The sequence below is a fragment of the Phycicoccus endophyticus genome, assembly GCF_011326735.1.
Classification (GTDB): domain Bacteria; phylum Actinomycetota; class Actinomycetes; order Actinomycetales; family Dermatophilaceae; genus Phycicoccus; species Phycicoccus endophyticus.
Genome location: NZ_JAANCN010000011.1, coordinates 56,676 through 108,056, shown reverse-complemented (window position 1 = coordinate 108,056; position 51,381 = coordinate 56,676). Strand labels below are relative to the sequence as shown.

General features: G+C 72.5%; 49 protein-coding genes and 1 pseudogene (1 of these 50 cut by a window edge). 34 read left to right on the top strand and 16 right to left on the bottom strand.

Going from position 1 to position 51,381, the window contains the following annotated elements; translation table 11 throughout:
* The 8 genes from G8D98_RS12425 to G8D98_RS12390 form a co-directional block, all read left to right on the top strand.
* On the top strand, positions 1–946 hold a 946-nt coding region (locus tag G8D98_RS12425), incomplete at its 5' end, for a (Fe-S)-binding protein (protein ID WP_166103775.1).
* A gap of 10 nt (positions 947–956) precedes the next feature.
* Positions 957–1,871 carry an aldehyde dehydrogenase family protein gene (locus tag G8D98_RS12420; RefSeq protein WP_166103772.1) on the top strand — a complete coding sequence of 305 codons (915 nt, stop codon included), beginning with the start codon at positions 957–959 and terminating at the stop codon, positions 1,869–1,871.
* Between the two features lie 52 nt (positions 1,872–1,923).
* Positions 1,924–2,562: a uridine kinase family protein gene (locus G8D98_RS12415; protein WP_166103770.1), complete on the top strand. Its 639-nt coding sequence runs from the start codon at positions 1,924–1,926 to the stop codon at positions 2,560–2,562.
* 161 nt (positions 2,563–2,723) lie between these two features.
* Positions 2,724–3,725: a hypothetical protein gene (locus G8D98_RS12410; RefSeq protein ID WP_166103766.1), complete on the top strand. Its 1,002-nt coding sequence runs from the start codon at positions 2,724–2,726 to the stop codon at positions 3,723–3,725.
* Complete coding sequence (locus G8D98_RS12405; protein ID WP_166103763.1) at positions 3,722–4,339, top strand: DUF4129 domain-containing protein; 618 nt, start codon at positions 3,722–3,724, stop codon at positions 4,337–4,339. Before G8D98_RS12410 ends, G8D98_RS12405 begins: the two co-directional genes overlap by 4 nt.
* Positions 4,336–5,535 (top strand): DUF4350 domain-containing protein, encoded by a 1,200-nt coding sequence (locus G8D98_RS12400; RefSeq protein WP_166103760.1) that lies wholly within the window; start codon positions 4,336–4,338, stop codon positions 5,533–5,535. The genes G8D98_RS12405 and G8D98_RS12400 overlap by 4 nt, the downstream gene beginning before the upstream one ends.
* Positions 5,532–6,506, top strand: coding sequence for an AAA family ATPase (locus G8D98_RS12395; RefSeq protein ID WP_166103757.1), 975 nt, complete (start codon positions 5,532–5,534; stop codon positions 6,504–6,506). Before G8D98_RS12400 ends, G8D98_RS12395 begins: the two co-directional genes overlap by 4 nt.
* Positions 6,506–7,798, top strand: coding sequence for a DUF58 domain-containing protein (locus G8D98_RS12390; protein ID WP_166103754.1), 1,293 nt, complete (start codon positions 6,506–6,508; stop codon positions 7,796–7,798). The genes G8D98_RS12395 and G8D98_RS12390 overlap by 1 nt, the downstream gene beginning before the upstream one ends.
* A gap of 11 nt (positions 7,799–7,809) precedes the next feature.
* Here the strand turns inward: G8D98_RS12390 and G8D98_RS12385 are convergent, their stop codons facing one another.
* Positions 7,810–8,808, bottom strand: coding sequence for a stage II sporulation protein M (locus G8D98_RS12385; protein ID WP_166103751.1), 999 nt, complete (start codon positions 8,806–8,808; stop codon positions 7,810–7,812).
* A gap of 47 nt (positions 8,809–8,855) precedes the next feature.
* Here G8D98_RS12385 and G8D98_RS12380 point away from each other — a divergent pair, with 47 nt between their 5' ends.
* Positions 8,856–9,692, top strand: coding sequence for an RDD family protein (locus G8D98_RS12380; protein ID WP_229661767.1), 837 nt, complete (start codon positions 8,856–8,858; stop codon positions 9,690–9,692).
* A gap of 11 nt (positions 9,693–9,703) precedes the next feature.
* Here the strand turns inward: G8D98_RS12380 and G8D98_RS12375 are convergent, their stop codons facing one another.
* On the bottom strand, positions 9,704–10,789 hold the full coding sequence (locus G8D98_RS12375) for an adenosine deaminase (RefSeq protein ID WP_166103748.1): 1,086 nt from the start codon (positions 10,787–10,789) through the stop codon (positions 9,704–9,706).
* A gap of 185 nt (positions 10,790–10,974) precedes the next feature.
* Here G8D98_RS12375 and G8D98_RS12370 point away from each other — a divergent pair, with 185 nt between their 5' ends.
* Positions 10,975–11,130, top strand: coding sequence for a DUF6131 family protein (locus tag G8D98_RS12370; RefSeq protein ID WP_166103746.1), 156 nt, complete (start codon positions 10,975–10,977; stop codon positions 11,128–11,130).
* Positions 11,131–11,196: 66 nt separating this feature from the next.
* Here the strand turns inward: G8D98_RS12370 and G8D98_RS12365 are convergent, their stop codons facing one another.
* The 4 genes from G8D98_RS12365 to G8D98_RS12350 are packed head-to-tail and all read right to left on the bottom strand — an operon-like array spanning position 11,197 to position 14,690.
* A complete protein-coding gene (locus G8D98_RS12365; RefSeq protein ID WP_166103743.1) occupies positions 11,197–12,504 on the bottom strand; it encodes a thymidine phosphorylase in 1,308 nt (435 codons plus the stop codon).
* 33 nt (positions 12,505–12,537) lie between these two features.
* Positions 12,538–12,945 carry a cytidine deaminase gene (locus G8D98_RS12360; protein WP_373868493.1) on the bottom strand — a complete coding sequence of 136 codons (408 nt, stop codon included), beginning with the start codon at positions 12,943–12,945 and terminating at the stop codon, positions 12,538–12,540.
* Positions 12,942–14,159 (bottom strand): amidohydrolase, encoded by a 1,218-nt coding sequence (locus G8D98_RS12355; protein WP_166103740.1) that lies wholly within the window; start codon positions 14,157–14,159, stop codon positions 12,942–12,944. Before G8D98_RS12355 ends, G8D98_RS12360 begins: the two co-directional genes overlap by 4 nt.
* A gap of 12 nt (positions 14,160–14,171) precedes the next feature.
* Positions 14,172–14,690 (bottom strand): GbsR/MarR family transcriptional regulator, encoded by a 519-nt coding sequence (locus tag G8D98_RS12350; RefSeq protein ID WP_166103737.1) that lies wholly within the window; start codon positions 14,688–14,690, stop codon positions 14,172–14,174.
* Positions 14,691–14,744: 54 nt separating this feature from the next.
* Here G8D98_RS12350 and G8D98_RS12345 point away from each other — a divergent pair, with 54 nt between their 5' ends.
* Both G8D98_RS12345 and G8D98_RS12340 read left to right on the top strand, forming a co-directional pair.
* Positions 14,745–15,662, top strand: a complete 918-nt coding sequence (locus G8D98_RS12345) for an ABC transporter ATP-binding protein (protein ID WP_166103734.1) — start codon at positions 14,745–14,747, stop codon at positions 15,660–15,662.
* Positions 15,659–17,254, top strand: coding sequence for an ABC transporter permease (locus G8D98_RS12340; RefSeq protein ID WP_166103731.1), 1,596 nt, complete (start codon positions 15,659–15,661; stop codon positions 17,252–17,254). Before G8D98_RS12345 ends, G8D98_RS12340 begins: the two co-directional genes overlap by 4 nt.
* A gap of 13 nt (positions 17,255–17,267) precedes the next feature.
* Here G8D98_RS12340 and G8D98_RS12335 read toward each other — a convergent pair whose 3' ends face one another.
* On the bottom strand, positions 17,268–18,344 hold the full coding sequence (locus G8D98_RS12335) for a mannose-1-phosphate guanylyltransferase (protein ID WP_166103729.1): 1,077 nt from the start codon (positions 18,342–18,344) through the stop codon (positions 17,268–17,270).
* Between the two features lie 88 nt (positions 18,345–18,432).
* On the opposite strand from G8D98_RS12335, the gene G8D98_RS12330 reads away from it, so the two are divergent.
* Positions 18,433–19,605, top strand: a complete 1,173-nt coding sequence (locus tag G8D98_RS12330; protein WP_187566753.1) for a glycosyltransferase family 4 protein — start codon at positions 18,433–18,435, stop codon at positions 19,603–19,605.
* A 24-nt stretch (positions 19,606–19,629) separates the two neighbouring features.
* On the opposite strand, the gene G8D98_RS12325 is transcribed toward G8D98_RS12330, so the two are convergent.
* The gene (locus tag G8D98_RS12325) at positions 19,630–20,142 is read right to left on the bottom strand and encodes a 2'-5' RNA ligase family protein (protein WP_166103724.1); all 513 of its coding nucleotides are present in this window, start codon (positions 20,140–20,142) and stop codon (positions 19,630–19,632) included.
* 10 nt (positions 20,143–20,152) lie between these two features.
* Positions 20,153–21,178: a tryptophan--tRNA ligase gene (gene trpS / locus G8D98_RS12320; protein WP_166103721.1), complete on the bottom strand. Its 1,026-nt coding sequence runs from the start codon at positions 21,176–21,178 to the stop codon at positions 20,153–20,155.
* A gap of 41 nt (positions 21,179–21,219) precedes the next feature.
* Between trpS and galK the strand changes: the two genes are divergently transcribed.
* The 3 genes from galK (at position 21,220) to G8D98_RS12305 (ending at position 24,711) form a co-directional block, all read left to right on the top strand.
* On the top strand, positions 21,220–22,377 hold the full coding sequence (gene galK, locus G8D98_RS12315) for a galactokinase (RefSeq protein WP_166103718.1): 1,158 nt from the start codon (positions 21,220–21,222) through the stop codon (positions 22,375–22,377).
* 94 nt (positions 22,378–22,471) lie between these two features.
* A complete protein-coding gene (locus G8D98_RS12310) occupies positions 22,472–23,911 on the top strand; it encodes an HNH endonuclease signature motif containing protein (RefSeq protein ID WP_166103716.1) in 1,440 nt (479 codons plus the stop codon).
* 203 nt (positions 23,912–24,114) lie between these two features.
* Entirely contained in the window at positions 24,115–24,711 is a 597-nt protein-coding gene (locus G8D98_RS12305; RefSeq protein WP_166103713.1) for a hypothetical protein, read from the top strand.
* A gap of 17 nt (positions 24,712–24,728) precedes the next feature.
* Here G8D98_RS12305 and G8D98_RS12300 read toward each other — a convergent pair whose 3' ends face one another.
* Genes G8D98_RS12300 through cysD form a run of 3 tightly spaced genes read right to left on the bottom strand, consistent with a single transcriptional unit; the run spans position 24,729 to position 27,682 of the window.
* Positions 24,729–25,526 carry an exodeoxyribonuclease III gene (locus tag G8D98_RS12300; protein WP_166103711.1) on the bottom strand — a complete coding sequence of 266 codons (798 nt, stop codon included), beginning with the start codon at positions 25,524–25,526 and terminating at the stop codon, positions 24,729–24,731.
* A 3-nt stretch (positions 25,527–25,529) separates the two neighbouring features.
* Positions 25,530–26,771: a sulfate adenylyltransferase subunit 1 gene (locus G8D98_RS12295; RefSeq protein WP_166103708.1), complete on the bottom strand. Its 1,242-nt coding sequence runs from the start codon at positions 26,769–26,771 to the stop codon at positions 25,530–25,532.
* Positions 26,771–27,682: a sulfate adenylyltransferase subunit CysD gene (cysD, locus tag G8D98_RS12290; protein ID WP_166103705.1), complete on the bottom strand. Its 912-nt coding sequence runs from the start codon at positions 27,680–27,682 to the stop codon at positions 26,771–26,773. The genes G8D98_RS12295 and cysD overlap by 1 nt, the downstream gene beginning before the upstream one ends.
* A 110-nt stretch (positions 27,683–27,792) precedes the next feature.
* On the opposite strand from cysD, the gene cysC reads away from it, so the two are divergent.
* From cysC to G8D98_RS12275, 3 genes are read left to right on the top strand one after another with little or no spacing between them, the layout of a single operon-like run.
* Positions 27,793–28,923, top strand: coding sequence for an adenylyl-sulfate kinase (gene cysC / locus G8D98_RS15370; RefSeq protein WP_229661768.1), 1,131 nt, complete (start codon positions 27,793–27,795; stop codon positions 28,921–28,923).
* Positions 28,916–29,914: a sulfite exporter TauE/SafE family protein gene (locus G8D98_RS12280; protein ID WP_166103702.1), complete on the top strand. Its 999-nt coding sequence runs from the start codon at positions 28,916–28,918 to the stop codon at positions 29,912–29,914. Before cysC ends, G8D98_RS12280 begins: the two co-directional genes overlap by 8 nt.
* A complete protein-coding gene (locus G8D98_RS12275) occupies positions 29,911–30,663 on the top strand; it encodes a 3'(2'),5'-bisphosphate nucleotidase CysQ (protein WP_166103699.1) in 753 nt (250 codons plus the stop codon). The genes G8D98_RS12280 and G8D98_RS12275 overlap by 4 nt, the downstream gene beginning before the upstream one ends.
* Before the next feature lie 18 nt (positions 30,664–30,681).
* On the opposite strand, the gene G8D98_RS12270 is transcribed toward G8D98_RS12275, so the two are convergent.
* Complete coding sequence (locus tag G8D98_RS12270; protein ID WP_166103696.1) at positions 30,682–31,644, bottom strand: beta propeller repeat protein; 963 nt, start codon at positions 31,642–31,644, stop codon at positions 30,682–30,684.
* Between the two features lie 128 nt (positions 31,645–31,772).
* Here G8D98_RS12270 and G8D98_RS12265 point away from each other — a divergent pair, with 128 nt between their 5' ends.
* Positions 31,773–33,161 carry a tyrosine-protein kinase domain-containing protein gene (locus G8D98_RS12265; RefSeq protein ID WP_166103693.1) on the top strand — a complete coding sequence of 463 codons (1,389 nt, stop codon included), beginning with the start codon at positions 31,773–31,775 and terminating at the stop codon, positions 33,159–33,161.
* A 7-nt stretch (positions 33,162–33,168) separates the two neighbouring features.
* Here G8D98_RS12265 and G8D98_RS12260 read toward each other — a convergent pair whose 3' ends face one another.
* Positions 33,169–33,717: an arsenate reductase/protein-tyrosine-phosphatase family protein gene (locus tag G8D98_RS12260; RefSeq protein ID WP_166103690.1), complete on the bottom strand. Its 549-nt coding sequence runs from the start codon at positions 33,715–33,717 to the stop codon at positions 33,169–33,171.
* A gap of 140 nt (positions 33,718–33,857) precedes the next feature.
* Here G8D98_RS12260 and G8D98_RS12255 point away from each other — a divergent pair, with 140 nt between their 5' ends.
* From G8D98_RS12255 to G8D98_RS12200, 12 genes are all read left to right on the top strand, one after another.
* The gene (locus tag G8D98_RS12255; RefSeq protein ID WP_229661769.1) at positions 33,858–35,678 is read left to right on the top strand and encodes a polysaccharide biosynthesis protein; all 1,821 of its coding nucleotides are present in this window, start codon (positions 33,858–33,860) and stop codon (positions 35,676–35,678) included.
* Positions 35,679–36,339: 661 nt separating this feature from the next.
* Positions 36,340–37,026 (top strand): sugar transferase, encoded by a 687-nt coding sequence (locus G8D98_RS12250; protein ID WP_166103685.1) that lies wholly within the window; start codon positions 36,340–36,342, stop codon positions 37,024–37,026.
* Positions 36,957–37,889, top strand: coding sequence for a sulfotransferase (locus G8D98_RS12245; protein ID WP_338088779.1), 933 nt, complete (start codon positions 36,957–36,959; stop codon positions 37,887–37,889). The genes G8D98_RS12250 and G8D98_RS12245 overlap by 70 nt, the downstream gene beginning before the upstream one ends.
* Positions 37,882–39,063, top strand: a complete 1,182-nt coding sequence (locus G8D98_RS12240) for a DegT/DnrJ/EryC1/StrS family aminotransferase (RefSeq protein ID WP_166103679.1) — start codon at positions 37,882–37,884, stop codon at positions 39,061–39,063. The genes G8D98_RS12245 and G8D98_RS12240 overlap by 8 nt, the downstream gene beginning before the upstream one ends.
* Before the next feature lie 41 nt (positions 39,064–39,104).
* Positions 39,105–40,346, top strand: coding sequence for a lipopolysaccharide biosynthesis protein (locus tag G8D98_RS12235; RefSeq protein ID WP_166103676.1), 1,242 nt, complete (start codon positions 39,105–39,107; stop codon positions 40,344–40,346).
* A 302-nt stretch (positions 40,347–40,648) separates the two neighbouring features.
* Positions 40,649–41,371 carry a class I SAM-dependent methyltransferase gene (locus G8D98_RS12230; protein ID WP_166103674.1) on the top strand — a complete coding sequence of 241 codons (723 nt, stop codon included), beginning with the start codon at positions 40,649–40,651 and terminating at the stop codon, positions 41,369–41,371.
* Positions 41,368–42,012, top strand: coding sequence for a CatB-related O-acetyltransferase (locus tag G8D98_RS12225; RefSeq protein WP_166103671.1), 645 nt, complete (start codon positions 41,368–41,370; stop codon positions 42,010–42,012). The genes G8D98_RS12230 and G8D98_RS12225 overlap by 4 nt, the downstream gene beginning before the upstream one ends.
* 7 nt (positions 42,013–42,019) lie before the next feature.
* Complete coding sequence (locus G8D98_RS12220; protein ID WP_166103668.1) at positions 42,020–42,898, top strand: sulfotransferase; 879 nt, start codon at positions 42,020–42,022, stop codon at positions 42,896–42,898.
* The gene (locus G8D98_RS12215) at positions 42,888–44,246 is read left to right on the top strand and encodes a polysaccharide deacetylase family protein (protein ID WP_205859774.1); all 1,359 of its coding nucleotides are present in this window, start codon (positions 42,888–42,890) and stop codon (positions 44,244–44,246) included. Before G8D98_RS12220 ends, G8D98_RS12215 begins: the two co-directional genes overlap by 11 nt.
* An 18-nt stretch (positions 44,247–44,264) precedes the next feature.
* Positions 44,265–45,389 carry a glycosyltransferase family protein gene (locus tag G8D98_RS12210; RefSeq protein ID WP_166103665.1) on the top strand — a complete coding sequence of 375 codons (1,125 nt, stop codon included), beginning with the start codon at positions 44,265–44,267 and terminating at the stop codon, positions 45,387–45,389.
* Positions 45,382–46,377 (top strand): hypothetical protein, encoded by a 996-nt coding sequence (locus G8D98_RS12205; protein ID WP_166103662.1) that lies wholly within the window; start codon positions 45,382–45,384, stop codon positions 46,375–46,377. The genes G8D98_RS12210 and G8D98_RS12205 overlap by 8 nt, the downstream gene beginning before the upstream one ends.
* 2 nt (positions 46,378–46,379) lie before the next feature.
* Positions 46,380–47,417, top strand: coding sequence for a glycosyltransferase (locus G8D98_RS12200; RefSeq protein WP_166103659.1), 1,038 nt, complete (start codon positions 46,380–46,382; stop codon positions 47,415–47,417).
* Between the two features lie 184 nt (positions 47,418–47,601).
* Here the strand turns inward: G8D98_RS12200 and G8D98_RS15695 are convergent.
* Positions 47,602–47,763, bottom strand: a pseudogene (locus G8D98_RS15695) (IS1634 family transposase); the annotation flags it as partial.
* A 394-nt stretch (positions 47,764–48,157) separates the two neighbouring features.
* Positions 48,158–48,358, bottom strand: a complete 201-nt coding sequence (locus G8D98_RS12195; RefSeq protein ID WP_166103656.1) for a hypothetical protein — start codon at positions 48,356–48,358, stop codon at positions 48,158–48,160.
* 193 nt (positions 48,359–48,551) lie between these two features.
* On the opposite strand from G8D98_RS12195, the gene G8D98_RS12190 reads away from it, so the two are divergent.
* Complete coding sequence (locus G8D98_RS12190; protein ID WP_166103796.1) at positions 48,552–50,768, top strand: NADP-dependent isocitrate dehydrogenase; 2,217 nt, start codon at positions 48,552–48,554, stop codon at positions 50,766–50,768.
* A 135-nt stretch (positions 50,769–50,903) separates the two neighbouring features.
* Positions 50,904–51,381, top strand: partial view of a nucleotide sugar dehydrogenase gene (locus tag G8D98_RS12185; RefSeq protein ID WP_166103653.1) — the 5' portion only. 824 nt of this gene lie beyond the right edge of the window; 478 of the gene's 1,302 nt are visible here — the first part of the coding sequence; the start codon lies at positions 50,904–50,906; its stop codon lies off the right edge, out of view.

Here is a 51,381-nt window from a genome sequence, read left to right as displayed (position 1 = left end):
CGCCTCCACCGCGCTGACCACCGCGGACGCGCTGCCGCCGGCGCTCCCGGCCGCGGCCACCCGGCTGCTGCGGCGTCTCGCCGACCCGGACGTCGTGCCCGAGTGGTCCCGCGACCTGCCCCCCGGCGGGCACCGGCGGGCCGGGCGGACTCCGGCCCCGACGGCGCGCCCGGAGGCGGCCCGCTCCGAGGTCGTCCTCTTCACCTCGTGCACCGGCACGATGTTCGGGGCCGCCCCGCCCGGCCCGGGCGCCGGCGCGGCCCTGCGCGCCGTGTGCGAGCGGGCCGGGGTGCGCCTCGTCGCCCCGGAGAGCGGTTCGGGCCTGTGCTGCGGCACCCCGTGGCGCAGCAAGGGGATGGGCGAGGGGGCGCGCGCCATGGAGGAGCGCACGAGCGCCGCGCTGTGGGAGGCCACCCGCGGCGGGGAGCTCGACGTCGTCTGCGACGCCGCGTCCTGCTCCGAGGGCCTGCGCACCACGCTGGCGCGCACCCCGCCGCCGGGCGGGGCCGGGTCGGTGCGGGTGCGGGACGCCGTCGAGCTCGCCGCCACCGACCTCCTGGGGGCGCTGCCGCCGCCGCGGCGCGTCGGGCGTCTCGTGCTGCACCCGACGTGCTCGACCACCCGGCTCGGCGTCGACGAGCACCTGCGCCGCGTCGCCGAGGCGGTTGCCGAGGAGGTGGTCGTCCCCGCGGCCGCCGGGTGCTGCGGCTTCGCCGGTGACCGCGGGCTGCTCCACCCCGAGCTCACCGCGTCGGCCACCCGGGCCGAGGCCGCCGAGGTCGAGGGGCTCACCGCCGACGCGTACGTCTCCGCGAACCGCACGTGCGAGCTCGGCATGACCCGGGCGACCGGGCGGGACTACCGGCACGTCGTCGAGCTGCTCGAGCAGACCACCCGCCCGCGGCCGGGCCCGCACGGCGGCGGCACCGACCAGCCGCCTCGCTAGACTCGCCCGCATGCCGAGCGCCCAGCGGGTCGACGTCCGCAAGACCTACAAGCTCTACATCGGCGGGAAGTTCCCCCGCTCCGAGAGCGGCCGGTCCTACGAGGTGCTGGCCGCCCCGGCCGGCCGCCGCGGCACCCCCCGGTTCCTCGCGAACGCGGCGATGGGCTCGCGCAAGGACGCCCGCGACGCGGTCGTGGCCGCCCGCAAGGCCCAGCCCGGGTGGGCGGCGGCCACCGCCTACAACCGCGGGCAGGTGCTCTACCGGGTCGCCGAGGTCATGGAGGGCCGGCGGGCCCAGCTCGTCCAGGACGTCCGCGACGGCGAGGGCCTGACCGCCGCACGGGCGGAGGCGGTCGTCTCGGCGGCCGTCGACCGCTGGGTCTGGTACGCCGGCTGGTCGGACAAGTACCCCCAGGTGCTCGGGGGGCTGAACCCGGTGGCCGGCCCCTACTTCGACATCTCGGCGCCGGAGCCCACCGGCGTCGTCGCCGTGCTCGCGCCGCAGGCCTCCTCGCTGCTCGGGCTGGTGTCCGTCGTCGCGCCCGTCGTCGTCTCCGGGAACACCTGCGTCGTGCTCGCCTCGCAGGAGCGCCCGCTGCCGGCCGTCGACCTCGCCGAGTGCCTCGCGACGTCGGACGTGCCCGGCGGGGTCGTCAACATCGTCACCGGGCGCACCGCCGAGGTGGCCCCCTGGCTCGCGTCGCACCGCGACGTCAACGCGATCGACCTCACCGGCGCGGCCGGCGCCGAGGGCGTCGACTGGGGCGAGCTCGAGCGTGCGGCCGCGGACAACCTCAAGCGGGTGCTGCGCCCGGGGGGAACGGGCGAGGAGGCCCTCGAGCTTGACTTCGAGGCGGTGCCGGACCTCTCGCGGCTGACCACCTTCCTCGAGACCAAGACCGTCTGGCACCCCAAGGGGCGCTGACGCCTCTCCCGCCGTCACCCGGCCGCTCGAGAGGTCCCTAGACTGGCCACCCGTGGAGGAGCGGGCGAGCGACGGGCGCAGCGACCAGGGGACCACGACCGGCCGGCGCCGGGTCGTCGTCCTCGCCGGGCCCAGCGGTGCCGGCAAGTCCCGCCTGGCCGCCCGGCTGCACGCCGCCCGCGGCTGGCCGGTCTTCCGGCTGGACGACTTCTACCGGGACGCCGAGGACCCGGCCGCCCCGCGCCACCCCGAGCTCGGCATCGTCGACTGGGACCACCCGGGCAGCTGGGACGGCGACCGCGCCGTCGAGGCGCTGCGCGAGCTGCTCGACTCCGGTCGGTGCACGACGCCGGTCTACGACATCGCGACGAGCCGCGCGACGGGTCGTCGGGCCGTCACGGCCGGCCCCGACGACCTCGTCCTCGCCGAGGGCATCTTCGCCGCCGAGGTCATCGCCCGGCTCGAGGACGAAGGGATGCTGCACAGCGCCTGGTGCGTCCACCACCGCCCGGCCGTGACCTTCGTGCGGCGGCTGCTGCGCGACCTGCGCGAGCGCCGCAAGCCCCCGCTCGTGCTCGTGCGCCGCGGCTGGACCCTCATGCGCGACGAACCCGGCATCGTCGCCCGGCAGGCCGCACTGGGCGCCGCGGCCAGCCGCGCTCCGAGGGTCGAGCAGGAGCTGCTCGGCTAGGGTGGCGCCGTGATCGACGAGGGGGCCCGAGCATGAGCGACCAGCCCTGGGTCGCGCCGGGGTCCGGCCCCGGCGCACCGCCCCCCGCGCCGCCCTCGGGCCCGGCGCTCCCACCCGGCCTAGTCCCCCCGGCCGCACCACCGCCCCCGCCCTACCGCGCCGTGGAGTTCCGTCCCGGCATCGTCGCGCTGCGCCCCCTCGGCCTCGGTGACATCTACGGCGGAGTCCTGAAGTCGGTGCGGGGCAACCCGGCTGCGACGATCGGGCTCGCCGCGCTGACGAGCTTCGCCTTCCTCCTGCCGACGACGGCCCTCGGCGCCTGGCTCGCCGGGCGCTCGCAGTTCGACCTGCTCGGGGCCTCCAGCGCGTCGGACACCGTCCCGGACGGGTTCGGCCTGGCCGTCCTCGGCCAGTACCTCCCCTCGCTCGGGCAGGCGGCCTCCGGCATCCTGCTCGCCGGGTTCCTCGCCCAGGTCGTCGGGCAGGCCGTGCTGGGGCGCACGGTGGGCATGGGCGAGGTGTGGCGGGCCACCCGCGGCCGTCTCGCGCCCCTGGTCGGCGTGGTGCTCCTCACGGGCGTCGCCTCGCTCGTGCTCCTCGCGGTCGCCGTCGGGGTTCCCGTCGCGCTGTTCGTCGTCGCGGACCCCCAGGACGCCGCCGCGCGAGCGCTCGGGGCCATGGGGGTCGTGCTCGTCGTGCTGCTCGGCGTCGCCGGGGTCCTGGCCGTCGTCACGCGCTGGTCGCTCGCGACCCCGGCGATCGTCCTCGAGCGGGTCGGTGTCCTCACCGCGGTGCGCCGCTCCTGGGCCCTCGTGGGCGGCCCGCTGCGGGGCCCGTTCTGGCGGGTCTTCGGCATCCGCCTGCTCACCGCGCTCATCGTCGGGACGGCCGCCTACGTCATCGCCCTGCCGCTCTCGGTGCTCCTGCTCCTCCTCGCCGTCGGGGTCTCCAGCGCCGGCGACGGCCCGGACCTCTTCGTGCTCCAGACCGTGGTCTCGGGCATCGCCGCGCTCATCACCGGGGCCCTGACGACCCCCTTCAGCGCCGGGGTCGACGCGCTGCTCTACGTCGACCAGCGGATGCGCCTCGAGGGTCTCGACGTGCGGCTCATCCAGGCCGCTCAGGGCGCCACCGAGCCACCCTGGCCCCTGACCCGGCCATGACCCCGGCCGACGCGCCCCTCGACCCGAGCGCGGACCAGGCCCGGCGCTGGCTGACGGAGGAGCTCGCCGGCGCCGAGTACCACGCCCAGCCCTCGCTGCTCGAGCGGCTGCGGGAGTGGGTGGACCACCTCCTCGACGCGGCCCCCGGCACCGGGCTGCCCGCGGTCGCGGTCCCGGTGGCCGTGGGTCTCGTCCTCGCCGCGCTCGCCCTCGTCCTGTGGCGGGTCCTGCGCCGGGACGTGGGCAGCGCCGGCGCCGGGCGGGCCGCCCGGGTCCTCGACGTGCCCGACCTGCCGGCCTCGGCGCTGCGTGCCCGGGCCCGCGAGGCCCTGGCCCGGGGCCACTGGGACGGCGCGGTGCTCGACGGGCTGCGCGCCATCGCCCGCGGCGCCGTCGAGCGGGTCGTCCTCGACGACGCGCCGGGCCGCACCGCGCACGAGGTCGCCGCGGCGCTCGCCGAGCGCTTCCCCGCCGAGTCGGCGGCGCTGGCGGCGGCGGCCGACCGGTTCGACGCCGTCCGCTACGGGCACCGCAGGGCGAGCGAGGAGGCCGCCCACGCGGTCCTCGCCCTCGACGAGCGCCTCGAGACGGCGCGCCCGGTGCCGGTCGGATGACCGCCACCGCCGTCGCTCCCGCCGCGCTGGACGCCCCCCGGCTCGCCCGGCGCACCCGGGCCGTGCTCGGGTGGGCCCTGCTCGTCGTCCTCGGCGGCGTCCTCGTCGCCCTCGCGGCCGGTCGGCCCGCGCCGGAGGACTACCTCCACCCCGACGGGACCGGGCAGGGCGGCACCCGTGCCCTCGTCCAGGTGCTGCGCCAGCACGGGGTCACCGTCGACGTCGTCGAGCGCTCCGCCGACGCCGTCGCCGCCAGTGGCCCGGGGACCACGCTCGTCGTGGGCAACACCGACCTGCTCTCGGACACCGCGGCCCGGCGGCTGCTCGCCGGCACCACCGCCGCCGACCGGCTGGTCCTGCTCGACGCCTCGCCCACCGTGCTCGACGCCCTCGACCTCGGCCTCGCCGCCCGCAGCGCCGCCACGACGGCCGGTCCGGCCGGCTGCTCGGCCTCCTGGGTGCACCCCGGGGACGAGGTCACCCGGGTCACCTGGGAGATCGTGCCCACCGGCGGCGCCCTGCCCCCGGGGAGCGAGGGCTGCTTCCCGCTCGCCGGCGGGGACGCCGCGGGCGCTGTCGGCTACGCGGCGGTCGAGCTGCCGAGCACCGGGAGTCACCCGGCGCTCACCCTCGTCGGCTTCCCCGATGCCGCGACGAACCGCTTCGTCACCGAGTCCGCGCACGCGGGGCTCGTCGTGCGCCTGCTCGGGGGGTCGGCCCACGTGGTCTGGCTGCACGCCGACGACGAGGACCTCCTCGCCAACCCCTCGACGGCCCAGGAGCCGGTGTGGCCGGCGTGGACCGGGCCGGGGCTCGTCGTGGCCACCCTCGCCCTGCTCGCCTTCGCCGTCGCCCGCGGCCGCCGCCTCGGCCGGCTCGTGCCCGAGCCCCTGCCGGTGGTCGTGCGCGCCGTGGAGACCACCGAGTCGCGTGCCGAGCTCTACCGGGCCGCCGCCGACCACGCCCGCGCCGCCGCCGTCCTGCGGCAGGCGAGCAGCCGGCGGCTCGCGCGCCGCCTGGGCCTCGCACCGGGTGTCGACGCCGACGCGCTCCTCGCCGCGGTCGCCGCGGCCACCGGCACGGACCCGCCCGAGGTGGCCGCGCTCCTCCACGGGCCCGCGCCCGCCGACGAGGCCGCGCTCGTCACCCTCGCCCGCCAGCTCACCCACCTCGAGGAGAAGGTCCGCACGCCATGACCGAGACCCCCACCACCCCCGCGCCCGACGCCCGCGCGGCCCTCGTCCGGGTCCGCGACGAGGTGGCCAAGGCCGTCGTCGGCCAGGACGCCGCCGTCGCCGGGCTGCTCGTCGCCCTGCTCTGCCGCGGCCACATCCTCCTCGAAGGGGTGCCGGGGGTCGCCAAGACGCTGCTCGTGCGCTCGCTCGCGGCGGCGCTCGACGTCGACACCAAACGCGTCCAGTTCACCCCGGACCTCATGCCCGGCGACCTCACCGGCTCGCTCGTCTACGACGCCCGGGCCAGCGAGTTCGAGTTCCGCCCCGGGCCGGTCTTCACCCACCTGCTGCTCGCCGACGAGATCAACCGGACACCGCCGAAGACCCAGGCCGCGCTGCTCGAGGCGATGGAGGAGCGCCAGGTGTCGGTCGACGGCACCCCGCACGCGCTGCCCTCGCCCTTCCTCGTCGCCGCGACCCAGAACCCCGTCGAGTACGAGGGCACCTACCCTCTCCCCGAGGCCCAGCTGGACCGCTTCCTGCTCAAGGTGGTCCTGCCGGTGCCGGACCGCGAGGACGAGGTGGCCGTCCTGCGCCGGCACGCCGGGGGGTTCGACCCGCGCGACCTGGGCGCCGCGGGGATCGCCTCCGTCGCCGGCGCGGCCGACATCGAGGCGGGCAGCGCCGCCGTCCGCGAGGTCGAGGTCTCCGAGGAGGTCCTCGGCTACGTCGTCGACATCGCCCGCGCGACCCGGACGTCCCCGTCGCTGGCCCTCGGGGTCTCGCCGCGGGGGGCCACCGCGCTCCTCGCGACGAGCCGGGCCTGGGCGTGGCTGAGCGGCCGTGGCTACGTGACGCCCGACGACGTCAAGGCGCTCGCCGTGGCCACCCTGGCCCACCGGCTCATGCTCCGGCCCGAGGCCGAGCTCGAGGGCACCTCGGTGACCTCCGTCCTGCACAGCGTCCTCGCGTCGGTGCCCGTGCCCCGCTGATGGCGCTCACGACGCGCGCCGCCGCGCTGCTCCTGCTCGGGCTCGTCCCGGTCGTGCTCCGGCCGGCGGCCTCGACGGTGCTCGCCTGGGTGGTCCTCTGGCTCCTCGCCGTGCTCGCCGACCTCGTCCTCGCGGCCTCGCCGAGCGCGCTGCGTCTGACCCGCGAGGACCCGGCGCTCCAGGTGCGCCTCGGCGAGCCGGTGAGCGCGAGCCTCGTCCTGGAGAACACCGGCGGCCGGCACGCCACGGGGCTCCTGCGCGACGCCTGGCCACCCTCGGCGGGCGGGAGCCCGAGCCGCCACGGGCTCGCGGTGCCGCCCGGCGAGCGACGGCGCGTGACGACGGTCCTCACCCCGACCCGGCGGGGCGACCGCAGCGCCGACCGGGTCACCGTGCGTCTCGCCGGCCCGCTCGGGCTCGCCGCCCGCCAGCGCTCCGTCGAGGTCCCGGGCCGGGTCCGGGTGCTGCACGCCTTCCCCTCGCGCCGGCACCTGCCGAGCCGGCTCGCGGTGCTGCGCGAGCTCGACGGCCGCGCGGCGGTGCGCACCCGGGGCCAGGGCACCGAGTTCGACAGCCTGCGCGACTACGTCGACGGCGACGACGTGCGCTCCATCGACTGGCGGGCCACCGCGCGACGCCGGCACCTCGTCGTGCGCACCTGGCAGCCGGAGCAGCACCGGCGGGTCGTCCTCGTCCTCGACACCGGGCGCACGAGCGCCGGGCGGGTCGGCGACGCGCCCCGGCTGGACGCCGCCATGGACGCGGCGCTGCTGCTCACCGCGCTCGCCGGCCACGCCCACGACCGGGTCCAGGTCGTCGCCGGCGACCGCCGGGTCCACGCCCGGGTGGCCGGCAGCGACCGGGCACGGCTGCTCCACGACGTCATCAGCACCCTCGCCCCGCTCGACGCCCAGGTGGTCGAGACCGACTGGGGCGTACTCGCCGCCGAGGTCGCGCGCTCGACCCACCGCTCCCTCGTCGTCCTCCTCACCCCGCTGGAGCCGGCCGCCGTCGAGGAGGGGCTGCTCCCCGCCCTGCCGACGCTCGTGGCCCACCACCGGGTCGTCGTGGCCTCGGTGAGCGACCCCCTGGTCGAGGCGATGCGGACCGCACGCGAGGGGTCCGCCGAGGTGTGGGACGCCGCGGCCGCCGAGCGCACCGCGGCGCTGCGGGAGGGCACGGCCGAGGCCCTGCGCCGGCTCGGGGTGGACGTCCTCGACGCGCCGCCGGACGAGCTGCCGGTGCGGCTGGCCGACCACTACCTCGCGCTCAAGCGCGAGGGGCTGCTCTAGCCGCCCCGCCGTCAGCCGGCGACGGGCAGGGCGTCGCCGAGGTCGCGCCGGGCGACGAGGTCGCCGGTGGCGCCGCGGGCGGCCGCCGCCCGGCCGACGACGAAGACGTAGAGGACGAAGGCGCTCTCGGCGAGGACGCCGATGGCGATCCGCGCCCACGTCGGCAGCCCGGACGGGGTGACGAAGCCCTCGATGACGCCGCTGACGAAGAGGACCACGGCCAGGCCCATGGCGGTGCCCACCCCGGAGCGTGCCTCGCGGGCCAGCGACCGCCCCCGCGGCAGCGCACCCGGGCTCACCCAGGCCCAGCAGATCCGCAGCCCGGCGGCGGCGGCGACGAAGACCGCGGTCAGCTCGAGCAGCCCGTGCGGGAGGATGAGCCCGAAGAACAGGGCCGTGCGGTCGTGGTAGGCCATGAGCGCACCCGCGACACCGACGTTGAGCACGTTCTGCGCGAGGACGTAGAACACCGGCAGGCCGAGCACGCCCAGGGCGATGACCTGGGCCGCGACCCAGGCGTTGTTCGTCCACACCAGGCCGGTGAAGTCGAGGTGGGCGTACTGCGAGTAGTACTGCTCGAAGTCGGTGCCGACGAACTGCTCGACCTCCTCCGGCGTCATCATCGAGGTCCACACCCGCGGGTGGGAGTACGCGTACCACCCGACGAGCACGGCGAAGGCGACGTTGGCGAGCGCGGTGCTCACCCACCACCACCGCAGCCGGTAGAGCCCGGCGGGGAAGGTCGTCGTGAAGAAGCCGGCGAGCGCGCGCCAGGTGCTCGTGCGCCGTCCGGCGGTCGCGAACCGGGCCCGGGCCACGAGCGAGGACAGGTGCGTGACCACCGAGGGGTCCGGGCTGGCGGAGCGGACGACGGACAGCTGGGTCGAGACCCGCTGGTAGAGGTCGAGCAGCTCGTCGGCCTCCGCGCCGGTGAGCCGGCGCCGCCCGACGAGGGCCTCCAGCCGGTTCCACTGCGCCTGGTGGGCGGCCACGTAGGCGTCGAGGTCCACGGCGCCAGCGTAGGCGACCGCCCGGCCGGCCCGGCTAGCCTGGCGGTGTGGAGCACACCGGGGGCCGCGAGGTCGCCTACCGCGCGTACGCCTCCGAGGACGTGGTCACCGGCGAGGGCGTCGCCGTCGAGCTGCCGGTCGCGGGGACGATGACCCGGGCGGCGGCCGGCCTGCTCGACCTCGTCGTCGCCGTCGTGCTGCTCGTCGCGATGAGCTGGGGGGTCGGGCTGCTCGTCGCCGGCTCGAGCCCGGCGGTGGCCACCGCCCTGCGGCTCGTCGGCGCGGTCGCCGTCGTCGTCGGGCTGCCCGCCGCGGTCGAGACCCTCACCCGGGGGCGGACGCTCGGCAAGGTCGCCCTCGGGCTGCGGGTGGTGCGCGACGACGGGGGGCCGATCACCGCCCGGCACGCCCTCACCCGGGCCCTCGTCGGGGCGGTCGAGATCTGGCCGCCCCTCACCGGCGTCCCGGCGCTCGTCACCTCCGTGGTCCACCCCCGCAGCAAGCGGCTCGGCGACCTCGCCGCCGGCACCTACGTCGTCCGGCAGCGCTCCCGGATGCGGCTCGCACCGCCCCCGCAGATGCCGCCGCCGCTCGCCGGCTGGGCGGTGGCGGCCGACCTCGCGGCGCTGCCCACGGGGCTCACGGTCGCCGTGCGGCAGTTCCTCGGCCGGGCGGCGACGCTCGCCCCCGCCTCGCGCGAGCCGCTCGCTCGCGAGCTGCTCGCCGAGGTCCTGCGCTACGTCGCGCCGGCACCGCCGGCGGGGTTCCACCCCGAGTACGTCCTCGCGGCGGTCCTCGCCGAGCGCCGCCGCCGTGACGGGGAGCGGCTGGCCCGCGAGGACGCGCTGCGGCGCCGGGTGCTCGCGCCGGACCCGCTCGGCTGAGGCGGGGGCCCTCAGGCGCCGAGCGCGGCGTACCCGGGCTTGAGGACGTGCTCGATGAGCTCGAGCCGCTCGTCGAACGGCAGGAACGCCGACTTCATCGCGTTGACCGTCACCCACCGCAGGTCCTCGAGGTCCCACCCGGCCTCGTCGACGAGCAGCTGCATCTCCCGGGACATCGACGTGCCGGACATCAGCCGGTTGTCGGTGTTCACCGTGACCCGGAACCGGAGCCGCTTGAGCAGGGTGATCGGGTGGGTGGCCACCGACTGCGCGGCCCCGGTCTGCACGTTGGAGCTCGGGCACATCTCGAGCGGGATCCGCCGGTCGCGGACGTAGGCGGCCAGCCGGCCGAGCCGGGCCTGCCCGTCGGCCGTCAGCTCGATGTCGTCGACGATGCGCACCCCGTGGCCGAGGCGGTCGGCCCCGCACCACTGGATGGCCTCCCAGATGCTCGGCAGCCCGAAGGCCTCCCCGGCGTGGATCGTGAAGTGGGCGTTCTCGCGCCGCAGGTACTCGAAGGCGTCGAGGTGGCGGGTGGGCGGGAAGCCGGCCTCGGCACCGGCGATGTCGAAACCGGCGACGCCGCGGTCGCGGTAGGCGACGGCGAGCTCGGCGATCTCCCGGCTGTTCGCGGCGTGCCGCATCGCGGTGAGCAGGGCCCGCACCCGGATCGGCGTGCCCGCGGCCGCCGCCTGCGCCTCGCCCTCCCGGAAGCCGGCGAGCACCGCCTCGAGCACCCGCTCCAGGCTCAGCCCACCCTCGATGTGCAGCTCGGGGGCGAACCGGGACTCGGCGTAGACCACGCCGTCGTCGGCGAGGTCGAGGGCGCACTCGCGGGCGACGCGGGTCAACTGCTCCTCGGTCTGCATGACCGCCACGGTGTGCGAGAACGTCTCGAGGTAGCGCTCCAGGGAGCCGGAGTCCGCGGCGTCGCGGAACCACGTGCCGAGCGCCTCGGGCTCGCTCGTCGGCAGGCCCGCGTATCCGGCGGAGCGGGCGAGGTCGACGACGGTCGCCGGGCGCAGACCGCCGTCGAGGTGGTCGTGCAGCAGCACCTTGGGTGCCCGGCGCACGGCGGCCGGGGTCGGCACGGTCATGCCGCGCCCCCGCCGGTCGAGCGGGTCCTCGGTGTCCTCGGCGCGTGCTCCACGGCGCTCACCCTAGCGACCCCGACCGGGGCCGGCCGGACGCCCGGGCCGGCGAACCTGTGCGTCCGTCCGGGCCACCGGTGACAGGTCCGGCCGCTAGCGTGGCAGCGCCATCGACCAGAAAGGGTCCACCCGTGATCGTTCTCGGCATCATCCTGCTCATCATCGGCCTCGTCGCCAAGATCTCCGTCCTCACGACGATCGGCGTCATCCTCGTCGTCGTCGGTGCCGTCCTGGCCATCCTCGGCTCGACCGGCCGCGCCATCGGCGGCCGCCGGCACTGGTTCTGAGCCGGACCGCCACCGGACGCCGCCCCGCATACCGCGGGGCGGCGTCCGTCGTCCCGGTCCGGGTGCTCAGCCGGCGTCGTCAGTGGCGGCGATACGGTCGATGACGACCGGCCCGAGCGCGGGGCGCGAGCCCTCGGGCGCGACGAACACGGCTCCCTGAAGCGCCTCCTCGGCCCGGGCGAAGCGCTCCGGAGTGTCGGTGTGCAGGGTCATCATCCGCTCCCCGGCCCGCACCACCGCGCCCGGCTTGACGTGCAGCTCGACCCCGGCACCGGCCTGCACCGGGTCCTCCTTGCGGGCCCGCCCGGCACCGAGTCGCCAGGCGGCGACCCCGACGGCGTAGGCGTCGAGCTGGGTGACCACCCCGTCGGCCGGCGCGAGCACGTCCTCGGTGTGCCGGGCGGTGGGCAGCGGCGCGTCCGGGTCCCCGCCCTGGGCCGAGAGCATCCGCCGCCACACGTCCATCGCCCGGCCGTCCTCGAGCGCGGCGCGCACGTCCTGGCCTCCCCGGCCCGCGGCCTCGAGCATCTCCTCGGCCAACCGCACCGTGAGCTCGACGACGTCGCGCGGGCCCCCGCCGGCGAGCACCTCCACCGACTCGCGCACCTCGAGGGCGTTGCCCGCGGTCAGACCGAGCGGGGTGGACATGTCGGTGAGCAGCGCGACGGTCCGCACACCGGCGTCCGTGCCGAGGTCGACCATCGTGCGGGCCAGCTCGCTCGCGTCCTCGCGGGTCTTCATGAACGCGCCGCTGCCGACCTTGACGTCGAGGACGAGCGCCCCGGTGCCCTCGGCGATCTTCTTGCTCATGATCGAGGAGGCGATCAGCGGGATCGCCTCGACGGTGCCGGTGACGTCGCGCAGCGCGTAGAGCTTCTTGTCGGCCGGGGCCAGGCCGGAGCCGGCGGCGCAGACCACGGCACCGACGTCCTCGAGCTGGCGCAGCATCGCCTCGGTGGGCAGCGACGCCTGCCAGCCGGCGACCGACTCGAGCTTGTCGAGCGTGCCCCCGGTGTGCCCGAGCCCCCGGCCGGACAGCTGGGGCACGGCGACGCCGAAGACCGCGACGAGTGGTGCGAGCGGGAGGGTGATCTTGTCGCCGACGCCCCCGGTGGAGTGCTTGTCGGCGGTGGGGCGGGAGAGGCCGGAGAAGTCCATCCGCTCCCCGCTGGCGATCATCGCGCCGGTCCACGTCGCGATCTCCCGCCGGGTCATGCCGTTGAGCAGCACCGCCATGGCGAGCGCGCTCATCTGCTCGTCGGCGACGACGCCGCGGGTGTAGGCGTCGAGCACCCACTGGATCTCGGCGTCGGCGAGCTCGCGGCGGTCGCGCTTGTGGACGATGACGTCGACGGCGTCGAAGGCTTCGGTCATCGGCCCATCATCGCAGGACGGGACCGCCCGGCCTCAGGGGCGGCGGCCGGCGAGGTCGTCCGCGCCGAACGCCTGCGGGAGCACCTCGCGCATCGGCAGGTCGCCGGCCGGGGTGCGCAGCACCGTCTCGGGCGTCCCGTTCTCCCACAGCAGCTGGCGGCAGCGACCGCACGGCATGAGGGTCTCCCCCCGCCCGTCGAGGCACCAGACGGCGACGAGCCGGCCACCGCCGGTGGCGTGCAGTGCCGAGACCATGCCGCACTCGGCGCACAGGGTGACCCCGTAGGCGGCGTTCTCGACGTTGCACCCGGACACGACCCGGCCGTCGTCGACGAGCCCGGCCACCCCGACGGGGAAGTCGCTGTAGGGGCAGTAGGCGAGCGCGGTCATCCGGACCGCCTCGGCCCGCAGCGCCTCCCAGTCGACGGCGGGCACGCTCACGCGTCGTCCTCGGACACGGCTCGTCGGGCGTCGAGCCCGCGGACCACCGCAGCCGTGGCGAGCAGCCGGGCCCCGTGGGCGACGGCGCGCTCGTCGACGACGAGGTCGCCCTGGTGCAGGTCGTAGGTCGGGCCGCCGGGGGTGCGCGTGCCGAGCCGGGCCATCGCGCCATGGCAGTGCTCGAGGTACCACGCGAAGTCCTCGCCCCCGAGCGACTGGGCCGTCGGGACCGGTCGGACGTGGCTGGCGAGCGCCGCCCGGCGCAGCGCGGAGATGCCGTCGGCGGTGTTGACGACCGGGGGCACCCCGCGCAGCCGCTCGACCTTGGCCTGCACCCCGTAGGGCTGGACGACGCCGTGGACGATCTCCTCGAGCAGCGGCCCGACGGTGAGCCAGGACTCGGCGTCGAGCATCCGCAGGGTGCCGCGGCACTCGCCCGTCGACGGGATGACGTTGGCGACCCGGCCGGCCTGGACGGTGCCCCACACCAGGGCCGCCCCGGTGCGCGGGTCGAGGCGGCGCCCGAGGACGGCCGGCACGTCGGTGACGACTTTGGCGAGCGCGTAGACGAGGTCCTCGGTCAGCTGGGGGCGCGAGGTGTGCCCGCCCCGGCCGTGGAGGGAGACGACGAGCTGGTCGGAGGCCGCGGTCAGCGGACCCTCGCGCAACCCGACCTCGCCGACGTCGATGCTCGGGTCGCAGTGCACGGCGAAGATCGTGTCGACCCCCTCGAGCACGCCGGCCTCGATCGCCTCGAGGGCACCGCCGGGCATGACCTCCTCGGCGGCCTGGACGACGGCGCGCACGGCGATGCCACGCTCGGTGAGCGAGTCCTCGACGCCGCGCAGCGCGGTGAGGGCCCCGACGAGGGCGGCGACGTGGACGTCGTGGCCGCAGGCGTGGCACACCCCCTCGGTGCGCGAGGCCCACTCCAGCCCCGAGCGCTCGGTGACCGGGAGGGCGTCCATGTCGGCGCGCAGGGCCACGCGGTGGGTCGGCTCCGGCGCGCCGAGGTCGGCGACGAGACCGGTCCCGGGCAGCCGCCGGACCGCGACCCCGGCGGTCTCGAGGCAGGCGGCCACGGCGTCGGTCGTGCGCGTCTCCTCGCGGGACAGCTCGGGGTGGGCGTGGAGGTCCCGCCGGAGGTCGATGAGCTCGGGTGACAGCGAGGTGATGCGCTCGCCGAGTGCGGCGAGGAGGGCATCGTCGTTCATCAGGAGCCGAGTCTAGCCCGGCGCCTCCGCTGCCGGCCCGGCCGCCTGGCGTTGCTCCCAGCGGGCCGCGATGCCGTTCATCTCCTCGGTGACGAACTCGAGGAACTCGACCGAGAGCCCGAGGCGTCTGCCGGCCCGACTGTCCGGGCCGACGTCCTCGCGGGCCAGGGCGAGTGCGGTGATGATCGGCGCGTGGATCCGGGTGGTCGCGACGGTGGCGTCGTGCCAGGCGTCGTCCTCGACGACGTAGACGTCGCGGCGCGACCCGCGCTCGCGCTCGCGCCGGATCCAGCGCAGCCCGGCGAGGTAGCGCACGGCCCCCGAGACGGCCGCCGGGCTGACGTGGAGGAGCTCGACGAGCTCGGCCGAGGTGAGCCGCCCGGAGTCGGTGGCGAGCAGCGCCGCGAACACCCGGGCCGGCTGCATCGGCACACCGGACTGGGCGAGCGTGCCGCCGAGCCGCTCGACGACGCGCCGGACGACCTCCTGCGGGGTGTCCCGCGGTGCACCGGGATGTCGCTCGGTCGCCATGGACGCGACTTTACAACATTCACAATTTTGTGAATACGGTGTAGCGTCGACGAGGTGACCGACGCCATCACCATCCGCGGACTGCGCAAGACCTTCGGGCGCACCGTCGCCCTGGACGGCCTCGACCTCACCGTCCGCGAGGGCGAGGTCCACGGCTTCCTCGGCCCCAACGGCGCCGGCAAGTCCACGACCATCCGCGCCCTGCTCGGCCTGCTGCGGGTCGACGCCGGCACCGCCCGGGTCCTCGGCCGAGACCCGTGGCGGGAGGCCACCGCCCTCCACCGCGACCTCGCCTACGTCCCCGGCGACGTCGTCCTGTGGCCGACCCTCTCCGGTGGGGAGACCATCGACCTGCTCGGGCGCCTGCGGGGCGGGGTCGACGAGGAGCGCCGCCGCCGGCTCGTCGCGCGCTTCGAGCTCGACGAGACCAAGAAGGGCAAGGCGTACAGCAAGGGCAACCGGCAGAAGGTGGCGCTCGTCGCCGCGCTCGCCAGCCGGGTCCCCCTGCTCGTCCTCGACGAGCCGACGGCCGGGCTGGACCCCCTCATGGAGCAGGTCTTCCAGGACGAGCTGGCCGCGCTGCGGGCCGAGGGGCGCACGACGCTGCTCTCCAGCCACATCCTCAGCGAGGTCGAGCGCGCCTGCGACCGGGTGAGCATCGTGCGGGCCGGCGTCGTCGTCGAGAGCGGGAGCCTGGAGCACCTGCGCCGGCTCACCCGCACCCGGGTGCAGGCCACCGTCGAGGACACCCCGACCCGGGCGGAGGCCGCCGGCTGGCCCGGGGTCGCCGACGTGGCCCTCCAGGACGGCCGGCTCTCGTGCACCGTCGACGCCGAGCACCTCGGCGGCCTCGTCGCCGAGCTCGCCCGCCGCCGGGTGGCGGGCCTGACCTGCCAGCCCCCCTCGCTCGAGGAGCTCTTCCTCGCCCGGTACGAGGGGGGCTCACCGGTGCCCGCGCAGGCACGGGCATGACCCGCCTCGCCGGCCTGCGTGACCTGCTGCGGCTGGCCTGGCGGCGCGACCGGGTCATCGTCCCGTCGAGCGTCGCGGGGCTCGTCCTGCTCTCGGTGGGGTCGGCGCAGGCCACCCTCGCCCTCTTCCCCGACGACGACTCGGCGGTCGCGGGGCTGGCGGACATCGTCGCCAACCCCGCGCTCGTGGCGATGTACGGCCCGATCAGCGCCGCCGACGCCGACGCACTCGCCGTCTTCAAGACCGTGATGATGGGCGCGGTGCTCACCGCCGTGCTCGCGCTCGTCGTGCTCCGGCGGCACACCCGCACCGAGGAGGAAGAAGGCCGCCTCGAGCTCGTCGGGGCCGGCGTCGTCGGGCGCTGGGCGCCGTTGGCAGCCGGGGTCCTCGTCGCGACGAGCGCGGTGCTGCTCGCGAGCGGCCTGTCCGCCCTCGGGCTGCTCGGCCTGGGGATGGACCCGGCCGGCTCGCTCGCCTTCGGTGTCGCCTGGGCGACCGCGGGGCTGGCCCAGGTGGGCGTCACCGCGCTGGCGGTCCAGCTGGCCTCGACCACTCGCGGCGCCGGTGGGCTGGCGTTCGGCGCGCTGGGTGCCGCCTACCTGCTGCGCGCGGCCGCCGACTCCGTCGACGGCGGCGTCGTGCACGCCCTCGGCTGGCTCTCCCCCCTCGGCTGGGCCGGCCGCGTCGAGCCCTACGGGCGCGACCGGACATGGGTGCTCGCGCTCGGGCTCGGCGCCCTCGTCCTCGGGGTCGCGGCAGCCCTCGTCGTCCTCGACCGGCGCGACCTCGGCGGGGGCGTGCTCCCGACACGCACCGGTCGTGCCCGGGCGGGCCGGGCCCTCTCCGGGCCCCTCGGGCTGGTCTCGCGGCTCGCGACGGGGACGCTCCTCGGGTGGGTCGTCGGGCTGGCCGCCGGCGGCGTCGTCCTCGGTTCGCTGCTCGGCGCGGTGGGCGACCTCTCCTCGAGCCCGCAGATGCAGCGCTTCCTCGAGGCGCTCGGCGGGTCGGCGGGCACGCTCGAGGAGGTCTACCTGGCCACCGAGAGCCGCTTCGTCGCGGTCGCCATCGCCGCCGGGGGCATCGCCCTCGTCCTGCGCCTGGGCGCCGCGGAGCGCCTCGGGCTCGGCGAGGCCGTGCTCGCGACCCCGACGAGCCGGACGCGCTGGTACGCGGCCCACGTCGCGCTCGCGGTCGGCGCGACGACCCTGTTCACGCTCGTCGTCGGCGGTGCGGTCGCGCTCGTCGGCCCCCGGGCCAGCGAGGACGCACCGGGCGCCGGAGCCGTCCTCGGCGCGTTCCTCGCCACCCTGCCCGCGGTCTGGCTGCTCGTCGCGGCCGCGGCGCTGCTCGTCGGGGCCCGCCCCCGGTTCGCCCCGCTGGCCTGGGCGGTGCTCCTCGTCGGCTTCGTCGTCGGCGAGCTCGGGCCGACCATGGACCTGCCCGGATGGCTCGTCGACCTCTCGCCGTTCGCCCACCTCGGCCAGCTGCCCGGTGGGGAGTTCGCCGCCCTCGCGGCGGCGGTCATGACCGTCCTCGCCGCGGGCCTCGTCGGCGGTGGCGGGGTGGCCTACGCCCGCCGCGACCTCGCCTGAGCCCCGCTGCCGGCTAGAGCAGGTCCTCGCGACCGGCCGCGCGCAGGGCGTCGACGACGGCCTTGACCTCCTGCGCGCGCTCGCGGGTGGTCACGAGCACGGCGTCCGGGGTGTCGACGACGACGAGGTCCTCCACCCCGAGCAGCGCGACCTGCCGGCCCCCGGAGGGCACGACGACCCCCGTCGCGTCGAGAGCCACGACGTCAGGGGCCGCACCGAGCACCCGCACCCCGCCGTCGTCCGGCAGCAGCCGCCCGAGGCTGCGGAAGTCGCCGACGTCCTCCCACCGGAAGGCCGCCGGGACGACGGCCACGTGCCCGGCGGCCGCGGCCGGCTCGGCGACGGCGTGGTCGATGGCGATCCGCGGTAGGCCGGGCCAGATCTCCGCCAGCCGCGAGCGGTCGGCCGCGATCGCGCGCAGACCGTCGGCGAGCTCGGGGTGCCACCGCTGCAGGAGGTCGAGCAGGACGCTCGCCCGGACGACGAACATGCCGGCGTTCCAGCGGTACCGGCCCGAGCCGAGGTAGGCGCGCGCTCGCTCCGCGTCCGGCTTCTCGACGAACTCCACCGCGCGCAGCGCCGTGGGGAAGGGCTCGAGCGGCTCGCCGGCACGGATGTAGCCGAAGCCGGTGGCCGGGTGGGTCGGCTCGACCCCGAGGGTGACGAGACGCCCCGCGCGGGCGACCTCCACGGCCTCGCGCACCGCCGCCTGGAAGGCCTCGGCATCGGGGATGACGTGGTCGGCGGCGAAGGAGCCGATGACCGCCTCGGGATCCTCGCGCTCGACGACCGCGGCCGCCAGCCCGATCGCGGCCATCGAGTCACGCGGCTCCGGCTCGGCGAGGACCCGGTCGCCCGCGAGCCCGGGCAGCTGGTCGCGCACGGCGTCGGCGTGCGCCTCGCCGGTGACGACGAGAGCGCGCTCGGCGCTCAGCGGGGCCAGCCGCTCGAGGGTCTCCTGCAGCAGCGAGCGCCCGCTGCCGGTGAGGTCGAGGAGGAACTTCGGGTGCCCGGCCCGGCTCAGCGGCCACAGCCTCGTCCCGGCCCCCCCGGCGGGAACGACCGCCCAGAATACCGCGAGGTCACCCATGGCGCCGAGGGTAGCCCGTCACCCAGTCGTCATCCGACACGCACCGGGCCGTCGCCGGGGGGTCGCCGGCCCTCGGGAGCGTGGACCCGTGCGCATCGTCGTCGTCACCGAGTCCTTCCTCCCCACGCTCAACGGGGTCACCACGAGCGTGTGCCGGGTGCTCGAGTGCCTCACCGCGGCCGGTCACCGGGTCTCGGTGGTCTGCCCACGCCCCGCGCCGGCCGAGTACGCCGGTGCCGTGGTCCACGCCGTCCCGTCGGTACCGGTGCGCTCGTTCCCGACGGGCATCCCGACCGGTGCCGTGCGGGCCGTCCTCGAGGCCGTCCGGCCCGACGTCGTCCACGTCGCCTCGCCCTTCGTCCTCGGGGCCCGGGCGCTGCGCGAGGCCGACGAGCTGGGCATCCCCTCGGTCGCCGTCTACCAGACGGACATGCCGAGCTACCTGGCCCAGCACGCACCGACGCTCATCGGGCCGGGGGCCGCCGGCGCCGCGTGGCGGTGGGTGCGACGGGTCCACGACCTGGCCGACCTCACCCTCGCCCCCTCGACCCCGACCGCGGCCGAGCTCGCGGCGCATGGCGTCCGGGACGTCGCCCGGTGGGGCCGCGGGGTCGACACGGCCCTCTTCCACCCCGACCGTCGCACGGCCGTGGCGGGCGCGCGCGGCGAGCTCGCGCCGGACGGCGAGGTGCTCGTCGGCTACGTCGGGCGGCTCGCGCCGGAGAAGGAGCTCGGTCGGCTCGTCGACGTGGCCCGCGTCCCGGGGACGCGGCTCGTCGTCGTCGGCGACGGGCCGAGCCGGGCGCGGGTGGCCGCGCGCCTCGCCGAGGCGGTCGCCTCGACGCCCGGCCGCCCCAACCGGCCGCCGGTCCTGCTCGGGCAGCGCTCCGGCGAGGCGCTCGCGCAGGCCTACGGGCTGCTCGACGTCTTCGTCCACACCGGCACCCGGGAGACCTTCGGGCAGACCCTCCAGGAGGCGCACGCGAGCGGCCTGCCCGTCGTGGCGCCGGCGCGCGGCGGCCCGCTCGACCTCGTCGAGCACGGCCGGACCGGCCTGCTCGCCGACCCCGACCGGGCCGGTGACCTCGCCGACCGCGTCCGCACGCTCGTCCTCGACCCCGGTCTGCGGGCGCGGATGGGCCGGGCCGGGCGCGCGGCCGTCGAGGGACGCACCTGGGCGTCGCTGACCGAGGAGCTGCTCGGCCACTACCGCGCGGTGGCCGGCGCCCACCCGCGGCGGCGGGTCCGCCGCGCCGCCTGAGCGGCCCCGCCGCGCAGGCGGGGCTCAGCCGCCCAGTGGCAGCGAGCGCACGACCCGCCAGACACCGTCCTCGGCGTGCTCGTAGAGCTCGACGCTCGTCACCGTGAAGTCGCACCGGAACCCGGCCAGCCCGGTGTAGGCGCGGTCGAGGGCGTCGTCGTCGAGGTGGTGCGCCACGGTGACGTGCGGGTGGTAGGGGAAGTCGAGCGCCCGTTCGACCGGCCCGGAGCGGATCTGGCGCTCGAGCTGCTCGCAGTGGGCGATGCCCGCGGAGACCTGGACGAAGACCACCGGCGAGACCGGCCGGAAGGTGCCGGTGCCGTGGAGCACGACGGTGAACGGCTCGTGCCCGGCGCACACGGACTCGAGGTGCTCGACGAAGGCGTCGTGGTCCTGCGGCGGGACGGCCGTCGGCGGCATCAGCGTGACGTGCGGCGGGATGGACGCGGCCATGGGGTCCCCGAACCCGGCCCGGGCGGACTGCAGCTGGGTGCTCCAGGGCTCGGGGACGGACACGGCCACACCGTGCACCGGCATCGGGGCCTCCTCAGCGGGCCGCCGGCAGGAGGCCGACGGCGTCGCGGACCCGGGTCATCGTCGCGTGCGCCACCTCGCCGGCACGCGCGGCACCGTCGGCGAGGATGCGGTCCAGCTCCGCCGGGTCGCCGAGCAGCTCGTCCATCCGCGTGCGGAAGGGCTCGACGGCGGCGAGGACCACCTCGGCCACCTCCTTCTTGAGGTCGCCGTACCCGTGCCCGGCGAACCGGGCCTCGAGCTCGGCGACCGGGGTGCCCGAGAGGACCGAGTGGATGACGAGGAGGTTGGAGACGCCCGGCTTGGCCGCGGGGTCGTAGCGCACCTCGGCCTCGGTGTCGGTGACCGCCGACATCACCTTCTTGCGCAGCCGGTTCGGCTCGTCGCCGAGCAGGAGCAGGCCCTTGTCCGGCGAGCTCGACCCGGACATCTTCGACGTCGGGTCGGTCAGCTCCATGATCTTGGCCGACTCCTTGACGATGTACGGCTCCGGCACGGTGAGGGTGGGCCCGAACCGGGTGTTGAACCGCTCGGCGAGGTCGCGGGTGATCTCGAGGTGCTGGCGCTGGTCCTCCCCGACCGGCACGTACGCCGCGTCGTACATGAGGATGTCGGCCGCCATGAGCATCGGGTAGGTGAACAGCCCGACGTTGGCGTTCTGCCCCTTGCCGACCTTGTCCTTGAACTGGGTCATCCGGCTGGCCTCGCCGAACCCGGTGAGGCAGTTCATGACCCAGCCGAGCTCCGCGTGGGCGGCGACGTGGCTCTGGCAGAAGACCGCCGAGCGCTGCGGGTCGACCCCCCCGGCGATGAACTGCGCAGCCGTGACCCGGGTGCGGCGACGCAGCACCTCGGGGTCGGTGGGGACGGTGAGCGCGTGCAGGTCGGCCACGAAGTAGTAGGCGTCGAAGTCCTCCTGGAGCCCCACCCAGTTCACGAGCGCCCCGAGGTAGTTGCCGAGGTGGAGCGAGTCGCTCGTCGGCTGCATCCCCGAGAGGATGCGGGGGCGTGCGGCATCGGAGGTGGGGTGGGCGGGCATGCCCCCATTGTGCCCTGGCCGGCCTGCCTAGACTCACTCGCATGACCAGCGCCGCCGAGACCCATCGCGACGTCTTCGGCTCGGCGCCGCAGGGGGTGTGGTCGGCCCCCGGGCGGGTCAACCTCATCGGCGAGCACACCGACTACAACGGCGGCCTGGCCCTGCCGATCGCCCTGCCGCAGCGCACGACCGCGGCGTGCTCACCGCGACCGGACGACCTCTTGCGCGTGCACTCGGCCCACGAGGGCGAGACGGTCGAGGTGCCGCTCGGCGAGGTCGGGCCCGGCAGCCCCGAGGGCTGGCCGGCCTACGTCGCCGGGGTGCTCTGGGCGCTGCGCGAGGCCGGTGGGGCCGTGCGGGGGCTCGACGTCACGGTGACGAGCGAGGTACCCCTCGGTGCGGGCCTGTCGAGCTCGGCCGCGCTGGAGTGCGCGGTCGGCGCCGCGGCCAGCGACCTGTTCGACCTCGGCCTGCTCGCCGACGCCGCCTCCCGCGGGCGGCTCGCGGACGCCTGCGTCCGCGCCGAGAACGAGGTGGCGGGCGCCGCGACCGGCGGGATGGACCAGTCGGCCGCGCTGCTGTGCCAGGAAGGGGCCGCCCTGCTGCTCGACTGCCGCGACGGCGCGACCGAGCAGGTCCCGTTCGACCTGGAGGCCGCCGGGATGGTGCTGCTCGTCACCGACACGCGGGCGGCGCACTCGCTCTCGGACGGCCAGTACGAGCAGCGCCGGCGCGCCTGCGAGCGGGCCGCGCACGAGCTCGGTGTGCAGACGCTGCGAGAGGTGGCGCCCGGGGGCCTCGAGGAGGCCCTGGCCCGGCTGTCGGGCGACGAGCTGCGCCGGCGGACCCGGCACGTCGTCACGGAGATCGCGCGGGTCGAGGCCGCCGTGGGCGCGCTGCGCGCCGGCGACCTCGAGGAGGTGGGGCGGCTGTTCACCGCCTCGCACGCCTCGCTGCGCGACGACTACGAGGTCAGCTGCGCCGAGCTCGACGTGTCGGTCGAGGCGGTCGAGGCGGCGGGCGCGCTCGGGGCCCGGATGACCGGTGGGGGCTTCGGCGGGTCGAGCATCGCCCTCCTCCCGGCGGGGTCCGCCGAGGCAGCCGTCGACGCCGTGGGTGCCGCCTTCGCCGCCCGCGGTTGGGCAGAGCCGGCGTGCTTCAGGGTGACGGCGGGCGGCGCGGCTGGTCGCGACGCCTGACGGGCGTCCAAAACCCTTGAGCAGAGGGCAAACCCACCGGAACTCACCCGGCCGAGAGGCTTGCTTTTCGAACGCGTGTTCGGTATCCTGGAGCATGGCCAGGGGAACCCTCGATCTCGCGGAGCACCGCTCCCGTCTCGAGGCTGCCCGCAGCGCGCTGACGGGTCTCGCGGAGGTGCTGCACGAGGCGTCCGGGCCGGAGCTGGCCGAGGTGATGGGCCTGGTCGACGGCGTCGCGGCGGGGGCTGAGGCGGCGCGGGTCGAGGTGGCGGTGGAGGCCGCACGGCGCGGTGAGTGCACCGGCGGGGGCGTGCACGGCTGGGTGCGCGAGCACGCGCCCGCCACCCGGCAGGGCAGCGCCGGCCACGTCGCCCGCCTCGTGCAGGAGGTGACCGCGCAGGACACCGGCGTGCAGCGCGTCGACCCGGAGCCGTCGAGCCCGCTCGGCGTCGTCTGGGGCGCGGTCCGCTCCGCGCGGGTGTCGGCCCCGGTCGCCACGGCGGTCCTGAGGGAGTCCACGCGGCTCGTCCCCGTGCTCACCCCGGAGGCGGTCCCCACCGTGACCTCGGCGCTGGTCGACCTCGTCGAGCAGTGGGGCCCGGCGATGATGCGGCGGCTGCGCCCTCGCCTGCTCGCCGACCACGGCCGCGTCGGCGTCCTGGACGAGCTGCACGAGCGCCTCGCCGCCTCCGCCCGCCTGTCCGCGCCGCACGTCGAGTCCGCGGACCTCACCGAGTACCAGCTGTGGATGACCCCGGAGCAGGCCGCCGCCCTCGAGGCCGCCATCGGTCCGCTCTCGGCGCCCGCGCCCAACCCCGAGAGCGGGGAGCGCGACCTCCGGCCGGCCGGTCAGCGCCGGGTCGAGGCACTGACCGCTGTGTGCCGCCGGTCGAGCGCCCTCGACGCCGAGCGCGCCGGGGCGGACGGCCCGGCGGGGTCCTGGTCCGCGGTGCACCTCACCATCCCCGCCGGCGACCTCCTCGCGGGCACGGGCGCCGCCGAGGTCCTCGGGTCGGTCGCCACCGGCACCCTCCTCCCCCACGCCGGGCTGCGGCGGGCTGCGTGCGACACCGCGCTCGTCGCGCACGTCCTCGGCGCCGACGGGGAGCCCCTCGCCCTCGGCCGGACCGTCCGCCTCTTCACCCGCGCCCAGCGCCGTCACCTCTGGCTGCGCGACCGCGGCTGCAGCTACCCGGGCTGCACCGCACCCGCGGCCTGGGCCGAGGCCCACCACCTCACGCACTGGGCCGACGGCGGGCGGTCTGACGTCGGCAACGCCGCCCTGCTCTGCCCCAGCCACCACACCCACGTCCACCGGAGGCGGCTCGCGGGCACCGTCACCGGGGCGGGCGTCTCCTGGGACCTCACCCCCGGCTCCTACGACGCGGCCCTCCGGGCCCGCCCACCCGAGCCCGCCGGACGGGCACCCGACCCACCACCCGGCCCGCCGCCGGTCCCCGAGGACCCCTCGCTCGACCTCGAGCAGTGGTGGGCCGAGCTCACCGAGGACGACTGGGCCGCCCGCGCCGCCTGACACCCCGCTCCCTTCCCAGGGGATAGCCTCCGGGCGTGGTCCACGTCTCCCGCAGCCCTCGGCGCGCAGCCGGCGCTCTTCTCGTCCAGGTCGCGCTCGGCGCAGGTGTCGTGGCGGGCTGCTCGTCGGGCACGACGTCGGCCTCGTCGTCGAGCTCCGCTCCCTCGACGCCGGCGACCTCCCCCGCGAGCACCCTCCTGGACGTGAGCACGCCCGCAGCCTTCGGGGCCGGGCTCGAGGCCGGCCTGAAGGGGATGGGGCAGTGCGAGTCGCACCAGCAGGTCGAGGGCGAGCAGTTCCGCAGCCAGGCCCTGATGAGCCTCGGTGACCCGCTCGCCGCCAAGATCGACCTGGCCCTCTCGCCGTCGGCCGGCCGCACGGAGGTGACGACGCTGGTGATGCTCGACGGGACGACGTACGCCCACCGGGGTGGCCCGGGGGACCCGTGGCGTGTCGTGGCCCGCCGGCCGATGAGCGCCATCGTCCACGAGATGGACTGCCGCAGCGTCCTGGGCAGCCTCGGAAAGGCGATGCGCAGCGTCCGGGCCGGTGACGAGGGCACGGTCCAGGACTCGCCGGCGCAGCGGTACGAGGTCGACTACGACACGGCCGCCTGGGCGTCCGCCATCGGTGACGCGACGGCTCCCGACGCCGCGACCGCGACCATGGTCGTGTCGGTCGTCGACGGCCAGCTCGCCCAGCTCGAGGTGACGACCCCGCTGGCGCGCACCACCGAGTACGCCTGGTTCCCCGGAGAGCCCGACGTCGTGGCTCCGCCCGCCGACCTGGTCGCGAAGTAGCCCGCAGGCACCGCCCGTCAGAGGTCGTAGTCGACGAGCACCGGTGCGTGGTCGCTCCAGCGCTCGGCGTACGTCGCGGCCCGGCCGACCCGCGCGCGGACCGCACGCGCCGCAAGTGGTGCGGTGGCCAGCTGGTAGTCGATCCGCCACCCGGCGTCGTTGTCGAACGCCGACCCGCGCCAGGACCACCACGTGTAGGGGCCCGGGCCCGGGCCGTGGAGGCGTCGGTGGACGTCGACGAGGCCGTGCTCGGCCGCCCACCGCGTCAGGTGGGCCTGCTCCTCGGGCAGGAAGCCGGCGCGGCCACGGTTGCCCTTCCAGTTCTTCAGGTCGTGCTCGGTGTGGGCGACGTTGAGGTCACCGGTGAGGACCGCGAGCCGCCCCTCCCGGGCCCACGCCGCGACCCGCGCCCCCACCGCCTCGAGGAAGCGCTGTTTCTCCTCCTGGCGCGGTGTCCCGGCCTCACCGGTGTGTACGTAGGCGGACGCCACGGTGACGCAGGCCCCGTCGAGCAGGACGTCGGCCTCCACCCAGCGCCCCGCGCCGTCGAACTCCGCGCCGACGTCGGTGCGGACCTCCTTGAGCGGGTGCGGTGTCAACAGCGCAACCCCGGCGCGGCCCTTGGTCGAGCTCGGGCTGTGCGCGACCTCCCAGCCCTCCAGGCCGGTCCCGGCGACGGCGGCGCGCAGCTGCGCGTCGTCGGCGCGCACCTCCTGGAGGGTGACCACGTCAGCCCCGCAGGCAGCGAGCCACTCGACCCCACCGCGCCGGCGAGCGGCGCGGATCCCGTTGACGTTGGCGGATGCGAGGAGCACCCGTCAGTTGATCATCCCCGCGCCGACCGTGACCCCGGTGGCCTCGTCGATGAGGATGAAGGAGCCGGTCGTGCGGTTCTGCTCGTAGGGGTCGACGAGCAGCTGCTGGGTCGTGCGCAGGCTCACCCGGCCGATCTCGTTGAGCCCGAGCTCCTGGGAGTCGGTGTCCCGGTGAAGGGTGTTGATGTCGAGCCGGTACTGGATGTCGCGCACGACCGCCCGGGCCACCCGCGTCGTGTGCTTGATCGCGAGCTTCTGGCGCGGGCGCAGCGGCTCGCGGGTCATCCACGAGATCATCGCGTCGAGGTCCTGCGTCGGCTCCGGCGCGTTGCGGGTCCGGCAGATCATGTCGCCGCGCGAGACGTCGATGTCGTCCTCGAGCCGCACGACGACCGACATCGGCGGGAAGGCCTCGTCGATCTCGTGGTCGAAGGCGTCGATTGCGGCGATCCGGCTGGTCAGCCCGCTCGGGAGGACCATGACCTCGTCGCCGGGCTTGAGGACGCCGCTGGCGACCTGGCCCGCGTACCCGCGGTAGTCGTGGTACTCGTCGGACTTGGGGCGGATGACGTACTGGACGGGGAAGCGCACGTCGCGCAGGTCGCGGTCCGAGGCGATGTGCACGTTCTCGAGGTGGTGCATGAGGGAGGAGCCCTCGAACCACGGCATGTTCTCGCTGCGGGTCACGACGTTGTCGCCCTGGAGGGCCGAGATCGGGATGACCTCGAGGTCGGGCACGTTGAGCCGGGAGGCGAACGTGACGAACTCGTCCCGGATCCGCTCGAAGACCTCCTGGGACCAGTCGACGAGGTCCATCTTGTTCACCGCGAGGACGAGGTGGGGCACCCGCAGCAGCGACAGGAGGACGGCGTGCCGGCGCGACTGCTCGGTGAGGCCCTGGCGGGCGTCGACGAGGACGAGGCCGAGGTCGGCCGTCGAGGCGCCGGTGACCATGTTCCGGGTGTACTGCACGTGCCCGGGAGTGTCGGCGATGATGAACTTGCGCCGCGGGGTGGCGAAGTACCGGTAGGCGACGTCGATCGTGATGCCCTGCTCCCGCTCGGAGCGCAGGCCGTCGGTGAGCAGCGCGAGGTCGGTGTAGTCGTAGCCGCGGGCCGTCGAGGTGACCTCGACCGCCTCGAGCTGGTCCTCGAAGATCGCCTTCGAGTCCAGCAGCAGCCGCCCGATGAGGGTGGACTTCCCGTCGTCGACGGAGCCCGCCGTGGCGAATCGCAGCAGGTCCATCAGAAGTAGCCCTCCTTCTTGCGGTCCTCCATGGCAGCCTCGGAGAACCGGTCGTCACCGCGGGTGGCCCCGCGCTCGGTGACCCGCGCCACCGAGATCTCCTCGACGATGGCGTCGAGTGTCGAGGCCTCGCTCTCGACACAGCCGGTCAGCGTGAGGTCGCCGACCGTGCGGAAACGCACGGTGCGCTCGGCTGCCTCCTCGCCGGGGCGGCACGGGTTGAGCGGGCTCTCGGTGAGCAGCATCCCGTCGCGCTCGAAGACCCGCCGCTGGTGGGCGAAGTAGATCGAGGGGATCTCGATCTGCTCTCGGGCGATGTAGTGCCAGATGTCGAGCTCGGTCCAGTTCGACAGCGGGAAGATCCGCATGTGCTCGCCCTCGTGGAGGCGGCCGTTGTAGAGCGACCACAGCTCGGGGCGCTGGTTCTTGGGGTCCCACTGGCCGAACTCGTCGCGGTGGGAGTAGACCCGCTCCTTGGCCCGGGCCTTCTCCTCGTCGCGCCGGCCGCCACCGAACGCGGCGGTGAACCCGTGGGACTCGATGGCGTCGAGCAGCGTGCCCGTCTGCATCCGGTTGCGGCTCGTCTTGCCGTCGTCGACGACGACGCCCTTGGCGATGGCCTCCTCGACCGACGCCACGACGAGCCGTGCCCCGAGGCGCCCGACCCAGCGGTCCCGGGTCTCGAGGACCTCGGGGAAGTCCAGCCCGGTGTCGACCTGGAGCAGCGGGAAGGGCAGCCGCGCGGGGTGGAAGGCCTTCTCGGCGAGGCGCAGCATGACGATGGAGTCCTTGCCGCCCGAGAACATCAGCACGGGCCGCTCGAACTCCGCGACGACCTCGCGGAAGACATGGATCGACTCGGCCTCGAGCTCGTCGAGGTGCGAGAGCCGATACTCGGCATGGGTCTGCACGGGTGATCCTCTCCGTCCCGGGGAACGCGCAGAACCCTACCCGAGGTCAGCCGGCCCCGATCCGGGGCCACCGCATCCGGGATGACCCGGAACACGGCACACTGTGGCGGGTGAGCCCGACCATGCCGTCCGTCGCCCCGTCACCGGCCGACCTCGACGACCTCGTCCTCCTCCGCCGCGGCCTCTACGGCCCGGACGCGCGCATGCGTCCCCTCCACCTTTCGGGTGACCTCGCGGCCCGGGCCCTCACGGCCGGCGCGCTCCAGGTCGTCGACCCCGAGGGCGTCCCGGTCGCCCGGGTCGAGCAGCTCCGGGACGCCGGCGAGGGGCGGGTCGAGGGCGAGCCGCAGTGGCTCTCGTGGCCCTCCGAGCGCCCCTTCGAGCGGCTGCTCCTCGAGGGGCCCGTCGACCTCTCCGGCGAGGACGTCCGGCTCGTCGAGTCGCCGGCGGACGTGCCGGAGGCGCCGGCGGACGGCTCCCACATCCTCGTCATCGCCTCGACCTCGCTCGACGGGCCGTCGGCGGGCACCGACACCGTGCGGGCGGCCGTCGCCGCCGCCGCATCCGGCGCGAGCGTCCACGTCGTCCCCCTCCCGCCGGGCGACGCCGAGCGCCGCGAGGCCCTGCTGCGCACCCTCGGGCTGGACCCCACCGACCTCCCGGCCTCCGGCGGGACTGCCGCTGCCTCGCCGCCCCGGGGCGCCGGGGTCGTCGTGCTGCTCACCGGCCTGTCCGGCTCGGGCAAGTCCACGGTGGCCCGCGCCGCGGCGATCCGGCTCGTCGAGGAGGGCTCGCCGCTGACTCTCCTCGACGGCGACATCGTGCGCCGCCACCTGACGGCCGGGCTCGGCTTCTCCCCCGCCGACCGGCGCACCAACGTCCTGCGCATCGGCTGGGTGGCCGCCGAGGTCGCCCACCACGGCGGCATCGCCGTGTGCAGCCCGATCGCGCCCGAGGACACCGTGCGTCGCCAGGTGGCCGCCCTCGTCGCCGAGCGCGGCGGGCGCTTCCTCCTCGTCCACGTGGCCACGCCGCTCGAGGAGTGCGAGCGCCGCGACCGCAAGGGCCTCTACGCGGCCGCGCGGCGCGGCGAGATCCCCGACTTCACCGGCATCTCCGCGCCGTACGACGTCCCGGGGGCGCCCGACCTGCGCCTCGACACCACCGGCCGCTCCGTCCAGGAGTGTGCCGACGAGGTCCTCGCCCTCGTCCACAGCGTCCGGGAGAACCTCGATGCCTGACGCCCTGCTCAGCGGCGACGCCGCCGCCGTCCTCGTCGTCAGCCTCGCGGTCGGCGTCGTCGTCGGCCTGACCGGGATGGGCGGTGGCGCGCTGATGACGCCCGCGCTGGTCTTCCTCGGCATCCCCCCGACGGCTGCCGTCGCCAACGACCTCGTGGCCGCGGCGGTGAACAAGTCGGTCGGTGCGGCGGTGCACGCCCGCCAGGGCTCGCCCGACCTTCGGCTCGCCGGGCTGCTCATTACCGGCTCGGTGCCCGGGGCGTTCCTCGGGGCCTGGCTTACCGGCCGGCTCGGGACCGGTGACGAGGCCGAGGAGGCGCTGCGGATGGTCCTCGGGGCCACCCTGCTGCTCACCGCCGCCACGTACACGCTGCGGGTCTACGGCTCGACCTTCCACGGCTGGGGCAGCGGCAGCGACTCGGGCCGCCAGGTCAAGGTCGTGCCGACGGTCGTCGTCGGCGTCGTCGGCGGGGTGCTCGTCGGGCTGACGAGTGTCGGCGCGGGCTCGATCATCATGATCTCCCTGCTCCTGCTCAACCCCGGCATGTCCGCCAAGCGCCTCGTGGGCACCGACCTCGTGCAGGCCATCCCGCTCGTCGTCGCCGCGGCCGTCGGCCACGTCGTCGTCACCGGGGTGGACTGGGCGGTGCTCGTGCCGCTCGTGCTCGGCGGCGCCCCCGGCACCTTCCTCGGGGCCCGGCTCTCGGCCTGGGTCCCCTCCGGCGCGGTGCGCCGCGGCATCGTCATCGTGCTCACCCTGACCGCCCTGAGCCTCCTGCGCGTCCCGCCGGAGTTCGTCGGCGCCATCGGCGCGGGGCTGCTCGTCCTCGGGCCGCTGGCCTGGGCGATGCTGCGCCAGGCGCACGGGCTGCCCGCCTTCGGCGGCGGTGACCGCTCCGGCGACGGGCCGGACCTCGACCCGGACCCGGGCCCCGAGGCCGCACCCGACCCGGACCCCGACCCCCATCCCGACGAGAGGACCCCCCGATGACCCCCTCCCCCGACGACCACGAGGTCGCCGCCGCCGTCGCCGAGGAGGCGGGCCGGCTGCTCGTCGACGTGCGTGCCGAGCACGCCGACCTCGAGGGCTCGGCGCTGAAGGACCTCGGCGACCGCGAGGCCCACGAGCGCATCGTGGCCCTGCTCGGGCAGGCCCGGCCCGAGGATGCCGTGCTCAGCGAGGAGGGCGCCGACGACCTGCGCCGGCTCCAGGCCTCCCGGGTGTGGATCGTCGACCCGCTCGACGGCACGCGCGAGTTCTCCGAGCGGCCCCGGGACGACTGGGCCGTCCACGTCGCGCTGTGGCAGGAGGGCCGGCTCGTCGCCGGCGCGGTGGCCCTGCCGGCGCGCGGCGTCGTGCACCGGATGGACCGCCCGCAGCCGCTCCCGCCCCGGCCGGAGGGCCCGGTCCGCCTCGCGGTGAGCCGCAGCCGGCCGCCGGCCTTCGTCGTCGACCTCGCCGAGCGTCTCGGTGCCGAGCTCGTGGCCATGGGCTCGGCCGGCGTCAAGGCGATGGCGGTCATCGACGGCACCGTCGACGCCTACGTCCATGCCGGCGGTCAGTACGAGTGGGACTCCGCCGCGCCGGTCGCGGTGGCGATCGGCCACGGCCTCGCACCGACCCGCCTCGACGGCTCGCCCCTGGAGTACAACCGCGAGAACCCGTGGCTGCCCGACCTCGTGCTGGCCCGTGCGGAGGTCGACGACGAGGTGCGGGGGGCGCTGGCCGGGCTCGCCTGAGCCCCGCGTCCCGGCGCCTCAGCGGCCGGGCCAGCCCCCGACCGGCTCGAAGGTCGCCTGCGCGACCTCGGCGGAGTCACCGCGCAGCAGCTCGTCCCCGGCGAGGACCCAGACGGTGTCGTCGGCCACCGAGACCGACATCCGCCCCGCGGCCGGCCGGGCGTCCTCGAGGCAGCGGGCCTCGCGCGCCGTCCCGGTGCTCAGCTGCACGAGGCGCACGCCGGGGCAGTCGCCCCCGACGGCGGCGAGCACTCCCTCGTCCGGCCCGGTGAGCGAGAGCGCGGCCAGCCCGTCCAGGCGGAGGGTGACCGCCCACGTGTCCCCGTTGTCGAGCGTGGAGCGCAGCGTGCCGTCACCGCAGGCCACCGCGCCCACACCGCCCCGCAGCCCGGAGAGGTCCACGACGTCGGCACCGTCGCAGGGGGTCACCGGGTCGCCACCGGGTCGGTGCAGCAGCCCGGGGTTCTGGGGGTCACGGCCCCAGGCGGCGGCCGCGGATCCGGCGTCGCTCCACGAGGCACCGCCGTCGGCGGTGTTCCACAGGAGGAACCGGCACTCCTCGTCGCCCCCGACGGCGAAGGCCGCGGCACCCCCGGTCGGACGGACGCGGGTGACGGCACCCGGCGCGTCGTGCGAGGCCCAGGAGGCCCCACCGTCGGTGCTCACGTGGACGCGACCGGGCTGCCCGCAGCGGCCGACGTCGAGCGCCCACACGCTCTCGCTCCCGGCGGCGGCGACGGTCCTGCGGGCGGGCTCCGCCGTCTCTGCCGGCGCCTGCGTGGGCTCGCTCGTCGAGGGGCCCGGCGACGCGGGGGTCGTGGCCGGGGCAGCGGAGGTCGGCGCGGGTGAGGACGCGGCGCCCGAGGGCACGCTGAGCGCGGTGGAGCGCACGGCGAGGACGACGAGGACGAGGTCGAGGACGACGAAGGCGGCCAGACCGGCCGTCGCGAGGGCCCGCCGGGCCCGGCCCGAAGGCTTCACGGTGCTCCCCTCCTCCGACACGCCTGCGACCGCTCGCCGGGCCCCGCCCCCGACACTGGACGGCTACCATCATCCACGATGTAGGGAGGCTGTGACCTGCGCCTCTCCGAAGACCTCGAGGACGGCCCGTGGAGCTCCAGGACTACCTGCACGTCGTACGCAAGCGGTGGCGGGTGATCCTCCTCGTCGTCCTCGTCACCGTGGCCGCCGCCGCGGCAGCGACGCTGGCCGCGACCAAGCAGTACGAGTCGACCTCCCAGTACTTCGTCTCCACGACCGGCTCGGACGACAGCGGCTCGCTCCTCCAGGGCAGCACCTTCACCCAGCAGCGGGTCAAGTCCTACACCCAGCTGCTCACGACGCCCCGCATCCTCGAGCCCGTCGCCGAGGCGGTCGGCGGGTCGGCCGACGCGCTCGCGAGCGAGGTCACGGCGACCTCCCCGCCGGACACCGTCCTCATCGAGGTCGCCGTGCGCGACCCCGACCCCGCCCGGGCCACCGCCATCGGGGAGGCCATCGCGGCCGAGTTCCCCTCGGCGGTCTCCGAGCTGGAGAGCCCCGAAGGTGGCGCGAGCAGCCCGGTCAAGGTCACCGTGGTGCAGGCCCCCTCCACCCCCACCTCCCCGGCGAGCCCGCAGCCGGTGCGCAACCTCGCCCTCGGGGTGGTGCTCGGCCTGCTGCTCGGCCTCGGTGCCGCCGTCCTGCGCGAGATGCTCGACAAGGGGGTGAGGACCGCCGAGGACGTCAAGGCGATCACCGACGTGCCGGTCCTCGGCAGCATCGCCTTCGACCCGGAGACGCCCAAGCGACCGCTCATCGTCGAGGTCGACCCACGCTCGCCGCGGGCCGAGGCCTTCCGGTCGCTGCGGACCAACCTCCAGTTCGTCGACGCGGCCACCCACCCCCGGACGATCGCGGTCACCTCCTCGGTCGCCGGTGAGGGCAAGAGCACCGTCACCGCCAACCTCGCGCTGACGATGGCCCAGGCCGGCTCCCGGGTCTGCCTCGTCGAGGGCGACCTGCGCCGGCCGAAGGTGCTCGACTACATGGGCCTCGAGGGAGCCGTCGGGCTCACCGACGCGCTCATCGACCGCGCCGACGTCATGGACCTCGTCCAGCCCTACGGCGGGACGAGCCTGTGGGTGCTCGGCGCCGGCCACATCCCCCCGAACCCCTCGGAGCTGCTCGGCTCCTCGGCGATGCGGACGTTGCTGGAGCAGCTGCGGGTGCGCTTCGACTACGTCGTCATCGACGCGCCGCCCGCCCTGCCGGTCACCGACGCCGTTGTGCTGTCCAAGGTCACCGACGGCGCCATCGTCGTCGTCGGGGCGGGCATCGTCGACCGGGACCAGGTATCCCACGCCCTGGACACGTTGGGGTCGGTTGGTGGCCGTGCTCTCGGGGTCGTCCTCAACCGCGTGCCGCCGAGGGCGCTGGAGGCGTACGGGCACTACTCCTACGAAACCCCAGAACACGCCGCGACGCGGCGGGAGCGCGCGCGGGTCAGCCAGGCCTGAGCCGCGCTCAGCCGCCTCGCGCGGCTCGGAGCGCGGCGACCACCGGCGGCAGCGCCGCCTCCACCTGGGCGGCCATGAGGTAGAAGTCCGCCGGGCCCCCGCCGACCGGGTCGTGGACGTCGACCCCCTCCTGACGGGCGGCGACGAGCCCTCGCCGGTCGAGTGCCGCGGCGAGGACGCACTCCGTGGCGCTCTGCTCGGGTGCGGCGCCAGTGAGGTCGTGCGCCGGCACACCGTCGAGCAGGTCGGCGAGGTCGCGCAACGTCGTCGTGCGGCGGAGGCAGGCGGGGTACAGCCGGGTGACCTCGGCCCGATGGGAGCGCGCGGCGGTGACGACGACGTCGGCGTCCTCGAGCATCGCGACGGTGAGCTGCCGGGCCCGGAACCCCTCGATGTCGGCTCCACGGGCCACGAGGCGCGAGCGCGTGCCCGGGTCCATCTCGTGTCCGACGAGCGCCGCGGTCCCCGCGCTGGAGACCTCGACGCCGGTGCCGGCGAGCTCCTGGCGCAGCCGGCGCTCGATGTAGGGGGAGCGACAGATGTTGCCGGTGCACACGACCAAAAGTGCGCCTGACCTCCGCAAAGGCACCTCCTGGGTTATCCTCGAGCCCGGTGTGGCCGACAGGGGCGGCCGTCACGGGGTGGGCGTGCGCAGCGCGCCCACTGTAGCCGCGACGGAAGCGAGGGGACATGGACGTGGAGTCGTCACTCGGCGCTCGCCGGCGCCACCAGCTGCACACGCGGCTGCGGTGGACGACGGCCGATGCCGCGCTCTGGGTGATCGCCCTGGTCGTCGCCACCTCGCTGCGGCTGGACTTCGCCATCCCGACCCAGTTCCTCCACGGCCTTGTCGTCGCCGCCGTCGTCGCCGTGGTCCTGCAAGCGACCGTCGGCTGGGTGTGGGGGCCGTACGCCGTCAGCCACGAGCTCGGCTCGTTCGAGGAGACGGGCGAGCTCGCCCGCGCGACGGTGTCCACCGGGCTGGTCCTGGCCTTCGCCGCCGCGCTCACCGACCTCGTGCAGATCCCACGCAGCGTGCCGGTCACCGCCACCGTGCTGGCGCTGACCTCGATGTTCGCCCTGAGGTTCGTCGTGCGTTCACGCCGCACGAGGCGCGTCCGCCGGATCAAGGGCGCTCGCCGCGCGGTCGTCTTCGGCGCCGGGGACGGCGGACGGATCCTCGTGCGCAGCCTCGTCCACGACCCCGCCAGCGGCGTGCAGGCGGTCGCGCTGCTCGACGACGACCCGGCCAAGGCGCGCCTGACCATCTCCGGGGTGCGGGTCCGCGGGCGCAGCGCCGACCTGCCCCGGGTGGCCGAGCGTTTCGGCGCCGACACCCTCGTCATCGCGGTGCCGAGCGCGTCGGCCGAGCTGGTGCGCGAGCTGTCGGCGCTGGCCGCGGCGGCCGGGCTGTCGGTCCTCATCCTGCCGCCGGTCCGCGAGATGATCGGGGGGCGGCCCAGCGCCTCCGACCTGCGCGACCTCGACGTCGCCGACCTGCTCGGCCGCCAGCCGGTCGAGCTCGACACGGCCGCCATCGCCGAGCACCTCGCCGGCCGCCGCATCCTCGTCACCGGTGCCGGGGGCTCCATCGGCTCCGAGCTGTGCCGGCAGATCGCGCAGTTCCTCCCCGAGCAGCTGTTCATGCTCGACCGGGACGAGTCGGGCCTGCACGCCACCCAGATGTCGATCGAGGGCCGTGCCCTGCTCGACAGCGACGAGCTCGTCCTGTGCGACATCCGCGACGAGGAGGAGCTGCACGCCGTCTTCGCCCGCACCCGCCCCGACGTCGTCTTCCACGCGGCGGCCCTGAAGCACCTGACGATGCTCGAGCGTCACCCGGCGGAGGCGTTCAAGACCAACGTGCTCGGCACGCGCAACGTGCTCCGGGCCGCCCGCAAGGCCGGGGTATCGACGGTCGTCAACATCTCCACCGACAAGGCCGCCAACCCCACGTGCGTCCTCGGCTGGTCCAAGCGGGTCGCCGAACGGCTGACGGCTGCCGTCGACGCCGACGAGCCGGGTGCCAGGTACCTGAGCGTCCGGTTCGGCAACGTCCTCGGCTCGCGCGGCTCGGTGGTCGTCGCGTTCACCGAGCAGATCCGGCAGGGTGGTCCCGTGACGGTGACCCACCCCGACGTCGAGCGCTACTTCATGCTCATCCCCGAGGCCTGCCAGCTCGTCCTCCAGGCGAGCAGCATCGGCGAGGGCGGCGAGGTCATGGTCCTCGACATGGGCACTCCGGTGAAGATCGACGACGTCGCCCGCTCGATGATCCAGATGTCCGGCCGCTCCGACGTCGAGGTCGAGTACACCGGGCTGCGTCCGGGCGAGAAGCTCACCGAGGAGCTGTTCAGCCCCGACGAGGATGTGCGCCCCTCTAGCCACCCCCTCATCACGAGCGTTGCAGTCCCTGGCCTCGACCAGGACGATCTCCAGCCACCTCATCCGGAGGACGACCCCCGGTCATGGCTCGTCGCCTACTCGGCACTGGGGTCGGTGGGCTCCAGACAGTGACCTCCCTGCTAGTCACCGGCGTCGTGTGCGCGACGGCGACGGCGCTGTCCGCCGCGCTGCTCATCCCCCGTCTGCGTCGCGCCGACCGGCTCGACGTCCCGAACCATCGCTCGTCGCACACCGTGCCGACCCCGCGCGGTGGAGGCCTGGCCATCATCGCCGGCACGGCCGTCGCTGCACTGAGCACCCTGCTCGGCCCGGCGTGGCCCACCGACGCGTGGATGCTGCTGGGCGCGGCAGTTGTGCTGGGCCTCGTGGGGCTCACGGACGACATCCGCGGGCTGCAGCCCGTCCCTCGGCTACTCGCCCAGGTCGGCGTGAGAGCTGCTGCCGGAGCGGCGGTCGGTGGCGTGCTCGGTCCCGTCGTCGTACCCACGGCCACGAGGCTCGCCCCCGCCTGTGAGTGCATCCGCTACCGTGCTTCGAGTGGCCGCGCTTCCAGACCAGACCGGGGGCCTCTGGCGCTGCCGTCCCGTCCGTCAGCACCGAGAGCGTCCTGGACAATGCTCGGCACCGACCTGCCCCGGCGCCACCTCCTAGTCTTCCAGGACAACGCCGAGCTGGGGACGACCGGAAGCACGCCGAACTCGTGGGCGCTGCCGCGCGGCCGACCTCACACTCGAAGGTTCCGTCCGGGGAGCGGAAGGCGCGAGGAAGACCGATGACTAGGGTCCTCGACGTTGCGCTGGCTGCGCTCGGGTTGGTCCTGACGTCACCGCTGCTCGCCCTCGCTGCTGTTGGCGTCAAGTTGACAAGCGCTGGCCCGGTGCTCTTCAAAGCGTCCCGTGCCGGTCGAGACGGGAAACCGTTCTCGATGCTGAAGATCCGGACCATGGAGGTCGGAGCCGACCGCAGTGGGCCAATCACGGCGTCCCGGGACGCGCGCGTCTTCCCATGGGGCCGCCTGCTGCGACGACTCAAGGTCGATGAGTTGCCGCAGCTCATCAACGTGCTTCGCGGTGACATGTCCATGGTCGGTCCACGTCCCGAGGACATCGAGATCGTTCGGGATGGGTACACGCCGTTCATGCTCGAGTCACTGACTGTCCGGCCGGGGATCACCGGCCCAGGCTCGCTGAGCTACTTCGCGGATGAGTCGTCGCTGCCGACTGACCCCGAGCAGGCAAGGACCACCTATCTCGCGACGATACTCCCTCGTAAGATCGCGCTCGATCTGGTGTATGTGCGCCACAGGTCAGTCGCTTACTACGGCGAGTTGGTCATGCGAACTGTGGCGAGCATTTTCAGGCTGGATTCGATGTTCGCTGCGAGGAGTCGGTGGGAGCTCGCCACTGCGCGCGACTACTTGCGTGGTGTCCACGAAGGAGACCGAGAGCATTGGACCTGAAGCCGATCATTCTTGTGGGCGCGGCTCGGTCCGGCACCAAGGCGTTGCGCGACGCTCTGGCGATGGCCTCCGGCGTCGACGCCGTCCCCTACGACGTCACCTACGTCTGGCGATACGGCAATGACGCCATGCCGCACGACCGGCAGCTGCCCGCACACGCCAAGCCGAAGACCTCGCGTATGGTCCACACGTTCTTCCGCCGGTACGCGAACGCCGATGGCCGGCTCGTCGAAAAGACCGTGGGAACGTCGCTCCGTGTCGGATATGTCTCAACGTTGATGCCGGGTGCCAGCTTCGTACACCTGATCCGCGACGGTGTCGACGTGGCGGAGTCCTCGCGCCGGCAGTGGCTCGCGCCCGCCGAACTCGGATACCTCCGCGAGAAGGTTAGGCACTTCCCGCTGCGGCTCCTCGCCAGCTATGGGCGTCGATTCGTGCGATGGAATGTGGCGCAACGTCTCCGCGGAGACGACCGCGTCGCGAGTTGGGGCCCTAGGTACCCGGGTATGGACTCCGACGTGGTAACCGAGAGACTGCTGACGGTGTGCGCACGTCAGTGGGCTAACTCCGTCACCCTCGCGCTGGCTGACTTCCGCGACTACCAGATTCCCCACGTCGAGGTCCGCTACGAAGACCTGGTCGCGGATCCGGCTCGCGTGTTGCGTCTCGTCTTGGAGTTCAGCGGACTCGAGCCTCGCGACGAGGATCTCCGCCGTGGCGCGGCTACCATCACGGGCGGCCATGGCAGCCGGTCCTCGCTCGACGAGGCCGAGCTCCGGCTCCTCGACACCGAGATCGGCGAACTCCAGGTCGAGTTGGGGTACCGGCGGCCTCTTGACGAGATTCGGAGCCCGGATGCCTGAGAGGATTCCGTTCGCTCTTCCGGACATCACGGACGCCGAGGTGGACGCCGTGACCGCAGTCCTCAGGTCAAGGTGGCTGACCTCTGGGGCCGAGTGTCAGGCATTCGAGCGTGAGTTCGCTGCCGCGATCGGCGCAGAACACGCACTGGCTTTGAACTCGTGCACGGCAGCGCTCCACCTCAGCCTCGAGGCCTTGGGAGTCGGCCGGGGCGACCTGGTCTTCGTGCCCACCTACACCTTCGCCGCATCGGCCGAGGTGGTCCGGTACGTCGGTGCGCGCCCCATCCTCGTCGATGTAGACCCGGTGACACACAATCTCGACCCCGACGCACTCCGACTGGCGATCGAGGTATCGAGGCACCTCGGTGTGGCCAAGGCTGTCATCCCCGTCCATTTCGCGGGAGTGGCGTGCGAGTTGGACAGCCTGTGGGAGATCGCCCGCGAGTTCGACCTCGCCGTCGTCGAGGACGCCGCGCACGCATTTCCGGCATCCTATGCAGGTGCGCCGATCGGGACGATCCCGCCCGATATCCGCGGCACGAGTTGCTTCTCCTTCTACGCCACCAAGACGATCACCACCGGTGAGGGCGGCATGGTCACAACCAATGACCCTATCCTTGCTGGTCGGATGCGCGTCATGAGCCTGCACGGCCTGAGTCGTCAGGCGTGGAACCGGTACTCCGGCGGCACGTGGAAGTACGACATCGTGGCACCCGGGTTCAAGTACAACCTGACAGACCTAGCCGCGGCCATGGGGCGGACCCAGCTAGGACGCGCCCTGGAGATGCGGGACCGACGCCGAGAGATCGCCGAGCGGTACACGGCCGCCTTCTCCGACCTGACCAGCCTCGAAACGCCCGTGGTTCCTGACAACCGCGTGTCGGCGTGGCATCTGTACGTCCTTCGGCTCGCCGCGGGCGCATCTGAGGCGAAGCGAGACCAAGCCATCGACATGCTGTCAGCCGCGGGCATCGGGACGAGCATGCACTTCATCCCGCTCCACCTGCACAGCTACTACCGCACGACGTACGGCTACACACCGCAGGACCTTCCCGTCGCCTTGGATCTCTACCAGCGGTCCCTGTCCCTCCCGGGCTACAGCAGCATGAGCGACGAGGAAGTCGAACGCGTCATCGAGGCCGTCCGCGACATGAACGACGTCCTCGAGCCGTGAACGTGAGACACACTCTCCGATCGGGTAGCTCGGCGAGGCACGTGCTGACGCTGATGACTGGCACTGCCATGGCCCAGGCAATCCCGGTGGCGATCAGCCCGATCCTCACGCGCCTGTACGAGCCGTCCCAGATGGGCTTGCTGGCGCTCTTCGTGGCCCTCACCGCCATTCCTGCGGCGATCGCGAGCGGCCGCTACGAGTTGGCGATCCAGCTAGCAGACGACGACGATGATGCAATCAACGTCGCAGCACTGTCGCTCATCATTGCCGGAACGGTGGCGGCGATGCTCTTGGCGGTCGTGGTGGTTGCTGGTGGCCCCATAGCGCATCTTGTCGGAAACAGTGGCATTCAGCCGTGGCTGTATCTCGTGCCGCTGTCCGTGCTGCTCACGACGACGTTCACTGTGCTGACGTATCTCAATACTCGGGCGAAGCAGTTCAAGGACCTCGCCACGTCCAACGTGTTCAAGTCGGCCGTCATGGCGGTATTGCAGATGGGTGCCGGCGCGTTGAAGCTCGACGCTGTCGGCCTGATCGTCGGGCACATTGGTTCCCTAGTGGCTGGGAACGGCCGTCTGTCTCGCAATGCAGCGCGGGGCCGTAATCTACGCGCCATCGTCAGTCGCGACCGGATGAAGCTGCTCGCCAAGCGGTACGCGCGGATGTCCGCGTTCCTCACGCCCAGCACGCTCGCGAACACGCTCGCGAACAACCTCAGCAGCGTCCTGATCGCCAGCTTCTACTCGACCGCAACCCTCGGGTTCTACTCTCTGGCACAGCGCGCGCTCGGCGCTCCCCTGCAACTGCTGGGCAATGCGATCGGCCAGGTGTTCTTCCAGCGTGCGAGTGAGGCCAAGCGTGCGAAGGGCAGTGCCTACCCGGAGATGCGAAAGGCCCGCAACGCACTGCTGGCCTCCAGTGTCATCATCTTTGTGCCCTTGTACTTCGTGGTTGAGCCGCTGTTCGCGTTCGTCTTCGGAGAACCGTGGCGCACGACGGGAACCTACGCCCAGTTCCTCATCCCGATGATCGCCGCCCGGTTCGCTGCGTCACCCCTGGTTCTGATGAATCATGTCAACGAGCGGCACGGTGCCCATTTCTTATTCAACCTCGCGCTGCTCGGCACCACGATCCTGGTGATCGTCGGCGGTGGACACCTTGGGTTTCCGCCCGAGCGCATGTTCCTGATCCTTGGCCTCGCCAATGCCGCTCTGTACCTGGGGTTCATGATGTACGTGGGTATGGCGGCACGGCGATCTGACCTTGCTGCGCCCGCACGATGAGGATGAGGGAGATTGAAAGATGCCAGGGATTCACAAAAGAGGCCGGGCGATGGTCAAGAGCGCAGGCTACCGCGCCTTGGACGCACATGAAGGGCTCCACGCGCGGGCTACACAGCGCGCTGGGTACACACCCGGTGCGAGTGCGGCAGAACGGTGGCTGAGCGGGCTGACAGTCTCTCAACCGACCAGCGGCTGCCTCGCCGGCCAGGGCACCGCGAGCCTGACCATTCCTCATGACATTTGATTTATCAGGCCCCGCAGAGCCGGCGCAATGGAACTCGGCCCCGGAAAGAGTCGCCCAGATGAAGAGAATGGCTGGGGCGGCTGGACTGGACCTGACCGGATTCACCGACGCGCATTATGCGCTGCTCGACAACATCGTGAATCGGTACGTTGCCGAATTCTGCGCCTACCCGTGCCAGTCCTTGCGCACCATGAACCTGCGGCCCGGGGATGTGTTCCTGGACATCGGAGCCTTCCGAGGGTACGTCGCGGTCATGGCTGCTCAGCGGGTCGTTGACCACGGAGGGGTTTACGCGATCGAACCGATCGACGAGAACGGCTTCGTCGAGCATCACCGCGACATCAACCGGCTGACGAATCTCACAGCTCTGAAAGCTGCGGTCACAGCCGACGGTGGAGTCGAAGCAATCGACTTCTTCCGCACCGACAACCAAGGCAATGCAGCGGTCAAGGATCATCTGCGCGGCGATGCGCACACGACGCAAGTCGCCAACATGGGTGCCGAGGCTCTGCTCCGGCAGGTGGTCGACGAAATGTCCGAGGCGCGAAGGATCAGCTGTTCATTGACGACGAATGGCACGGAGGTCACGGTCGCCGAGGCCATGATCGACGCGCTGGAACCCATCGGCGGGATCGACTACGTCGAGATCGCCATTCCGGTGATCTTCACCGAGACCGAAGCTCGCGCCTTCGCCAGCCGGGTGGCCCCGCGGGGTTGGCACCGCACCCTCCGGCGCCCGTGGATGCGGCTCTGGCACACGAAGGGGACATCCCGACCATGATGCGAAGGATCGCAGGCTCGCTCCTCCTGGCCATCCGGCGCGTCGGCTTGTGGCGTCGGAACATTCATGTGGCCCTGGGGTCTCGGGTCGATCGGCGGGCCGTGATCGGCGACTGCACGAGGATCAACCGCGCGTCGGAGATCGGCAATTGCACGATCGGCGCCTACTGTGCCATCGGTGGACGCTTGGTCGTGCGGAGCACTGACCACTACATGGGCTATCCGAACATTCAGGACTGGGCCCAGGTCAAGGTTATCGGCTCGGACGTTGCCGTCGCCGGCAAGTCCAAGGGAGAGGTCGTCATCGGCAACGCCGTCTGGATTGGCGACTCGGTGATCATCCTGCCAGGAGTCACGGTCGGCAACGGCGCGGTCATAGGAGCCGGCAGCGTGGTCACGAAGTCCATCCCGCCGTATGCCGTGGCAGTGGGGAACCCCGCCCGGGTGATCAAGAAGCGGTTCAGCGATGAGATGATCGCGCTGCTCGAGCAGGTCCGGTGGTGGGAGTGGGACGTGACGACGCTCCGGGCGAGCAAGGAGTTCTTCGAAACCAACTTGTCCGAGGCAACGGTGACCGAGGTTGTCACCCTGCTTCGGCGGCTGGGCATGAACCTGACTGACGCGAGCGCCGAGGGGGGCTGAGCATTCCGTGATCGGCAAGGTGAAGCGGTACCTCGAACTACAGACGGCCTGGCATCGGAGGCTTCTCGTGGAGAGGCGCGAGGGCAAGCAGCGGCGCTTGGTGGGACTGCCGCTGTTCCCTCCGCCGGAGGAGGTGCTGGCCGCGCCGTACGTCTTCGTCCTGTCAACCGGACGTTCCGGAACAGCGTTCCTCACGGCCTTCCTCGCCAACAGCCAGAAGCTGTCGGTCCACCACGCCCCCAAGCCTGAGCTCGAGTACGTGTCTAGCCTCATCCATCGGAACGTTCCCGAGCCCGAGGCCCTCGATCTCGCGCTGCTCGCGGCACGCTTCGACCTGTTCGTCGACTCCTACCGGTCGGGCACCACATATGTCGAGACCAACAACCGCATCACGTTCTTCGCCCCGGCGGCCGCCAGACTGCTGCCGAACGCGCGATTCATCCACCTCGTTCGTCATCCCGCCGAATTCGTGCGCAGCGGAGTGCGCCGGGGCTACTACGCGGATGGCGTGGTGCAGCACCAGCGATTGCAGCCTGCCTGCCATGCGGAATGGGAGTCCTATTCGGCGGTGGAGAAGATCGGCTGGGAGTGGAATGAGATCAACGGCTTCATTGAGTCATTCAAGATGTCAGTTCCAGGAGATCGCGTGTTAACGATGCGTAGCGAGGCACTATTCCGCGGTCCCTCGGCCCTGACATCGGTGATGGAATTCATTGGCGTGGGCGGCGACGCGGATCTGCTCGCCAGAATGGCCAAGGGAGCCCTTAAGCCGGTGAACCAACAGATCTCGGGGACCTTTCCGACGTACGAGTACTGGTCGGACGCCGACCGGTCGGGCCTCGCCCGCGTCGCGACCCTAGCGGTGGCATATGGCTATGACCTCTGACGCACCACGCGTCCTCGAGGCGAAACGGGAATGGCTCGAACGGCTCGTGCGGGAGCGATTCACCACTGAGTTGGTGCTCGACCTCTCGGATGAGCAGTGGGCTCTGCGGATACCGCACGCCGACGGCGCCGTGACCATCGCCAGGAATACAACGGCTCTTCGTGGCACCGACCCGGCGTGCGCCCGCTGGGACGCGTCAGATGAAGGCTTCGAGGCGCCGCTAATGTCGGTCCTGCCCGCCCCGGGGTGCCCGATGGTGCCGCACCCGCTCGCCCAGCAGCGTAGCGACGGGTGGGAACTCGGCTACGACGTGCTCGAGTTGGCGTTCTGGTCGCTCACGCGTCATGAAGAGCTCGGGCGCACCGACCTCGACGACAGGGATCGCTTCCCCGCGGTCGCCTCTCATGCGTTCAAGCACGGCTACTTGGACCGCCCGATCGTCGATGAGTGGTTGGAGATTCTCGGGCAGACTCTTCTGCGCCAATGGCCGGGCCTTCAGTTGCGGACCCGTAGGTTCGCCACTCAAGTGTCACACGATGCCGACAACCCGAGCCGCTACGCGTTCGGTGGCCTCAAGCCGCTTGCCCGGATGCTGGCTCTCGATGTGGTGCGTCGACGCGATGTCGGAGCCGCGGCCAAGGGCGTGGTCCTGAGGGCACGGAGCCGCCATTCGTTGCAGCCGAACGATCCGGCAAACACGTTCGACTGGATCATGGAGCAGTCGGACCAGCGTGGCCTCACGAGCGCCTTCCACTTCCTCTGCGGGCGAACCCATCCCACGCTGGACGCGTACTACGACCCGGAAGACCCGCGCATCCGATTCCTGATGCGCGCGATCCACGATCGTGGACACGAGATAGGCCTGCATCCCAGCTACGGCACATACCGAGCGCCCGACGCAGTTGCGGCCGAGTTCCAGCGGCTGCGGCAGGTGTGCATGGAGGAGGGGATCGCGCAATCGCAGTGGGGCGGGCGCATGCACTACCTACGTTGGGACTCTGCGGCAACTGGGCGCGCCTTAAACGACGCGGGACTCGACTACGACAACACATTGAGCTACGCAGATGCTCCCGGGTTCCGATCCGGCACCTGCATCGAGTACCCCGCGTTCGATCCAGTCAGCAATGAGCCACTTCGGCTCAGGATCAGGCCCCTTGTCGCCATGGAGGCGACAGTAATAGCATCGCGCTACCTAGCGCTAGGAGAGGGAGAGCAAGCGTTCGCGAAGTTTGCGGCCCTGAAGGACGCGTGCCGTTCTGTCAGAGGGACCTTCAGCCTGCTCTGGCACAATACGTCCTTGGAGACTGACCGCCTCAAAGAGTTGTATTGCCAGGTCTTGGATGCTTGACGACAAGATGCCGACTGCATGAAGCCCACGTCGAAGCGCCCGGTCGTCCTCGTGGCAAACAACCCCTTGGGTCACCACCTGCTCACGTCCCAGCTGCTGCAAAGCTATGAGGCGCTGGACCTCGATACCGATGTCATGTTGCTGTGCAACGGCGTCATGCCTCATGCCGACAGCAGCCAGGCATCCTGGGCGAACGTCAGGTCCTTCGGGACCTCTAGACGTGGCGTGACCTCCTATGCCAATCTCCTCATCGCGTTGATTCGCTTGCGGTTCTCCCATCCGCAGGCCGTGTATCACCTGCGGGGTTTCGCCACGGGCGCCTTCTTCTGGCTCAGCCGCCTTGGGATGCTCCGCAAGGCTCGGTACGTCTACGACCCGCGTGGAGCATTCGCTGTGGAGTGGCGTGAGGCGGGGCGCCCCCGAGGCGTCGGCGGCCTCCTCCAACGAGTGGAGAAGCGTCTCGTCCGGCATTCCAGCAGCACCATCGTTACGTCGGAACGCTTCAAGCAGTTCTACGAGCACGTGTTCGGGAACGGGCCGACCTACGTGACCATCTACAACACTACAAGTCTCCCCTTCACCGGCTCACAGAGCTTCTTGCCAACGGATGGCCCGGTGCGCATCGTGTACCTCGGGACGTTCAACTACTGGCACCCCATGGACGAGGTCGCGCGGGTGACCGCCCAGGCCGCGCGACAATTGGGCCCGGAGCGCGTCGAGCTGTTCGTATACACGCTTCCCAAATTTCACGACATGGTCCGCGAAACGTTCGGGGCAATCGACTGCGCCCGCCTCACCGTTGACTACGTAAGGTACGAAGACCTTCCGGGCGCGCTGGCGGACAAACATATTGGTGTCTCCGTGGTACGGCCGACACCCTCGTCGAGAATCGCTTCGCCCATCAAGGTCGCCGACTATGTGGCGTCAGGCCTCGTGCCTCTGATGAATGAAGGAATTGGCGACTTCGACGAGCATTTTAGGTCGAACAAGTCCGGCATCCTGTACGGGTTCGGCGAGGATGTCGATCTGGGCGGTCTAGAAGAAGTCAGCACGGTTACCAACCGACAGATCTACGATGTCGTCTCGCAAGCCGAAGCGCTCAAGCGATTGACTCCTGTTCTCGAGAGACTTCGTCATGATTGACGATGTCTCGCTCGCTTGGTTCGGCCTGCACGCCGTCACGTTCGTCGCCCTGACCCTTCATAAGCGGACCAACGCCTGGGCGCTGCTCGCCGCGGTCTTCGTCGTTCTGTCCGTCGGGATCAGGCTGTCGATCCCTGTGGATGCGGTCCGAGACTTTTCCCCCTACTATGCTGCTTTTCAGCAGGTGCAGGTCGGTAGCATTCCGAGAGAGTTGTTTTTCGAGCCCTACCGACTAGTCCTGTTTCAGGCCATTCTTATGCTCGATGGTCTTGACTCTCACCAGCAGATCGCTTTGATCTACTACCTGCACTTCATCGTGGTAACGGGATTCTTCCTGTGGCTCGCGTATCTCACGAATGTCAGCCCTCAGGTCAAAGTTGTCCTATTCCTGACCTTCTATCCCGTCATGGCGCTGGTGTGGATCCAGGCAGGGGCGGCATACGTTGCCGCGTGCTTTCTCTTTCTCGTGGTGGGCAATCGCAGTAAGTTCGGTCTCACGCATTATCTGCTTCCTCTATTTCACGCCTCTTTGGCTCCACTCGTAGTCGCGATGAAAGTCAAGGACCTCCGGCCAATCGGGAAGGTTCTTGCGGTCGGCGTCATGGCCATAGTCGGGTATTTTGCCCTTGAGTCCAGTTATGCCCAGTACATCGTGGGAACTCTGTCCTACTACGCTCAGACTGCTGACCAACGGACCTCGGACTCGTTCCTGCTTCTATACGTCGCGAGCATCCTGACGTACCTCGTCCTTGCGGCCATCAGCATCGACTTCCGCAAGAACTTCCCGATCCTCGTACTCATGGGGGTCTACGTGGGCGCCTATCAGATCAACCCGGTCGTCGGGACCCGCCTGTTCCCGCTGGTGCTGATCGCCTGCATTGCGCAGCGAATCGATATTCCGCGACGAGTTCCGGTGACGCTCCTACTCGCTTTGGTGTATGTACCTGTGTACTTCGTCCGGTTCCACCAAGTCCTCTCGGGTGTATAGACATGACTGCCGACAGCGAGCACCGCTCAGTACCCGATCCCAGCGTCGGCGTGATCTTGACGACCTACAACGGTCAGGACCATCTGGAAGAGCAGTTGGATAGTTTGCTCGCTCAGGTTGGCGTTTCAGTTCACATCTACGTTTTCGACGACGGCAGTTCCGATGGCACGGTGCCTTTGCTGTCCAGGTACGCAGCGGCGCATCCGGAGTCCTTCAGCATCTTCGAGAGTAGCGTGAATTCGGGGGGTACCGGACTGAACATCTTCCGCAACACGACCAGGCTTCCCAGTGGTCACGATTTCCTGGCTTTGTCGGACCAGGACGACGTGTGGCTCCCACACAAGCTACGACGTGCGGTTGATGCACTCATGGAGAATGACGCCGACTTGTACTTCTCGGACCTGGTGGCATGGGACGGGGGCCTCACGGAGTTGAGCATCGTCACCAGGGCGCGACCGCCCCGAGCGCGCGATCATCTCTTTGGTGGAGGCAGTGCAGGCTGCACGTACGTCCTGTCGGCACGGTTCTTTGCTCACCTCCAAGACGTGTTGCGGCACACGGACTTGAGCGGCGTGCGTCGAATTTCGCACGACTGGGTGATCTACTTTCTCGCCCGGCACGACGGATTCAACGTATGGGCCGCCCCGGAAGCTCTGATCAAGTACCGGATTCATGCGGACAGCCAGTACGGTGGAATGTCGCAGGGCGGCCTGGGAGCCATGCGGCGCAAGTGGCGGATGCTGCGCTCCGGGTTCTTAGAAGATCAGGTGTACAACTCGCTGAGGTTTGCTCGCCATGGGACGGAGGACCGAGAGATTTTGGCGGCCTTCACGCGAGGCAGGTGGAGCCGCGTCGGGATTCTCATGAAGTACCGGTTTTCGTTGGTTCGCAAGAAGGCGCGGTTCCTAGGGCTCGCTGCCGCCTTCGTGGCATCTCGCGCTGTCCGGCGCGGCGCCCCCCTGCCTGAGGGTCGCCCTCAGCTTGCGGAGCACGGCACCGCAGGTGGGAGCAGGGGCGCCGGCCCCGAGCTACCCCGGTAGTACCAAGAACATGAGAGCCGCCGCACACACCGAGTTCCTCTGGTCCTCCTGACACACCTGTGGGAACTCCTTCCCCACGAGGGTGTAGCAACCGCCGGCGTGTCGGTGGCCGGGTAGGGGGCGTGGTCCTCTGATCCGACTCGTGCCACCGGGGTATGTCAGGGAGCGGTGAGGTCGTGCTCGGGTGTGCCTCGATCGCTTCGGGCGGGTGTGCTGGAGGATCTTCCGGGCACGCAGGTCGGTCCTGGACATCCCCGAAGGACGCCTCGACGTGCCAGAGCTCGTGGTACGAGTCGATGGTCTCCCCAGCGGGCGACAGGGCCTCGGGGACGTTGGTGCGGCGCCCCCAGACAGCCGATCCCGCCGCCGCGGGGGACGCGAAACGTGCGCGAGGGGCGATGGTCCTGCACGTCGAGACTGCTGTGGCGCCGCATGAACGAGCGCAGCCAGGTCGAGGCGGCTTCTAGCACCAGTTGACAGGCCTCGGGCTCGCGGATCGTGGCCGCCGTGGCGAGGGGAGGGCGACGATCAGGGTCGAGGCGCCGTACTTGTCGGCGACGGCCGCCGTGTCGCCGCGAGTACCACGCACCCGGATGCCCTCGAGGCGCAGCCTGCTCTGGCTGCGGTCGTCGTTGTGCAGGGCCACCGGCAAATAGCCGCTGTCGGCGTCCCGGTGCAGGCTGCGGGTCAGCCGCCGGCCGGCCTCGCCTGCGCCGAAGACGACGACACGCTCCTGTCCACTAGGCTGCGCGCCAGCGCCACGTACGAATGACGAACCGGCTTGCGAACATGCCGACCAGGGCGAACGCGGCACCGGCGAAGGGAACACTGCGCGGCACCGCGATTACGTGGGTGGTCAGGGCCGAGACGATGGCGCCGGTGACGAGCACCGACCTGGCGATGTCGGCGGTCTCCTCGAAGGTCCCCCGCTCGTGTCCCACGGCGTACGAGCCAACACACCGGGCGGCGCCCTGACAACCTCTTCGAGTTCGACCGTGCTCCGGCATTCCCCCCGCGCACCGTGTCGGCCCACCTCGCTGGTAGGGGGCTCAACTTCCCGAGTGGCGAAACCTCCGATAGGATTTGTCTTGACGTCAAGATAACCGTGACGACCGAGGAGTGTCGACGACGACCATGGCCACGAAGATCATCTACACCCTGACCGACGAGGCGCCGATGCTGGCCACGTACTCGTTCCTCCCGGTCATCGAGTCCTTCGCCTCCTCGGCCGGGGTCGCCGTCGAGACGCGGGACATCTCGCTCGCCGGTCGCATCCTCGCGCTCTTCCCCGACCACCTCACCGACGAGCAGCGCGTCGGGGACGCCCTCACCGAGCTCGGCGAGCTCGCGACCACGCCCGAGGCGAACATCATCAAGCTGCCCAACATCAGCGCCTCGATGCCCCAGCTCAAGGCCGCGATCAAGGAGCTCCAGGCCCAGGGCTACGCCCTCCCGGACTACCCCGACGAGCCGAGCACCGACGAGGAGCGCGACATCCGCGCCCGGTACGACAAGGTCAAGGGCAGCGCCGTCAACCCCGTCCTGCGCGAGGGCAACTCCGACCGCCGCGCGCCGGTCGCCGTGAAGAACTACGCCCGCAGCCACCCGCACTCGATGGGCGAGTGGTCCGCCGACAGCCGCACCCGCGTCGCGACGATGGCCGCCGACGACTTCCGCAGCAACGAGAAGTCCGTCGTCCTGCCGGCCGCCGACACCCTGACCATCCGCCACGTCGCCGAGGACGGCACGACGACGGTCCTCAAGGAGGGCCTGGACGTCCTCGAGGGCGAGGTCGTCGACGGCACCGTCATGCACGTCGCCGCCCTCGACGACTTCCTGCGCGAGCAGATCGCCCGGGCCAAGGCCGACGACGTCCTCTTCTCCGTGCACCTCAAGGCGACGATGATGAAGGTCAGCGACCCGGTCATCTTCGGTCACGTCGTCACCGCGTTCTTCCCCGACGTCTTCGCGCGCTACGGGGCCGACCTCGCGGCCGCCGGGCTCTCCCCCACCAACGGCCTCGGCGCCATCCTCGACGGCCTCGACGCCCTCCCCAACGGCGCCGAGATCAAGGCCGCCTTCGAGCAGGGCCTCGCCGACGGGCCCCGGCTGGCGATGGTCAACTCCGACAAGGGGATCACCAACCTCCACGTCCCCAGCGACGTCATCATCGACGCCTCGATGCCCGCCATGATCCGCACCTCCGGGCACATGTGGGGCCCCGACGGTGAGGAGCACGACACCCTCGCCGTCATCCCCGACTCCTCCTACGCCGGCGTCTACCAGGCCGTCATCGAGGACTGCCAGGCCCACGGCGCCTTCGACCCGACGACGATGGGCTCGGTGCCCAACGTCGGCCTCATGGCCCAGAAGGCCGAGGAGTACGGCAGCCACGACAAGACCTTCGAGATCCCCTCGGCGGGCCGGGTCGAGGTCGTCGACTCCGCCGGCGAGGTGCTCATGAGCCACGACGTCGAGGCCGGCGACATCTGGCGCGCCTGCCAGACCAAGGACGCCCCGATCCGCGACTGGGTCGGCCTGGCGGTCACCCGCGCCCGCGCCTCGCAGACCCCCGCGGTCTTCTGGCTCGACGACACCCGCGCCCACGACCGGGCGCTCGTCGAGAAGGTCAACGCCTACCTGCCCGAGCACGACACCGACGGCCTCGACATCCGCATCCTCTCCCCCGTCGACGCGGCCAAGCTGTCCGTCGAGCGCATCCGCCGCGGCGAGGACACCATCTCGGTCACCGGCAACGTCCTGCGCGACTACAACACCGACCTCTTCCCGATCCTCGAGCTCGGTACCTCGGCCAAGATGCTCTCCGTCGTGCCGCTGATGAACGGCGGCGGGCTGTTCGAGACCGGCGCGGGTGGCTCGGCCCCCAAGCACGTCCAGCAGCTGCTCGAGCAGGACTACCTGCGCTGGGACAGCCTCGGGGAGTTCCTCGCCCTCGCCGAGTCCCTGCGGCACGAGGCCGAGCGCGGCACCGCACGCGCGGGGCTGCTCGGCAACGCGCTCGACCGGGCCACCGAGACCCTCCTCAACGAGAACAAGTCACCGGCGCGGCGCGTCGGCTCGATCGACAACCGCGGCAGCCACTTCTGGCTCGCCCGCTACTGGGCCGAGGAGCTCGCCGCCCAGACCGAGGACCCGGCGCTCGCCGAGATCTTCGCCCCCGTGGCCGAGCAGCTCGTCGCCCAGTCCGAGACCATCGACGCCGAGCTCATCGCCGTGCAGGGCAGCCCGGCCGACATCGGCGGCTACTACCGCCCGGACCCGCAGAAGGCCGCCGCCGTCATGCGCCCGAGCGCGACCTTCAACGCCATCCTCGACTCGCTCAAAGCCTGAGCCTGACATCGCGCAGATCCTCCGTGAGTGTTGTGTGACAGGGGTGAGACGCGCTGCACACAGGCGCCAACAGCCCGTCGTTTCTCCTCACCGATGGGATGATCGAGCGTCCTTTGGACTCGAGAGGGGTACGCGTTGGTTGTCACCGTCGTCGGTCTTGGAAAGATTGGCCTTCCACTAGCCACACATTTCGCCCGGTCGGTCGACGAGGTGCTCGGTGCGGACGTTGACCCCGAGACGGTGGAATCGGTCAACGCCGGCCGGGCTCCGTTCCCTGGTGAAGCCGACCTCGACGAGCGTCTGAGGCAGGCGGTCGGGGCGGGTGTGCTATCCGCCACCACTGACACGGCCGCAGCCGTGGGGGCGAGCGACGTCGTCGTCGTCGTGGTCCCGCTCTTCGTCGACGATGCGGCCCGACCCGACTTTGCCTGGATGGACGCCGCCACCGATGACATCGCCCGCGGCCTGCGACCCGGCACGTTGGTGATCTACGAGACGACGCTTCCCGTCGGAACCACCCGGACGCGGTGGAAGCCCCGCCTCGAGGCGGGCTCGAATCTTGCGGAGGGCACGGACTTCTTCGTCGTCTTCTCGCCCGAGCGCGTGCTCACGG

Bases quoted from the DNA above. Each gene is read 5' to 3' on its own strand.
- G8D98_RS12420 (WP_166103772.1), top strand. From the start codon at position 957: ATGCCGAGCGCCCAGCGGGTCGACGTCCGCAAGACCTACAAGCTCTAC.
- G8D98_RS12405 (WP_166103763.1), top strand. From the start codon at position 3,722: ATGACCCCGGCCGACGCGCCCCTCGACCCGAGCGCGGACCAGGCCCGG.
- G8D98_RS12400 (WP_166103760.1), top strand. From the start codon at position 4,336: ATGACCGCCACCGCCGTCGCTCCCGCCGCGCTGGACGCCCCCCGGCTC.
- G8D98_RS12395 (WP_166103757.1), top strand. From the start codon at position 5,532: ATGACCGAGACCCCCACCACCCCCGCGCCCGACGCCCGCGCGGCCCTC.
- G8D98_RS12390 (WP_166103754.1), top strand. From the start codon at position 6,506: ATGGCGCTCACGACGCGCGCCGCCGCGCTGCTCCTGCTCGGGCTCGTC.
- G8D98_RS12375 (WP_166103748.1), bottom strand. From the start codon at position 10,789: ATGACCGTGCCGACCCCGGCCGCCGTGCGCCGGGCACCCAAGGTGCTG.
- G8D98_RS12365 (WP_166103743.1), bottom strand. From the start codon at position 12,504: ATGACCGAAGCCTTCGACGCCGTCGACGTCATCGTCCACAAGCGCGAC.
- G8D98_RS12355 (WP_166103740.1), bottom strand. From the start codon at position 14,159: ATGAACGACGATGCCCTCCTCGCCGCACTCGGCGAGCGCATCACCTCG.
- G8D98_RS12350 (WP_166103737.1), bottom strand. From the start codon at position 14,690: ATGGCGACCGAGCGACATCCCGGTGCACCGCGGGACACCCCGCAGGAG.
- G8D98_RS12340 (WP_166103731.1), top strand. From the start codon at position 15,659: ATGACCCGCCTCGCCGGCCTGCGTGACCTGCTGCGGCTGGCCTGGCGG.
- G8D98_RS12335 (WP_166103729.1), bottom strand. From the start codon at position 18,344: ATGGGTGACCTCGCGGTATTCTGGGCGGTCGTTCCCGCCGGGGGGGCC.
- G8D98_RS12325 (WP_166103724.1), bottom strand. From the start codon at position 20,142: ATGCCGGTGCACGGTGTGGCCGTGTCCGTCCCCGAGCCCTGGAGCACC.
- trpS (WP_166103721.1), bottom strand. From the start codon at position 21,178: ATGCCCGCCCACCCCACCTCCGATGCCGCACGCCCCCGCATCCTCTCG.
- galK (WP_166103718.1), top strand. From the start codon at position 21,220: ATGACCAGCGCCGCCGAGACCCATCGCGACGTCTTCGGCTCGGCGCCG.
- G8D98_RS12310 (WP_166103716.1), top strand. From the start codon at position 22,472: ATGGCCAGGGGAACCCTCGATCTCGCGGAGCACCGCTCCCGTCTCGAG.
- G8D98_RS12295 (WP_166103708.1), bottom strand. From the start codon at position 26,771: ATGGACCTGCTGCGATTCGCCACGGCGGGCTCCGTCGACGACGGGAAG.
- G8D98_RS12280 (WP_166103702.1), top strand. From the start codon at position 28,916: ATGCCTGACGCCCTGCTCAGCGGCGACGCCGCCGCCGTCCTCGTCGTC.
- G8D98_RS12275 (WP_166103699.1), top strand. From the start codon at position 29,911: ATGACCCCCTCCCCCGACGACCACGAGGTCGCCGCCGCCGTCGCCGAG.
- G8D98_RS12250 (WP_166103685.1), top strand. From the start codon at position 36,340: ATGACTAGGGTCCTCGACGTTGCGCTGGCTGCGCTCGGGTTGGTCCTG.
- G8D98_RS12240 (WP_166103679.1), top strand. From the start codon at position 37,882: ATGCCTGAGAGGATTCCGTTCGCTCTTCCGGACATCACGGACGCCGAG.
- G8D98_RS12230 (WP_166103674.1), top strand. From the start codon at position 40,649: ATGAAGAGAATGGCTGGGGCGGCTGGACTGGACCTGACCGGATTCACC.
- G8D98_RS12225 (WP_166103671.1), top strand. From the start codon at position 41,368: ATGATGCGAAGGATCGCAGGCTCGCTCCTCCTGGCCATCCGGCGCGTC.
- G8D98_RS12215 (WP_205859774.1), top strand. From the start codon at position 42,888: ATGACCTCTGACGCACCACGCGTCCTCGAGGCGAAACGGGAATGGCTC.
- G8D98_RS12210 (WP_166103665.1), top strand. From the start codon at position 44,265: ATGAAGCCCACGTCGAAGCGCCCGGTCGTCCTCGTGGCAAACAACCCC.
- G8D98_RS12205 (WP_166103662.1), top strand. From the start codon at position 45,382: ATGATTGACGATGTCTCGCTCGCTTGGTTCGGCCTGCACGCCGTCACG.
- G8D98_RS12200 (WP_166103659.1), top strand. From the start codon at position 46,380: ATGACTGCCGACAGCGAGCACCGCTCAGTACCCGATCCCAGCGTCGGC.
- G8D98_RS12190 (WP_166103796.1), top strand. From the start codon at position 48,552: ATGGCCACGAAGATCATCTACACCCTGACCGACGAGGCGCCGATGCTG.